We start from the raw sequence: 49,067 nt of genomic DNA on the forward strand, positions 1-49,067 counted from the left end.
TTGTTGTAACGGTCCAGGTCCAAGTCGCTTCCACCGCTTGGCCTTTTCCGTCTGCTTCATCGGCGAACTTCTGCAATTCAAGTACACTTTTCATTTTTTCACCCCCTTTATTTAATGAAGAACATTTTTTAGCAATGATTACTGATCGACGATGTGAAACCGCTGGTTGTTGTAACGGTCCAGGTCCAAGTCGCTTCCACCGCTTGGCCCTTGCCGTCTGCTTCATCGGCGAACTTCTGCAATTCAAGTACACTTTTCATTTTTTCACCCCCTTTATTTAATGAAGGACATTCTTTTAGCAATGGTTACTGATTGTCGTTTTACTGTCTTATTTCATGTTGTTTCTAACGCTGGCTTTTTATCTTCTGATTTATGGATAGATCTTTGCTATTCATACAACTTCACTATTTCCATTAATCAATCGTGATAGTTACCTAGTTATTGATAGCTTCTTCGCTTTCGTTCTCCCTAGGAATGCGTCTGAATTAACCAACGGTAACCAGTAAAGTGGATTGTTTTTAACAACTCCCATTAATGCTAGGATTATTCCTGAACTACCTGTGTATATATCATCGGACAATCTATAAGAGAACTGTCCTGGATATACATAATAATCATCTCTTTTTATTAAAAACATATTCAGCAAACCCAAAACCTTATTGATAGCATCCCTACGTTTACTCCCTTCTTTTAACATAGAAGGTATTAAAAGGAAGCTGCCGGCGCCATCAAATAAGCCCCCGCTAACTGTACAGCGCGTCTTTGACAATTCAAAAATTGCATTCAACTCATTCTCGTAAAGTTCCTGTCCACTCACATGATTGAAAAACCAGATAGATATTGCGACACCAATAGATCCTCCAGAAAGATAAGGTAACAGTCGATTTCTATTATCAAGTGTTTGCAAAACACCGGTCACCTCATCCTTTCTGGTTTTTTCTAAGTCTTCTTTCAATAGTAACTCTGCCTTTTTTAAGTAAACTTTGTTTCTCGTTACTGAATAAAGTGCTGAATAAAACAGAGATACTCCACAAAGTCCGTCAATTAAGCCAATATTAACTCCCATCCAATCATTCACTTTTAACGCTTCATCCTTAACTCTATTAACTTCAATTAATTCTTCAATTTCTTTGGCCAGCTGTAAATGTTCGCTATCATTTGTTTCCAGATATAAACTAATTACGAATAACCCGAACCCAGAAAGCCCTGAGCGTAAAGAGATATTAGACTCTGACATATTATCCTTTAAAAACTTCACTTCATTTAAAGCAACATCAATATAACCTCTCTCATAAAGTAAAGCCAGTATTCCTGTTTTTCCAGTAAGTAATCCTTTGGATTCATTAAGGGGTAAATGATCTACTAAAAAGCTTTCAATCCAGCTGTCTACTTCTTCTGTCTTTAAATTGTTTTTTGTAAGTGTAAAAGCAGCACCGCTTCCTCCAGTTAAAAAGTTAAATTTCCCACCATCCATCTCAAATTGCCTAATATCACCGTTAACGAATTTGTCATCTTCTGTTATGTTTAACTTAAGACCTTTTGTTAACTTATTAATAATAGAAGTCAGATTAAATTCAGCTGCATAACTATTAGTATTTGTAATATTGGGTACATATTTTTGGTAATTATTTATTTTCTCATCGCATTTTTCCTGTAAATCTAAAATAAAATTAAAATGAGAAGGTCCATAATTTTTTTCCATCCAATTTAGGTGATTATTTTGTAAATGCCCGTCTAAATCCTCTGAAGAAAGGATCGGAAGTGACATATATTCTATTAACTTCTTCAAACCGTACCAATCTCTTGCGCCGCTAACCTTCATTTCCTCCGATACAAATCCCATCGTAAACATAAGAGGTTTTTCTTCAGAATATATATCCGTAGATGTTTCAAAATCTATCATTCTAACAGTCAAGTCCTTAGTTATTATTACATTTGCTGGCTGCAAGTCGCCCATTGCAATGCCTTCTTTGTGCATTTCTTCTACTAGATTGAATAGTTGTAACAAGATTTTTTTACTTTTTTCAGGATATTGAGTTAGTTCAGGACTGTCTTTATAGAACGGGAAATTTTCAGCTAGCCACTTCCGCAAATCCTGGCCCTCGATAAATTCCTCAACTAAAAAATGATGCTCCCATTCTTGGAAATAATCTATCAAATTCACAACCCCGGAAACATCTTTTAGTTTTTTCAAGGCACCCAATTCCATCTTCTGTCTCTGCAAAGCATCTTTACCCATCCCATCTAATCCAGCTTTTGGTCTGGCCTCCTTGATAATCACTCTTAGATTATCTTTTTTCCGAGTGGCCAGATAAACACCACCTGCGTTACTGTAGCTTAGTGCAGCTTCAATATTATACTGGTCTAATTTGCTTTCATTCTCTATTTGCTCCGGCTTATTAATTCTATTAAGATAATCATCGAAATCCTTCACAAAATCGGGCACCTGGTAAAATGGAGTTCTTTCGTCTCTGATTAGATTCCCTTCATCATCTCTAATACAGTGCTCTCCATGCTCATTATTTATAATCTTAAATCCTCCATACCTGTAGAACACATTGCTATCTTTCCACCTCTTATCACTAAGAATATAAGGGCCTTTCTCGAATTCACTGGTTATAGACGAAATATCTTCCAATAACTCAATGAAGATTTCGTTATTAGGGGGGTATACTGTCAAAAACTTACCGGATGATGCCCGGTTTGCATTTTTCGAATTAACTTTAATGAAGCTCTCCCTATCCTTAAGGTGCTTGAACTCTATCCTTTTATCTATGCAAAAACGAGCAACCTTATCTAACATTTCGGGTGCATCTTCTAATAATGAAGTTACGTGAATCTTCCACCCTTGATCAGGAAGTAACCCGTCCTTTAGATGATAGTATTTCCAGACTGAGTCAGGGTCAGTGATAACAGCATATGTATTTGGGATTTCATCAAATTCATATCTATTATCCTTCTCTGTCACCTCTGGAATTCCGAAATATTCGGAATTCGGTTTCATGTATTGATGATAAAGCATGTTACCTTCCACAAAAAACACCTCACTTAATTTTTAAATTTATTTACGAACCACCTATGCGTACATAACTCTTTCTAGATGCCTAATATATAAAGGTGCTTGAGTATAAACCTTTCCATTTAACGTTTGAATTGTACATAATTGTACGGGTGGTCCAGTAACAACCCAGAAACTAGAATTCTTTTTTGTTATATATAAAAGTAGATATTATGAACGATACTATGTAGAACGCAATACCGAACATTATATAAATAATAGAAATTAGCAATGAAGAATCAAGATTCAAATTTAAAAATATGGGTTGTTCAATAATGTAACCAATTAAATCTTGTAATCCAAAGGTAACAATAAGCCCTCCCATTCCGCCTCCCAATACAATTGCATCAGATTTTTCAGATCCTAAAATATAGAGGAGTGGATATGCTATTGCACCAGCAAAGAAAACAATGAAAATCCCAAATGATAAAGTATTTAACATGTCATCAGTTGGTGTTGTTGAGACAAGATTATAAAACTGAAAAATACCAAATGATAAAAAAGTGCCGATGATTACAGCAATAAAATAAAAGAAATAGTGGCTTTGTACAATATTATTTCTACTGACAGGTAAAGTAAGTACATACTTGTCATAACCAGATTTGCCCTCGTGCTTAACAACTTCAAGTGCAGGCATCGATACTAACAAAATGACCAATAATGCCACAATACCGTGCAATGAGCCATCTCCAAAATAAAAAATTAAGCAGGAAATCAATATCGCTAATCCTGTATATGCAAAAAAGCTTCGAGATACCAGATAATAGCTTGTTAATAAAAGTGCTGTCATAATGGTTCACTCCTTGTAAAAAAGACAGTAAGTTCTTCCATTGAGATCGATTTTGGTTCAACCTCAGGTGGCAACTTCTGTTTTTCTGATACAAGCACGCTACAATTCGAACCATGGTTCCTTCTAGCAACAATTATATTTTTGTTTATCAGGCCAATTTGGTCGTCTTCAAGCTCTACAAAACCATAATCTTTAAAAACCTTATCTTTTTTTTCATTTAATAAGATCTCACCATTTCTTAAAATGACAATATGGGTAGCTATTTTCTCTACATCGCTCATTATGTGAGAGGAGAGTAGTATGCCTCCGTCATTATTTTTTACAAAATTATCTAACTCTTTTAGCAATTCTTCTCTGGATGAAGGATCAAGCCCGCCGGTGGCTTCATCCAGAAGTAATAATTTTGCGTCATGAGATAATGCAACAGCTACAGATAATTTCATTGACATTCCGCGTGAGAATTTATTAATCTTTTTGTTTGTAGGTAAAGAAAAAGTACCGACTAACCGATAAAAGTATTCTGTATTCCAGGAATTAAACATTTTTTTAAATACATTATTTAGTTGCTTAATGGTAAGGTTAGCGGGGAGATTCATAGCATCGAAGACGACTCCAATTTTTTCTTTAAAACCGGCTTTTTTGTCATTATCCTCTTCGCCAAAGATCTTCACTGTACCGCTATCTTTAGAAATCAAACCAAGTACTGTTTTAAATGTTGTGGATTTCCCCGCCCCGTTATCGCCTACGAACCCAACAATTGATCCAGGTGGCACGTTGAATGTAATATCTTTTAAAACAACTTTATCATTAAAAGATTTGCTAAGATTTTTGATCTCTAAAAGGTTTGACATTTTTCCACTCCTAAACAAATTTGCTTTTTATCCTATTAAATCTTTAAAGACACAAAACTTCCTACCTATCCCCTTTTACTATGAGCGACGTTCTTGAATATTCAGAAAGATGAAACTGCAGTACTTCTTCAAGATCTTTTTCAGATAACTCTTTCAGTGTAGGCAATACGTCAAATAAATCCATTTGATTAAACTGGTATCGTGAAAACTGGTTAGCTATAAACTGAGGAGAATTAAGGGACCTTAAGAAGCCTCCAATCTTTTTATTAATTGCTCGTCGAGCATTTAATATTGGGGAACTTTTAAACTTACTGATTGTTTCTTTTACAATAGCTATTACTTTTTCAGGTTCTTGACTGTCCCCACCTATTACTGAAAAACCAAAGCCCTTTTCATTTACACAATCAAAATCAAACGATTCATCTATATAACCATTTCTGTACAATTTTTCATACGCGTCAGAGCTTTTACCAAACATGAGTTCAAGTAAAACACTCTGTGCCAGCTCATATGTAAGAAGTTCCTGACCTTGCTTAAAAGGTTTTGGGTCTTTATGACCGATAAATACTTTAGGGGTACCAACAGGTAAATTCAAAACACTGGATCTTAATTTTACTTTTGAATCCTCATGAGGATAAATCCGTTGAATATCTCCAGATCCGTGGAATTCTTTATTCTCTTGATTGTCTCGAATAAGGCTAAATATCTCTTCTGGAACCACAGGCCCAGTAACAAAAAGCAGCATATTTTTAGGATGATAGAAAGTGTTATAGCAATTATATAAATCCTCTTTTAATATTTGATTAAGAGAAGTTATAGTTCCCGCAATATTAGATTTAACTGGATGACTCTTATACATATTCTCTAAAATTCCGAATCGGCTGCGCCATTCAGGATTATCATTTTTCATCTTAATTTCCTGTTCAATGACGCCCTTTTCCCTATTTAAGGTTTCATTGGTAAAATACGGACTTTGTACAAAGTCTAAAAGAAAAGTAAGATTCTTTTCTATGTGTGATGTAGCTGACAATGTGTATGCAGTACGATTAAAAGTAGTAAATGCATTTACAAAAGCTCCGCGTGCAGCAAATGTTTGGAAGACATTCCCTTTCTCGCTTTCAAACAACTGGTGTTCCAAAAAATGCGCCAGGCCTTCCGGAACGTGAGTAATACCACCTCCTTTGAAAGGTATAAAACTGTTATCTACTGATCCAAAGTTTGTTGTGAAGGTAGCGAAGGTCTTCTGAAAATTATTTTTAGGAAGGACAAAAACTTCCAGACCATTACTGAGCTTTCGATGATGAATTATCTCTCCTAACTTCACATAATTAATTGAATTCATAATTAAATTACGCCTTTCCATTTAAAAAGTATATAGTATCAAGAACCCATTTATTAGCAGCAAGGATAACATCATTTTTTGTTATGTTGTTAATTCTTTTAATTCGATCAGTTATTCTATTTGATAAACCACTATCAATTGCCTGAACAGAAATATCCATTATACCTAATGGAGTGTCAGATGCTTCCAGCAATAAATTAATCAACATTGCTTTACCTTGTTCAACATCAGCTTCTGTAAAATCCCCTTTTTTTAATGCATACTCCTGGTTTCTTATAATTTCAATCGCCCGATCGTAGTCGTTAGGGTCAATTCCAGCCATTGCAATTAATAAACCTTTATTACTTTCAATATGCGAGTGAGCGAAATAAGCTAGACTTTCCTTTTCACGTAGATTAATAAATAGTTTAGAAGAAGGAAATCTTCCAAAGATTGCATTTGCCACTCGGGCAGCTTCATAATCCTCAGACTTTATCGTAGTAAAGGTCCTATAACCCAGTGCACTTGGCTCCTACTTCAGTATTTGGGAACTCTGTATCCTGATATGCAACATCATGGTACCTCCTTGCTGCAGTCCACAAGTTCATCCATGGATTTGAACCAACACCTTGTAATGGCTGTTTATTAAACGCTTCATCTGTAGCTATACGAAGGGTTTCCTTTGCATCTATATAACGATTGTGATTATGTAAAAAATTATCGATATTGATTTTTCTTAATCCTTTAATTACTTCCTTAATGTTTTCTCGTAAATTTATAGCATCCTTTATTTTCCTTTCTAAATCTTTCATATGTTTTTCAGGATTTGATTCTAATAGCATGCTTAAATCTTCATTTAATTGTTCCAATCTCTCATCATCTTTATCTGTAAAAGTACATATTTCTTCAATTTCTTCATATGTTGTTTTTCTAGAAATACTATCAACAAATGATTTTACTTTTGTACCTTCTTTGAATATAGGTATTAGAGGTTTGCTCTCTTTGAGAGATTCTTTTTCTTCAGTAAGTTTTTCTTTTATCCTATTCTGAATAGTCGCTAATGAATTAAATATTTGTAGTTCACTCGGTATAAATACAACACTATTTTCTGTTTCCGCGTAAACCTGTCCACACTTAGAATCATAAATACTTATATGTGATAACCACCGATCAGGAGAAGTATTCATATCTCTGTGTATTGTTTGTACATTTTGGTTTTCATCTATAATTTGTATTTCGGCAGTACTACCACTTTCGTTATCCTCTTTATAAATGTTTGGATGGATTATTGTATTATTATCAACTGCACGACAAGACTGCTTTAAGACCTTTGCATAACTTGATTTCCCAGCTGAGTTATCTCCATAGATTACTGTTAGGCCTTCTGTATTAAATTCAATTCCATATTGTTGATCTACTGCAGCTACATTGATCATATTATCTAAGGATTTAAGCTTTATCCCTTTGTCTAACTTCTTGTCAGGTATTGTACCTTTAGACAACTTACTTATTATTGGCTTTCTAGAGTCAATGCCTACACTTGTTAAAATATTTGCACCTACTTGAGAAAGTTCTTCTTCACTAAGATCACTTTTTTCATATAACCTTCTTAATAAATCATTTTGCCAATCAGGGAGTGCCATTGACCATTGCCAGATTTCTTCATGAAGTTGCAATTCTATCTCCTCCAAAAAATGTAGTATTATCATCCCTTCTGTAATCCATTATATGGTTAATATGATGTTTGTTAAAGAGGTTTTATATTCTTCAACAATATTCCTTTAGTTGAAATCAAACACCTATATGAAGATACTTCTTTACTTTCAGTAATGGCTACTTCAACATTCTATATCCACATTTCTGCTTTAAATAATACTCTTGTTAAAGGATTCTTCCCATTACTGAAACAAGAGCAGCTACAGCTTATTCTGTTATCGCTTTTCCGTTACTGTATGAATTTCAGGTATGAGTTGAAGGAATCCTACTGCAGTGAAATACAAAAAACCCGATCTTCACTGATCGGGTCTTTATAAATATTTACACTAAATAGAATAAAAAAATACAACTATTATAAAGTGAATATTTTAACATTGTTATCTGCGTCCACTCTTATTTCTTTTATCACACATCTAATTATTTTTCTTTTATCACTCATTCTTAATCGGTCATTTTCTAATGATAAATAATAGATACTTGCCTTTTCTAATAGGTCTTCAAAAATTGTATAATCTTTTTTTTCTTCAAGTAATTTTGTTTCTAATTCGTGTTTATCAATTAATAATTTGTTCTCTTTATCCTTAAGTTCTTTTAACTTATCCCGTACGTCCTCCTCTTGAAAAAAATCCTCATTTGTTAATAAATTTAGTAAGCGGTTTCGACCAGTTTTTACCCTGTTTAATTCTATACAAATTCGATCTAATTCTTTTTTTTCGTAAGTAAATTGATTGTCTTTAACTTGATCTTTAGCAGCTCCCAACTCTTTAGGGTTTGTAAGCCATATTTTTAATTCTTTCCATACATCACTATCTAACTGTTCACAATTTATCCGATTCCCACAGCCTTTATTTTTAGCTCCTGCTGTATTTTTCACATCCGTGTATTCTCTATGATAGGATCCCCAGTTTTTTGCTCTTCTTCCTGTCATGGTATTTCCGCATTCCGCGCATCTAACCAGGCCGCTTAATAAGTATTCGTGCTTACTGGTCCCTCTCCAGCGTCTTCTAGATTCTTTTAATATTGCTTGAGTATGTTCATACTGTTCTATTTCAATTATTTTAGGGCAGGGAACCTGAATCCAATCCTCTTCAGGCCTTGCTGTCATTTTTACTTTTTCACTAGATCCATACTTATTAGCAAGCATTCCCTCGGTATTCCAGCGATTTTGGAAAAATTCCCCTACATATGCTTTATTCATTAAAATTTGCCTGACAACCTGCCTATGCCACTGCTTCGCATTCCTTTTAGTTGGAATCCCCTGATTAGTTAAGTATCTAGCTATCCCATTAATTCCTTGAACATCACTTTTAGGAGATGTAAACAGTTCAAAGATCGTACGAACAACACTCGCTTCATAACTATTTATAACTAGCTGCTCTTTTTCCTTGTCGTAGTCATAACCGTAGATTTGATAATCCCGTATTACTTTTCCTTGCCTGGCCTTCTGGATACGGCCACGACTCATACGTTCCGTAATCTTTTTCTTTTCAAACTCCGCTATAGCCCCTCGAAGCTGATAAAAAAGCATCCCTTCTGGAGTCCTTTGATATTCACCGTTAACAAACACTAGCTCCACTTTTTTCTCAATTTCTTCGGATACTATAAGCTGATTCATGAGCTTTCTCGAAAGCCGGTCAGGGTCCAGACAAACAACTTTACTCAAAAGCCCCTCCCGTAAATCATGTCGCAGCTTGTTTAACGCAGGACGATCGAGGAACTCTCCTGAGAGCCCCCGATCCACGTATTCTATCACCTCACTAGTCTGTGCTTTCTCCCTGCAGGCCCTCAGCTGTTGCTCCAGGCTGTACCCGCTTCTCGCCTGTTCCTCCGTCGATACTCGAGCGTAAATTCCGATTGTCATGATGTTCTGGTTGCTCCTTCCTGTAAAGTTCTTTCAAATAGTGGTAAACATTTGAACGAGCTTTTTTCGAAAGATCCCCTTCTATGATGCGTATGTTCACGGACTTTTCCCTCCTCGCACTAACCTATGTAGTGAGGGAATTGTCCCATGCGCTCTTTTGACATTAGAACTTCGTTTTCAATACACCGTGCGGCATAGGTTGCCAGTTTTGTGCCTTTCCCTGACGAATAGCTTTCTATGGCCTTTATAAGACCGATCGTACCGATGGAAATAAGGTCTTCCGTGTCTTCTCTCGTGTTTTCAAACTTCTTGACGATGTGTGCCACCAAACGCAAGTTATGTTCAATTAGCAGATTACGGGCGTGTTCGTCTCCTTCTTTCATCAGTTCAATGTATTTCTTTTCTTCTTTTTGGCTCAGCGGCTGCGGAAACGCATTGTTTTTAACAAACGAGACAAATACAAGCAATTCTTTGATAAAGTGCGTGACGGCTGCCAGAATAGTTGACATGCTTTCACACCCCCTCCTTTGCTTCGTTTTCTATGTATATGCCCATCTCAGCATGAGAGTGTCTGTCTTATTAAAATAGGATTGTAAGGCGCTTACATACAAGGTTATGATATACTTGTGAATGAAGTAACTATTTGGAGGAGTGATTAGATGAAGGTGATAACTCTTAATAATGGGGTCACCATGCCTCAGCTTGGATTTGGAGTATGGCAAGTCGAAGACGAGAAAGCAACACCAGCAGTTATCAAAGCTTTGGAAACCGGTTACCGTTCGATTGATACAGCTATGATCTATAAAAATGAACGTGGCGTAGGTAAAGCGATCAGACAAAGCAGCGTGCCAAGAGAAGACCTCTTTCTTACCACAAAAGTGTGGAATGCCGATCAAGGATATGACACTACTTTAAAAGCTTTTGATGAGAGTCTCGAGCGCCTCGGTCTGGAATACGTCGACCTTTATCTCATTCACTGGCCGACTCCTGAATATGATAATTACGTAGATACATATAAAGCGATGGAGAAGCTGTATAAAGACGGGCGTGTCAAAGCGATTGGCGTCTGTAATTTTGAAATTCACCATCTTCAGCGCCTTTTAGATGAGTGCGAGGTTAAACCGGTTTTAAATCAGGTGGAATGCCATCCATTTTTAGCCCAGAATGAATTAAAAACTTTTTGCAAAAAACATGACATTTACGTAGAAGCCTGGAGTCCACTTATGCAGGGCGGCGAAGTTCTGAACCATCCTGTCGTTCAGGGGATTGCCCGGGACCATAACAAAACAGGCGCCCAGATAATTATACGCTGGCACCTGCAAAATGACTCAATTGTTATTCCAAAATCAGTGACACCTTCACGAATTGAAGAGAACTTCGATGTGTTTGATTTTGAATTAACAGATGATGAAATGGAACTAATAAATAATTTAGACCGGGGCATAAGAAAAGGACCGAAACCTGATGAAATGAACGTGAGGTAGCCCTTAATCAGGGAAAAGTAAAAATACAAATAAAATAGCGGGATAAACCTCATTAATTAAGAGGCTGGGACAAAAGAATAGTAATCATAAAGAAAGCCGAACAAAATTCGAAAATTTTGTTCGGCTGTTCTTTTTGAGAAAAGGAGTGATTTCAGTCCGCCAGGCGGACGCTTGCCCAGAGGCTTGTCTTCAACTAACTTTCCCGAAGGATTGTTTCGGGAAAGTGGATCTTCAGACTGCGCTTACTCCCTGTGGCGTCGCCGCCTTCTGTCCTTCAATCAAAAAGCAGAGGATAAAATTATTGTTCGTCCTTTACAAACTTGTCTTTAGTTTTGTCTCACCCTCAATTCTCTGGGCTTTCATGCGGGGAAATTATTTAAATATTGTTTTTACTTGACTCGGGAAAAGAGACAGCTTTTTGATAAACCACGCCTTTATTTATAAGGCGATTTATTATTTTCTTTAATTATTTCCATACTTGTTAGTGCCTGTTTAACAGTTGCTTTAATACTCACTTTTTCAAAGGTTATATCCTGCTGAATGACTGTCATGGCAATGTTTGACCGGACACCAGTGAGGGTAATATATACACCAATAAGATCTAAAGATTTAGTAACCATGTTTAAATGTGAGGCTACTATATCATCTATTTTGGGCACTCCTGACAGATCAAAAATCAGTCTGTTAATTTTACGGTCTTTACATTGCTGCAGAGTTTCATGCAGCAAATACCGGCCTCTTGATTCATCAATAGCCCCGATAAGCGGACAAATGGCTGTGTTTCCAGTTACATTAATGATAGGAACAGACAATTCATTCAGCTTTTCATTAAACTTTTCTTCTTTAAGATTTGATAAGGCCACATGGAATTTCAATACTTCTTTAACAGCATACTTAATCTCTTTATTCAGTAAATCATGGATATATAAAAGTTCATCCGCTGTAAGATTAAAAATATCCTGGGCTTCTTTTTTGAACATTGTCCATATAGTTTTTGACAAGTCGTAAAGACTGTCAATCACAGTTGTGACAGCAACACTGTTCCCCATCAGTTGCTGCTCTTTAATATTTCCAATAAGAGGTGTTAACGGGCGCTTACGTGAAGAGGAGGCTAATAAGTTTTCCTGAAAGCGATGAAGAAATTGAAAGAATATGTCTCTAAGAGGAGCTGTATCATGGAGGCTTGACATGTCTTCATGGATGAGAACTTTACTAATAAGTTCATTTTCATTTTCTACTAGGTAATTAACAATGGCTTGGGATATATCTCTTCTTTCTCGAGTCATAGTCTTCCAAAAACTCCTTTTAAATAAGACCTTTAAATCAAAGTGATGTGATTACTAGTGTGGCACAGATTTTTCTCTTATGTAAGAAGTATATTTTTATATACCAGGGAGGATCGGCTATGGAAACAAAAGAAATTAAGGCTATTAAAGCGACATTGGATATTGTCTGTGGCAAATGGAAAGCAGCTATCTTACTGCTGCTGATGGGAAGAACACTGAGGTTCAGTAAAATTAAATCAAGCCTGCCTTTAATTAATCATCAGACTCTGATTAAACAATTAAAGGAACTTGAAAAGGACGGTTTAATTGAAAGAAAATCCTATAAAGAGGTACCTCCGAGGGTTGAATATTCCGTAACGGAGTATGGAGCTGAATTAGAAGGAATGCTGAAAGAAATGATGGATTGGGGAGAAAAACATTTGGAACTGAATTCCAGAATCCCTAAAGAAGATGAAATTATTCTTCCGGTAGAAAGAGATAAAACGCACCAGTAAGAAACGACGGGGATCGGACAAAGGAATAGTGATCATATAGAAAGCCGAACAAAATTTGAAAATTTTGTTCGGCTGTTCTTTTGAGAAAAGGGGTGAGATCAGCCAGCACAGATTTTTATGCCATATTTTCAGCTGCTTCTGCTAGCTTTGCATAGTTTAAAACTTCTTCTTCATAGGCTGTTTTTTCAAGAATTTCTGCATTTTCAGGATTTGAGAAGTCAATTTCCACACTGGCGCTGAATTCGTAGGTCGCATTACCACGCAGGCGGATAAAATAATCTCCCTGCCCATCTTTATGGACGAGGCATTGAACCATGCCTCCCGGGTTAAGAACAGTTATTTTCTCATCAAACTGGTTCAGCCCCAATAAGCATGAAACGAGGCTGGAAGCTGACATGGCTGTACCGCATGCATTTGTCAATCCTACCCCGCGCTCGAACGTCTGAACGAAAACCCGTCCATCAGCCACTTTCTTTAAGAAACTGACATTGACTCCATTTGGCAATACCTTTTTTAACATATTTGCCTTCTCCCCAATTTGCTTTACGTCAGTTTCATTGACTTTGTCTACCACAGTCACGATATGCGGATTTGGGACACTTAAAGCTGTAAACGTTAAGGACGGGTGCAATTCTTTAATCGGCTTATCAATATGTTCCGGCTCATCAGACCTTAAAGGAATCATGTCAGGGCTCAAAGATACGGGTTCAATAGCTACTTCGTATGTCGGAATGTTTTCAAAGATCTCTTCCACACGGGCCACTTCCAAATCGGCTTTCATTGTTTCAATTATGACCGTATCCCGGCCCATTTTTTCTGTTACATACCTTGCGACACATCTTAAGCCATTTCCGCACATTTCAGCTTCTGAGCCGTCTGTATTAAACATGCGCATTCTCGCATCAGCCTGATCGCTGTGTTGTATGAATAATGTGCCGTCTGAACCGATTAATTTATTTCTCGCAGCAAGCTGCTTTGTAAGCTTCACACGCTCTTCATCTGTAAATGGATATTTTTGATCCATCTCATCAATTATAATAAAGTCATTTCCTGATCCATGGCATTTCAAAATGTCAATCTTCATACTTTTCTCTCCTATCCAATTCTTATCTCTTTCTAATGATAGTAGTTTTCTGGTCTCATGACAATTCGTTTTTGGGCGGCAGATAAACCCTCATGTTTTTTATACAGCTCTCTTTTTAAAAATGCCGTCATACAATGAATGACCCCCCACCCGTTGATGATTTCATCCATGTCTGTTTCAAGGACTTCTATTTTATTTTCTTCAAGGAGTTTTTTCGTTTCGGGTGCTCCGGAAGGCATAACGACTTTGCCTGGTTCTAAAGCTACGAAGTTCATACTCATTCCCTCTTTTAATTCTTTTATATTGTCTAATTCGATTAATTCAATACCTGCTTCCTGCAACTGTCTCGCACATTCATAAGTAACATGCCGTGGAAAGATCACCATTTTCTTTTTATCGGCCATATTCATAAATCCATCCAGATGAATGGAACCATAGGGAATCTGTGTCTCTATAATATTCTTTACTCCGATGTTTTTTAACTCGGTTATAACCTGTCCCGCTCCTGATTTGTTTGTCCGGCTGCCGGTGCCGATAATTACTGTTCCCCTGTCAACCCACATTGCACTCGCCCCTTCAAAGTAACCCTCCCCATTAATTGTTTTAATAATAGGGACACCGAGTTCCGCAAGTTTAGCTGCGACCGCTTTTTCTTCACCGCGGCGTGCCGCAATAGCCGGCCGGCAGACAATCGCTCCTTCAGGGGTCATAAACCTGAGGTCTCTCATAAACATAGCATTCGGTCTGTCCTGCCTTTGATGACTGATGTAATGTACTTTGACACCGTGTTTTTTATAGAGCGATGCGAGCTGATCCTGCTGATGCCTCGCTCTATCCGGATTTATTGGCGCTTTAAACCGATAGTCTTTAAAATTAGTTTCCGTTATATTTTCAATTTCATTTCCAGGTCTGTGCATAAGCACAGATTTTAATCTCCCCACTTCTGAATCACAGTACCAGTCTCCCCAAAGCTCTTTCATGTCTACTGAAAAAGAAGTCTCTGATGGAAACCAGCGCTCTCCCTGAACCTGCAGTCTGCTTTCGTTCTTTCCCAATCGGCACACCTCTTCCTGAAAGAAAATTTTACCAGCTCATTAGTTTTAAAAGTTCAATTATACTTTACAGAACTTCCTCAGACAGAAGGAAAAAACCTGCCATTCTTTAATGACAGGTTTCTTTCTTGCAAATTTATTTATTTAACAGCAGTCACTTTCGTTTCCTTTCAGGACTAAACCGCCGCCCTGAGGTGTTTCCTGGTACTCAAGTGCCATGCCGCCTGTCTGGCCGTGAATATGCTTATCAAAGGCAACTTTGATACCGTTAACTTCTTCCACTACATCATCTTCTGTTGGCTCATCCAGAGCCAATCCCAGCTGGGGACCGCCTCAACCCATGCCGGCAATAAAAATCTTGATGTTCGATGCGTTGTGTTCATTCAGGATCCCCTGAATATAACCTTTTGCTTTGTCAGAAATATTCATCATTTCACCTCAATTAAAAATACATTTAAAGGTATTTTAACAAGATCTAAGGTGAAATACAAAATTTCTGCTTAATTTCCGCTTAGACCGTCAGTTAAGACTTCGGCATTATGTCTGAGCATTTCCAAATAAGTCTCGGCACCAGAACCTTCCTGTCCTACCGCGTCCGTATACACCTCTCCAGCTATCTCTACGCCTGCGTTTTCAGCGACGGTTTCCATATACCGCTTATCAACAGTCGTTTCAACGAATACAGCCGGAATTTCTTTATCCTGAATGACATCAATCAATCGATTGATCTGTCCGGATGTTCCTTCTTCATGGGAGTTAATTTCCCAGATTCCTTCAGTTTCAAAACCGTAATCTTCCCCGAAGTATTTAAATGCGTTTTCGCTTACTACAATTGTACGGTGCTCTTCAGGGACAGCATCCACTTTTTCTTCAATCCAGGCATCCAGCTCATTTATTTCTTCTAAATAAGCATCTGCGTTTTCCCGGTAGATATCTTCACCGTCAGGATCCCTTTCACTTAAATCATCTACAATATTTTCAATATAGTAGGAAGCATTTTTAGGGCTCAGCCATGCGTGCGGGTCAGGTGCACTTTCACCTTCAAGCGGAATTTCCGAGACCCCTTCAGCTAATGTGAAAACAGGCGTATCAGAAGCATTATCTACAATTCTTTCAAGCCATTCTTCCAGGCCTAACCCGTTAACATAAAAGACATCGGAATCACTGACATTTCTGAAATCACTTGGTACCGGTTCATATTCATGCGGTTCTTCCCCTATCGGTACAATGTAATCTACTGTTCCTCTGTCCCCTAATACTTGTTCAGTCATATCAGCAATAACTGAAAAGCTGGCCGTTATATACAGTCCGTCTTCTTCCTGGTTGTTAGCATTATTTTCCGTTTCATTCATATTTGAATTATTATTTTCTGTTTCGTTCGTATTTGTATTATTATTATTCCCTGCAGCATCGTTTCCGCCGTTCTCATTAGCTGCGTTATTCTCTCCGCACGCTGACAAAAGTAAAGCAGAAGAGACTAACGCTGCGGCCACCCCTTTAATTTTAAAACGATTCATTCTCTATCCTCTCCCTTTAAAAATAATATAGACCCGGGGCCTCGAATATAATATATGCCCTAAGTAAATGATGTTTCCTAAAATTCAATGTTTTAACCCTAACTATAAAAGTTGTACAAAGGAAACTTTTAAATTACAAAGCAAATTATACCCAATATATTTATTGATGTAAAGAACCTTTTTAAAACTATAGGTAAAAAATGGGGGGTCTGTCCCCCTTCACTTAAAAACACCTTCAACAAATATGTTGAAGGTGTTTAAGAAGATTATTTTTTATAGTGGAGCCACAAGTCAGCTTCTCTTCTGTCACTTAAATCCATTTCCGGGCGATATTCCGGTGCATCCTCAATTTGCTGGCGTGTGACATCTATACTCATTTGTGCAGTATCCCAGAAGATCTCATCAATCCATTGCGGGGAAATGAGAACTTTCTTTCCGCCTGGCAGCCATCTTCGGGTATCCACAATGAAGTATTTAATTTGAAAAGTAGAACCGTCAATCAACAGATCATCTATTTTACCAAATGTTTCATCTTTAACGGAAAGCGTATATCCGGTCACATTTTTCGCCTGATGAACATATGTCCGGTCGTCACCTTGTTCCGGTTGAAGCAGCTGTGCTTGTTCATTCATCATATCATGCGGTGCTGCCGTGGTTCCCCATACACCGTTGCCAACCCAATAAGGGTTCAGCCGGTAATGCAGAGTAAAATCTTTTTCGAACTTTCTCGTGACAGGTTCCTCTCCAGGATCGGGGGATTTTTTAACCTCGTCGTTTGAAAGCCCTGCTCTGATTACTTCATTCTGATGATCGACTTTCTCCACAGAAACAGGAGATATAAATGCCTGATCAGACAAGAATGTTTTACCTGTATTAACTACTAAATAACGGATCGTCCATTTAATCTCATCAAAATACACGTCTTTTACTTTACCAATTTCTCCGTCGTTACCGTAAACTGTATAAGAATTTAGCCAACTATAATGAAGGAGCATATCAACCAGCCTTTCTGACAAATAGGGTTTGGTTTCCATTTTCCCTTAACTCTCTCAGGAGAAACATCCTCTAAAAACAGTCAGAGTGCTAATTGGCATCTATAAACGATGCTGGAACAAAAGAATAGTAATCATAAAGAAAGCCGAACAAAATTTTCGAATTCGAATTTTGTTCGGCTGTCCTTTTTTGAGAAAAGGAGTGATTTTAGTCCGTCAGGCGGACGCTTGCCCCAGGGCTTGTCTTCAGCTAAATTCAACTCAGCCTGGTGCTTCGTTGAATTGGATCTTCAGACTGCGCTTAATTCCTGCGGCGTCGCCGCCTTCTGTCCTTCAATCAGAAAAAGCTGAGGCTATTTAATAATTGGTAAAACTAAAAGTAACCCACCTTATAAAATGTTTGGTACAAATTATTGTTCGTCTTTTACAAACTTGTCTTTAGTTTTGTCCCAGCCTCGCCGTTTCACACCAAACTCATTTTTACTTTCTAATCCGATAAACCCTTGCTTCATATGGTTTCAATGTAAACTTATCACTTTCTGTATCTTCGACTTCATAATTCGAAATAAACAGTTCTTTATTTGCCTGTTGGTATTCACCAGGGATTTCCACTTCAGGGCTGCCCTCATAGAAATTACAGTAGACGAGCAATGTTTCCCCGTTAAGTTCCCGTTTATAAGCAAATACTTCTTTATGATCATTAAGCATAATATCAAAACTTCCGTTTACCACTGTCTCATTCTGATGACGGAGCTCTATTAGTTTTTGATAATAGGAAAAAATAGAATTTTCGTCATTGACAGCGGCGGCGGCATTAATTTCTTTGTAATTTGGATTGACTTTAATCCAAGGTGTACCGGTTGTAAAACCTGCATTCTTACTGTCATCCCATTGGACAGGTGTCCTGGCGTTATCCCGTCCTTTTACATAAATTCTTTTCATAAGTTCTTCATGGGATACACCTTCATCGCGTTTTTCCCGGTACATATTCAGCGTTTCTATATCTTTATAATCATTAATATCTTCAAACTGCACGTTTGTCATTCCAAACTCTTCTCCCTGGTAAATATAAGGCGTGCCCTTCATCATGTGTAACAGTGTAGCCAGCATTTTAGCCGACTCTTTATGAAATTTGCCGTCATTACCAAAACGTGAAACCATTCGGGGCTGATCATGATTGTTCATATACAGGCTGTTCCATCCATCTTGTTCGAGCGCTTTTTGCCATTTCACCAGATTATCTCTCAAATCTTTTAAGCGAAGCGGGCGAAGATCCCATTTTCCTCCCGGCCCTGAGTCCAGATCGACATGTTCAAACTGAAAAACCATATTCAGCTCTTCATTTTCTTCCTTTGTATAGTTAACTGCTTCATCAGGTCCGACGCCCGGCATTTCCCCTACAGTCATTACATCATAATCTTTTATCGCTTCCTCGTTCATTTCATGGAGAAACTCATGAATGCGGGGGCCATTCATAAAATATTGGCTGCCAGATACATATTTTTCGCCCTCGGGGTTAGGCGCATCCGGCAACCCTGGCACTTTAGAGATAAAATTAATGACGTCCATGCGGAAACCGTCAATTCCTTTATCAAGCCACCAGCGCATCATCTCATAAACTTCCTGGCGTACAGTGGGATTTTCCCAGTTCAAGTCCGGCTGCTTCTTGGAAAACAAATGTAAATAATACTCACCAGTCGTTTCATCATATTCCCAGGCCGATCCGCTGAAGGCTGATTCCCAATTATTCGGTTCGGAGCCGTCTTCTTTTCCAGGCCGCCATATGTAGTAATCCCTATAGGGGTTGTCTTTGGACTTTCTGGATTCAGCAAACCAGGCATGTTCGTCTGATGAATGATTGACTACAAGGTCCATAATAATTTTTAACCCTCTGCTGTGAGCTGCTTCTAATAATTCCTCCCAGTCTTCCATCGTTCCGAATTCATCCATAATGTCTTTATAATCACTAATATCATATCCATTGTCATCGTTTGGAGACTTGTAGACCGGTGACAGCCAGATAACGTCAATTCCCAGCTGTTTTAAATAATCAAGCTTTTCAGTAATGCCTTTCAGATCTCCAATCCCGTCCCCGTTGCTGTCATTGAAACTGCGGGGATAAATTTGATAAATGACACTTTCTTTCCACCATTGTTTTGTCTGACTCATTTTATCTGCCTCCTTATAAAAATAAACCTTTTGTTTTTGATCGTTCAAGAACAGATTTCCGTTCTATAATTCTGTGTTTAACGATTTTATTTTTATTAATATTCCCCTTATTTTCCCTGATCGATAATATCAGCTCTACCGCTTTCTGCCCCATCTCTTCCAGAGGCTGTGCAATGGTTGTTAAAGGGGGAATAGCCATTTCCGCTGCCATTGTATTATCGTATCCAAGCACCGCTAAATCGTCTGGTACAGAAATGCCTTGTTCATAAGCTTCTGATAAAACACCCGCCGCCATTTCATCACTCACCGCAAACACGGCTGTAAATGGTTTCTCGGCTTTCAGGATGTTTTTAAAGTTCTCTTTTCCAGACTGGAAACGAAAATCACCATATGCTGTCAGAGATTCTTCTACTTTAAGGTGATGGTCTTTCATTGTTTTTCGAAACCCCTCATCTCTGGGTTTACCAGCGATAGGATCTTCCAGGCTCCCGCCTATAAAAGCAATCTGCTTATGTCCTTTTTCTATGAGATAACGTGTCCCGGTACAGGCCGCCTGATAATCATCTACTTTCACATAAGGAAAAGGGTGCGTTAATGATTGTGTTGACACAAAAACTGCAGGACATACCATACTATTAAGCATCTGGCCCTGGGATTCCGACAATTGGTCACTCGCATAAATAATGCCATCCACCTGTTTCTCTTTTAACACTTGCAGATCCTGAATCGCCCGGTCTTCTTTAGAGTCAGTATGACAGACAAAAAGGCTGTAACCCTCATTTCTTGCCGTTTCCTCCATTCCTTCCAGAAGCTTAGAAGCAAAGAGACCGGAAAGCTTAGGAAGCAGGACACCGATGGATTTTGTTTCACGTCCGACGAGACCTCTGGCAATCGCATTTGGAGTATAACCGAGTTCCTCGATTGTTTTTAACACGCGTTCTTTTGTTTTTTCACCATAACCTTTTTGACCATTAACGATCCGTGAAACTGTTGCAATAGATACCCCTGCCTGCCTGGCAACATCTTTAATTGTTATACTCACTTTATTTTTCTCCTTTTACGTAAACGTTTACTCTTTTTAATTTATCACAGTATGTAAACGGGTTCAACAAGATATTTATTTCGGTTTACGAATTTTTTTGATAAAATTTAAGATAAATCTGTTGGAAAAGGAGAGAACTAATGGAAACTAAAAGAACACTTACTATTGACGACTTAAAAAATATTAATGTTTTAACCGAGCCCCAGCCATCACCTGATGGAAAAGAATTTGCTTTTGTAAGACAGTTTATAACCGAAGAGGATAATTATAACTCCCACTTATTTGTCCAGCGTTTTAATGAGGACACACCAAGACAGTGGACTTACGGCCCGGGAAAAGTTCTCTCCCCACGCTATTCACCGGATGGCAGGTGGATCGTTTTTGTTTCAGCAAAAGAAGAAAAAGCAAAGCCCCAGCTGTATCTCCTGCCCTTAGATGGCGGTGAGGCTAAACAAGTGACTAAGCTTCCTAATGGAGCTTCCCAGCCGTATTGGTCGCCCGATTCTTCTAAAATCCTTTTCACGACTTCCTTTGAAAAAGGATCACAGCCGGACAATCAATTAAACGGTAAAGGTGACACTGAAGAAAAAAAAGCACCGCTGATTGTTGAGCGGTTAAAATATAAATCTGATGCAGCCGGTTTTCTGGATGAAACGAACAAGCAGCTTGCTTTGTATGATTTAAATAAGGATGCAATAGAGTTTATAACTGATGATGAATTTGATGACGAACCTTCCGGATGGTCACCTGACGGAAAAATGATTGCTTATCATTCAAACAAACAAGGCGACGAACATATTGGATCAGATATTTATATGATGGATATAAACACTAAAGAGCATTATCAATTAACAGACGGCAAAGGAATATTCTCTCACGGGGTATTCTCGCCTGATGGTAAAAAAATTGCCTGTTACGGACATACCAAACAATTCGCAGGAGCTACCCACTCAAAATTATGGATAATTGATGTAGCTGCACACGACGAAAAAAAATGTTTAACTAATCACTGGGACGTTCATATGGGCGATTCATGTATAGGAGATATCTTATCAGGACAATCGAACCCAGGTCCCCTGTGGACAAAAGACGGGAAGTCTTTGCTGGTGCAGGCAAGCGTTAAAGGCAGCACAAACCTCTATAATGTGTCACTTAGCGGCGACATTGAACAAGTCACATCAGGGGATCAACATGTATACAGCTGCAGCCTGCATCAGCAATCAGGAAAGATCATTGCAGGCATAAGCACCCCTGTAAACCCTGGAGAAATCTATTCCTCCTCATTAGAAGACAGGTCACTAAACGAACTGACTTCTATGAACAAACCTTTTACAGATAAAGTGAACCTGCAGACACCTGAAGAAATTATAAGTATGTCGAAAGACGGTAAGTCTGTACAGGGATGGCTTCTTAAACCGGCAGGATTCACCGAAGGAGAAACTTATCCTGGAATTCTTGAAATTCACGGCGGCCCCCATGCGATGTATGGAAATACTTTTTTCCACGAGCTCCAGCTGCTGGCTGCTAAAGGATATGCTGTTTTCTATGCCAATCCCCGGGGCAGCCACGGGTACGGCCAGGAATTCGTCAATGCCTGCAGAGGAGACTATGGAGGAATGGATTACGAAGATGTGATGGTTTTTACAGATACTGTAACAGACCATTATCCATGGATAGACAAGAAGCGTTTAGGAGTAACAGGAGGCAGTTACGGCGGGTTTATGACAAATTGGATTGTTGGACATACTAATCGCTTTAAAGCAGCTGCGACTCTGCGTTGTATATCCAACTGGATCAGTTTTTACGGCGTCAGTGATATTGGCTATTTCTTCACTGAGTGGGAAATAGGGACTGATCTATTAAAGGACCCTGATAAACTGTGGAAACATTCCCCTTTAAAATACGTGAATCAAATAGAGACACCTTTATTAATCATGCATGGGGAAAAAGATTTCCGCTGTCCTATAGAACAAGCTGAACAGCTATTTACGGCTTTAAAACAATCAGGAAAAGACACCCGCTTTGTAAGGTTTCCTGATGCCAATCATGAATTATCACGAAGCGGACCTCCTCACTTGAGGAAAGCAAGACTGCAAGAATTAACCCAATGGTTCGAAAAACATTTAAAATAAACACAGTATAAGAAAATCCGTCCGGAAAGCAGCATATATATTTCTTAAGTGCCGTTTTCCGGACGGATTATATTATGTTTATGCTCACTTTTCAAACAGGCCAGCCTGCTCTAAGTCTTGAATAAATTGCTCGTCAGGTTCACCTTCAAACTCCAGCTCAATTTCCTGACCCGGCTGTAATGAGAGAGCCAAAATACCCAGCAGGCTCTTTGCATCAATAACCCAATGCTCCTTTTTAATTAAAACGGTTCCGGAGATCTGGCTTGCACGGTTGACAAAATAACTGGCAGACTCAGCAAAAATAGGTTTTTTAACTGTTAACTTCATTTCCACAACACCTCCGACATTAGTATTCCCTCATTATATCCAACTTTCCCCTTAACGCCAAGGTTAACTTTCAACTATTCTGACTTAAGCAGTTTTTCCAATGGTAAACAAAAGATCTGGTATGATAAAAAGGAAAGAAAGAAAGGAAGGTTGGTCTGGAATGAAGCAATTATCAGATTCTGTTCTTAATCATTTAAGAAATAAGAAAGCGACTGTCCTGGATAGTGATACCTATACAAAATTTGCTATTTTTGTACCTCTTATAGAACTAAATCATGAATTACATTTTATTTTCCAGGTAAGATCCCGTCTTGTCCGCCAGCCTGGTGAAGTATGTTTTCCAGGAGGTAAAGTGGATAAGACTGATCCTACTGTAAAATATGCTGCCATAAGGGAATTGAGCGAAGAACTGGGTATTCCTCCTGCTGATGTAGAAATTTTAGGGGAACTCGATTACCTGGTGACCCCTTTTAAATTAATGCTCTTTCCATTTATAGGGATTCTTCCACCCGACACGGGCTTTAATATTAATAAAGATGAAGTAGAAGATATATTCTATGTTCCGGTTTCACAGTTATTAAATATGGAGCCGAAAGAACATTATATTAAACTTGAAGCAGTGCCGGAAGATAACTTCCCTTACCACCTTATACCAAACGGAGAAAACTATAACTGGCGAACAGGGGTTATAAACGAACAGTTTTACGAATACAAAGACTATGTCATCTGGGGACTGACAGCGAGAATTCTCACACATGCATTAAAAGAACTTCACCCCACGGATAAACAAACAAAGTAAAAAAGAGGGCATCCCTTTTGGGACCCCTCCATATGAAAACTTTTATATAAAACTATTCATCTTCTACTATCAGTTTTTCTGTTTTAAGAGAAACACCATGTAATAAAACAGCACCTGCCAGTAAGATAGAAACAAAAACAATTAACCATTCCTGGGCGATCTGCACAGACTCACTCGGAATAACTGTGCCAATCATTAGAAAACCTGCCAGTGCAATTAAAATAAAGGCAAAGCGCCGGTAATCTTCTACCTTGTGCTGTAATTTAGTAACTTTCTCTTCCGACATAATAAGCACCTCATTTAATACGTGTTAATCAAACTATTTCAAGTATAACATGGCAGGCAACCGAGTGATGTAGTAATGTATTCCTTATGTGCCAGCAGTTACTTCTGCTTCCGTAGTTCTTCCAGCATAAGTAAAACCATATTAGCGGAATTTACTGAAGCTGTCTCAAGGAACTGGTCATAAGAGACTTTGGCATCTTTTCCGGCTACATCAGATAGTGACCTTATAATGACAAACGGCTTTTGGAACTGATAACACACCTGGGCAATAGCTCCCGCTTCCATTTCTGCGCAATAAGGATCTTCAAATTTAGTGCGGATTTCTTCTACACGCGCATGGTCGCTCATAAAGGAGTCCCCTGAAATAATCAAGCCTTTAATAGAATGGACTCCCACCTCATCAGCACATTCTTCTGCAAGACCTATCAGTTCATGGTCAGCCTCATAAAAGGCAGGCATCCTCGGTACCTGGCCGAATTCGTAACCAAATACCGTTGCATCTACATCATTGTAGCGGACTTGTGTAGAAATAACTATATCACCTACCGCCAGGTTCTGATGGAAGCCGCCAGCAGAACCTGTATTTATAATAAGGTCAGGATAAAACAGCTGGTTCATTAGCGTTGTGCTGATCGCTGCATTTACTTTTCCGATTCCAGATTTAGCTAAAATAACATCTACCCCGTTTAATCGGCCAATAAAAAACTCTGAACCAGCTATGACATTTTCTTCTTCAAGGACCATTTCAGATTTCAAAAGTTCAACTTCTTCTTCCATGGCTCCGATAATTCCGACACGCATAATACCACCCTTTTTCGCAAAAGTTTCACTTTTTCTATCATAGCCTATGACAAGCCGGGGAACAAGAACCATTTCTTATCCTGTATTGCCGTCTCTCTATCTTTTATTTAAAATAAGAAGCGGGCTTTCTGTTATGACAACAATAAAAGGAGTGGACAAGATGATTTTTCAAACGGATACTTTAAAAGATAAAGTAGAATTTTTTGAAGCAGCCACGCTTCAGCTTCTGGAGAAACAAATTTCAAAAAAAATAGATGACAACCAGGCGATTATGCTTGAAGTTTACAATGTTTCCCATCAGCTGACCATAGACCCTAAAACAGGCAAAAAAATATACACAGCAGCTGTGCATTTTAAACAAAAACAATAAACCGTGATATTACTTTATTAGAAAAATCCTTAACCTTTAGCTGAAAAGGACAAGCCCCTGGGCAAGCGTCCGCCTGGGATGGCTGAAATCACTCCTTTTCTCAAAAAGAACAGCCGAACAAAATTCAAATATTTTGTTCGGCTTTCTTTATGATTACTATTCTTTTGTCCCAGTCTTGTCATTAAATCTTTTTCTTAACTTTCAGCTTTAAAACTTAGCGGCTTACATACGGATTAGAGCTTTGCTCCTCAACAGACACAGGCATCCAGCCTTCATTTTCAACCCAGTTAAGTTCAACTTTGTAAGGTTCAAAACGGTTATCATAAGTGCTTACTGTTCCAATTGCCGTGTGCTGGTTCCCGCCGTTTCTTATTTGCCATACTTCCATTTCATCTTCGCTGAGCCCTGTAGCGTGCGATAAAGCTCTGGTCATTTCTTCCCAATTAACGTGGTCCGTCTGGTATACAGGTGTAAACGGCTCTTCCTGAACTGTGCCAACCGGTCCCCATTCACCGTCAGATTCAGTTGTGTTTTCCTCATTGGTTTCTGTTTCTTCATTTCCTTCTTCAGCTTCATTGGCTTCATTTTCAGCATTGTCTTCATTGCCTTCATTATTATCATCTTCATTGTTTAAATTACCTTCGTTATTTGCATTATCAGCTGAATCTTCCGTATTTGACTCCTCATTATTATTACTTTCATTAGTGTTATTACCATCATTCACTTCATCATTTTCATTGTTATCATTCAGAGTGTTATTTTCATTGTCGTTTTCTTCATTGCCGGGCTGGTCGATCGATATATCACCGCTATTGGTGTTTTCTTCTTCGTTGTTGAGATCGTTATTATTTGTAACAGCCACCTCATTGTCATCGCCGCCTCCAAAAATTAAAGTAGCGGAGACAAAAATAATTAATAAAGCTACAAGTCCTATTGAAACATTAAGAATAGTATTAAGGCGTCTTTTCTTTTTGTTATCCGAACGCATAGGCGGGTAATTATTACTCATCAAACACTTTCCTCCCTTTTTCCAGTCCAAATCTACATATATTATAATTCATTTATGGATAAATTTCGACCAGCAGTCCCCAACTTTGACCGTCTTTTAGGTTTCGACTAATACTGCCGGCCAAAATTAAAGCGGCTTTCCTCTTTTCATAAGAGACTTACTATGTAAAAAATCACCCGTCAGTCTTTTAAAGACCAGGGTGATTTCAATCCATTTGGTGTTTTATGACACTTCTGTAATTTCAACAGTCATGTCTCCGCCGGGAGTAGATACTACAACCTGCTCACCGATACCCTTGCCGATTAAACTTTGCGCCATTGGAGAATCATTAGAGATTTTCCCTTCAATAGGGTCTGCTTCCGCACGCCCTACAATAATGTATTCTTCTTCATCACCATCAGGAAGCTCTTTAAAAGTAACTTTTTTCCCAAGAGAAACAACAGAGCTGTCAGAATCCTCTTCAATAATTTCAGCATTACGAATCATACCTTCAATCTGCTGGATTCTGCCTTCCACAAACGCCTGTTCTTCTTTTGCCGAATCATACTCCGAGTTCTCTGATAGATCTCCGAAGCTTCGCGCTACTTTTATTCTTTCTACGACTTCTTTTCGCCGTTCAGTCTTTAAATACTCCAGTTCTTTCTCGAGTTTTTCTTTACCTTCCATAGTCATATAGTGTTTTTCTTCTGTCATTGTTTTTCCACTCCTTAAAATTAATACATCCAAGTGAACGCTTTCATGTTTCCTTACCTAATAAAAAATATACGGGAAATGCAGAAACGGTGTTGATTTACCATATGAACTGCTTACAGAAAAATGACCACCTTTTTAAATATATATGATGGTAGTATAATGAAAACCAATTCATTTAACAAGTTTTCCTTATAAAATCCTGTAAAAATTAATATTCCCTAAAATTCATAGGCGTCAATAAACCTTAAGCGCCCAACCTGTTCAAGCATGGCTGAACAGATCAGGGCGCCGTAGGTCTTACATTTATTTCAAAAAAAACCGTTTCTAGAAATGATTTCCTGCGTTCCTCTTAGCTATTATATACAAAACTCAGCTTTTAGCCAAGTAGTTCATATATTCTTCAAAATGTTTAATGAAGGCCTAAATCATTGCCTTCTCTTCAAGTACTGTTTTAATCTTTGCCACCATTAAATCAATAGCAACATGATTATGCCCGCCTTCAGGAACAATAATATCCGCATAACGCTTAGTAGGCTCAATAAATTGAAGATGCATCGGCCGCACTACAGACGTATACTGGTCAATGACTGAATCGATTGTCCGGCCGCGTTCCTGTATATCCCTCATCAGTCGCCGTATAATCCTTAAATCGGAGTCGGTGTCTACAAAAAGCTTTATATCCATCACATCTCTCAGGCGATCATCTTCAAGAATAAGGATACCTTCTAATATAATGACATCCCTCGGTTCGACATTAACTACTTCATCTGAACGTGTATGATTAGCATAGTCATAAACTGGCTTTTCAACAGGTTGCCGGTTGACTAACCGCTTTAAATGATCAAGCAGCAAATCATTATCGAAGGCTAAAGGGTGGTCATAATTTGTTTTTAATCTTTCTTCCATCGGCAAATGTGTCTGATCTTTATAATAAGCATCTTGTTCTATCATAAGGATGGACTGCTCAGGAAATTTACAGTAAATTTCATTTGCCACTGTCGTTTTACCCGAACCCGATCCGCCGGCTACACCAATGATGACAGGTTTTTTACTCATGTTAACTGTTCCTTTCGCATCATATTATAAGGTTTTACTTGTTTATCAACTTTAAATTTGACTATCTGAAGAGGGTGTCTTGCCGCATCCAGCTCTTCACCGTCTTCATCCCATATCTTTTCAACTTTTTGAGTGAAATTCGTGATTTCAGGCCCAAAAAACTCTATTTGATCTCCAGGACGGAAATGGTTTCGTTGCTGAAGTGTGACAATCTCTGTTTCTTCATCATAATCTAACACAAGTCCGGCAAAATCAAAAGTCGTTTTCTGGCTGTGATTACGGAACATCTGCTCTTCGTGGCCAGGTGTATTTTCAAAGAATGCAGGAGCTGTAGGCCTGTTTGCGCATTTTGCTAATTCCTTAAGCCATTCATTATCGATCTTAAAGTTATCAGGATTCTCACAGTACGCATCAATTACTTTTCTGTAAACACTTACTACGGTGGCAACATAATGAATAGATTTCATTCGCCCTTCAACTTTAAGACTGTCAATTCCTGCGTCTACCAGCTTAGGTATGGCTTCAATTAAATTAAGGTCTTTCGGTGACATGGCAAAAGGAGCGTCATCAACATTAAACAGAGCTTTTTCACCAGTCTTCTGTTCACTTGCGCCATCTTCTTCATAAAGAAAATAGTCCCACCGGCAAGATTGACAGCATCCGCCTCTGTTGGAATCTCTCGCTGTCATATGATTGCTTAATACACAGCGACCTGAATAAGAAATACACATCGCTCCATGTATAAATGTTTCTATTTCTATATCCACGTTCGCTTTCATTTCCAGCATTTCTGCTAAACCGACTTCACGGGCCAGAACTACTCTGTCCAACCCTTCTTCTTTCCAAAATTTAACTGCCTGCCAGTTTGACAGGGACTGCTGCGTAGAAAGGTGGACTTCCAGTTTAGGTGCCACACGTTTACAAGTTTCAATAATTAATGGATCAGCTACAATAATTCCTGTAACTCCTACCTTTTCCAAATCCTCCAAATATTCTGCGAGACCATCCATATTTTCATTATGGGCAAATATATTAGTTGTTACATAAATATGCGCACCATACTTATTAGCAAACTTGACGCCTTCAGCCATTTCTTCTATAGAGAAGTTATCTGCATTTGACCTCAATCCAAAGTCCCGTCCGCCTATAAATACAGCATCGGCGCCGTAATGAACAGCTATTTTCAGTTTTTCAAGGTTTCCTGCCGGTGCCAACAGTTCGGGCTTCTTCGTGATCACACGTCTGCCCTCTGAAGGTCGTTTTACTGTTTGTTGTTTCATAGGTGATCACTCCTTTTCCTACCTGGTTTAATATGAGAAAAACTTGGCAAACAGCCAAGCTCTTGCAAAAGCCTCAGGTTTTCTTATCCTTTTTCTCAAAGTACCGCTACAAAGATTAGTAAACCGATTCTTTAAAGAAAAACCCTGTATCAAGATCCCGGTTCGCTGGCTGTACTGATTTAACTTCATCAAGCAGCTCGTCTTTTTTGCTGTTATACGCTTCCGGCTCTTCCGTATAAAGGTCTATCGCTTGTCTGTATAGGGCGGTCATCTTTTTAATATAGTTAAAATCTTTTAATATTCCGTCTATCTTAAATGAATCAATCCCTGCATCAAGCATCTCGTCTAATTCATCGATAATGCACATATCTTTAGGACTCATAATATGTGTTCCGTTCTCGTCTTCCCAGATCGGATATTTCGCATCCCTTTCCGGATCATGCAAAATTAAGCTTCGATCTTTACTTCTCCCCTGTACTTCCAGGTCCTTTCCTTGAAAGGCCATATAATTCCCGACCAGCATACGTTTAGACTGGAACATACAAGTCATCCCGTGAACCTGTACTTCAATTTCCACTTCAGCTTCTTCTTTTATTTCAATGATAGAATCCATATTCAATTCACGGGCCAGCACGGCACGAGCTGCCCCTTTTCTTCCCCAGTAATTAGCTGTATACCAGTTGGTAGCAGTCGTTTCTGTGTTCCAATGAAGCTTCATTTGAGGAGCATGCTCCCTTACATTCATTAAAACGGCTGGATCTCCAAATACAATGGCGTCAACCCCAGTACGGTCTAAAAATTGAATATAGTCCGGTAATAGAGGAAGTGTATCATTGTGAAAAAGGGCGTTCATAGCCACGTATACTTTCGCTCCCTTTTCATGTGCAATTTTTGTGGCTTCTTCAACCTCTTTCCTGCTGAAATCCCCAGCAAGCCTCAAGGCATATTTTTCTTCTCCAATTATAACAGCGGTTGCGCCGGCATCAATAAGAGGAGCGATGTCTTCCACACTCGTAGGCGTGACTAACAACTCTGGTTTTTTCATGCTTTTTCACCTTCCTGTATTTCTTTCCCCGTGTTTCGTTTTACATTTACCATCAAACCATCTCCTACAGGGAGTAAAACTGAGTCAAAACGCGGATCTTTCATTAATTTATCGTTAAACTTCCTCAGTTTATTTACCATTGAAGAGAGGCGGCGGCTTTCCGGCTCTTTTTCCCCTGAAACAAACCCTTTAAAAAGGACATTATCTGAAAATATTAGGCCGCCTTCTTTAACCATAGGCTCATATATTGAGAAGAAATTCTCATACTGTCCTTTAGCCGCATCAATAAACAACACGTCATAAGGCGCTTTTTCCGCAATTTCTTCTTTCACTTCGAGGGCATCCCCTTGGACCAGATTAAAACGCTTATGCACTCCAACTGAGCGTGCATTTTTTAATGCTTCCTGGATCCGTCCTTCATCTTTTTCAACTGTATAAATGATGGCATCGGGAGCAGCTTGAAGCATACGAATGGCAGAATATCCTATTGCCGTACCGATTTCCAGAATGCGAACGGGATTATGGATTCTAAGAAATTGCAGCATGGTCTCCAACCCGTCAGCTTCCATGATAGGCACGTGATGCTTATATGCATAGTCTTCTATTTCTTTTATCTCTGCAGGTCTTTCTTTTATAAGTGATGAAAGATATAAGGCAGTTTTGTCGCCTTTTTCCATAAAAAAAGCGCCTCCTTCAGGTGCTTTTGAATTAAAATTGCCCTATGTTTGTCTTTGACCGATATATTTTAACATAAAAACAAGGAGAATGCTACTTTATCAGCAGTTTCTCCTTGTTTTCACCATATCATTCATTTGAATTCTGGTAGTGTTCGACCACTTCCTCGTGGTCGGAATAATTGACATTAAAGTGGACCTCTCCATCCGGTGAATGGTAGAAGTAAATATACTCATGGGATTCAGGTTCAAGAGCTGCGGCAATCGAAGCTTCACCAGGATTATTTATAGGTCCCGGCGGCAGGCCGGCATTTTTATAAGTGTTATAAGGAGACTCAATATCAAGGTGTGCGTTTAAAGTTCGTGATAAGTGTTCTTCATGAGCGTAAGCAATCGTAGGATCCATCTGTAAAGGCATGGACGCGCTTAACCGGTTTTCAATCACCCCTGAAATCGTCGCTCGTTCCTCGTCTGTTCTTGCTTCTCCCTCAATTATTGAAGCTTTTGTCATCAAAGCGTGGTAAGAATCATCTGAAGCAGATGCCTGGCGGCTTTCAAGTATGGAATTAGTTCTGTCAAGCATCGCCTCAATAACCTGCTCAGCACTGACTTCTTCTTCCACAAAGTCGTATCGTGCCGGGAATAAATACCCTTCCAGCGGTTCTCTGATATCTTCACCAAATATATCCTCTTCAAGGAACTTATATCTCTCAATTAATTCTTCCAGATATTCTTCATCCCTGGCGATTTCTGCCAGCTCTTCAGCCTTAAGATTCGTTTCATCAGCCACTCTTACAAAAATATCTTCAGCCCAGCGCCCTTCTGGCACCGTAAAGGATGTCGCATAATCTTCATATACTCGTCCTTCTTTTAAATGGTCTATAATCTCATCCATGCTCATGGCTCTGGTCAATTGGTAATCTCCTGCCTGAAACCCTGACGCATTCTGAAAACGGACATAATAGCGAAACATAGAGGCACTGGAGACCACCCCTTCTTCTTCAAGAATTTCACCAATAGAAGAAGGATTGGAACCGATTGGGATTGTCACCTCAACGACTTCATCATCTTCTTCATCAACCGGGCCAATTGCACCTTTCACATAAAAGTATGCTCCTAAACCGCCGGCGACGACTGCCACTATGATTGTTATAACAAATATAAGGACTATTTTTCTTACCAAGCCTGCTTCCCTTTTTGTTTCTTCAAGTTTGGTTTTATGCTTTTCGTTTAAATTTTTGTTGGAATCGTTTGTTGTGTCTTCTGCCACTGACTGCCACTCCTTTCACCTTCCCTATTATACTATATCTTTAAAAAAATTCGATATTTTGAGTGAAATCGACAGGATAATTTTTCTATAAACCTCCAGGAGAAAGTAAGATAACGCACCTTCATGGAAGAATGTAAGAAGCTGTCCGCATTCGACAATAGATCCGCCGGGATATCCCTCCCGATTAGCCTCTTATTCAGTAAAACACTGTATATAACATAAACCAAGAGACTATGGTTAGTTGAAGACAAGCCCTCGGGAACATCAACCTGGTACAGGAGAGCCATCCTTTAATCAAAAAAACATCCGGACAACATCGTAAGATATTGTCCGGAGTTCATTAAAATAATTATATAATCCAGCCTTAACCTGTATTAGAGGCGGCGGAAGATTTCATTTATTAAAGCAGGTTTAAAAGATTAATTCTCTTCTTCTAAATCCTCTTCAGCGAATGTATTTAATAATTCTTCAACCATATTCCATTCTTCATCCGTTTCAATAGGGTAAAGAGAGAGGTCGCCGCCTTCCGGCTCTTCGTATCTGAAAGCATGGACTTCAATTTCTTCCTCTTCACTTTCATTGGAGCCTTCCGGTGCTAACACCATATAGGAGTTCCCCGTACTGTCTACATCAAATGTAAATAACACTTGAAATAAGTGTTCATCTCCATTCTCATCTGGAATTACGATGCGGTCGTCATCGCCCGGCTGGTTAATTTGAAATTCTGACATATTATCGCCTCCTTATTTTTGTCGATCAAGATATCCTTGTAAAATCATAACGGCTGCCATCTTATCTATAACTTTTTTTCTTTTCTTACGGCTCACATCAGCGGTGACCAGCATGCGTTCCGCTGCCACTGTCGTTAATCTTTCATCCCATAGATCAACAGGGAGCCCTGTCCGTCCTGCCAGTTCTTCAGCAAATGCCTGGCAAAGTTCACCGCTTGGTCCGATCGTACCGTTCATATTTTTCGGCAGCCCGACTACAATTTTAGTAACATCATTTTCATCAATAACCTTTTTAATACGTTCGTAATCCTCTTCTTCATTTTCAGGATTACGTTTTATTGTTTCGACACCTTGAGCTGTCCAGCCCAAAGCGTCGCTGACAGCGACGCCTATCGTTTTGCTGCCTACGTCCAGACCTATTACTTTCATGATTTCTCCTTTTGATGATGAGCTAAATACGAGCGCACAAGCTCCTCAATTAACTCATCCCGTTCAATTCTCCTAATAAGAGTCCGTGCATCGTTATGGCGGGGAATATAAGCCGGATCGCCTGATAAAAGATAACCTACAATTTGATTAATAGGATTATATCCCTTTTCTTCAAGCGAGGAATACACTTTCATTAAAACCTCTTTTACATCCTCGTCCATTGAATCGTCATTAAAATTAAATTTCATTGTTCTGTCCATTGAACTCAAAACAACCACACCTCTCTTCTTCTTGGCAAGAAAAGGTCTCATAAACCGTTCCGTATTTTAATTGGATTTGTCTACTATTGTACACGATTCTGCTTCATTTAGACATTTCTTTTTACTAAATCAGGAACCATTTCTAAAGCCTCGTCTATTTGAGAAGGGTCTTTCCCTCCTGCTTGAGCCATATCAGGGCGTCCGCCTCCGCCTCCGCCGCATTTTACAGCCACTTCTTTAACCAGGTTTCCTGCATGGTGGCCTTCCTTGACTAAATCTTTGGAAACACTGGCGACAATACTTACTTTTTCCTGTGTGACCGCAGCTAAAACTAAAATTCCAGATTCCATTTTATCTTTCAGTGAATCAGCCATTTTTCTTAATGCGTTCATGTCTGCTGCATTGACTTTCTTAGCCAGTATTTTCACTCCGGCTACTTCCTGCACGTCATCCAGTAAACTCCCTGCCTGTGCCTGAGCCATTTTAGCTGAGAGTGATTCGTTTTCTTTTTCTTTTTCTTTTAATTGGGTTTGAAGCTGAGCGATCCTGTAAGGGACATCCGTCAGTTTTGTTTTCAGCAAACTGGCAGCTTCCCGCAGCTGATCGACTTGACTGTTCATGTATTCATAGGCTTTTTCCCCTGTTACTGCTTCTATTCGACGAATACCTGCGCCTATTCCTGCTTCAGAGACGACTTTAAATAAGCCGATTTCCGCTGTATTGTTTACATGGCAGCCCCCGCACAATTCTAAACTGTAATCATCTACTTGAACGACACGGACTTCCTCGCCGTACTTCTCGCCAAAAAGAGCCATGGCCCCCATTTCTTTAGCTTCGGTTAATGTTTTATTCATTGTGGAAACTTGAATGCCTTCCCACACTTTTTCGTTCACCATATTTTCAATCTGGTCTATTTCTTCTTCTGTAAGTTGACCGAAATGGGAGAAATCGAAACGCAGACGGTCTTGGCTGACCAGTGACCCAGCCTGGTTAACGTGATCGCCAAGTACATCTTTCAAAGCCTGATGAAGCAGGTGTGTTGCTGTATGATTTTTTACAATTCCTGTCCGGGAAGAGCTGTTTACTTCTGTGTTGAGAACTTCTCCTATTTTTAAGGAACCTTTTTTCACATTGACTCTATGAAGATTTTGTCCGTTAGGAGCTTTCTGCACGTCTTTAACTTCCAGCGTTACTGATTCATTGAACATTATTCCCTTATCAGCAACCTGGCCGCCGCTTTCGGCATAAAATGGTGTTTTATCAAGAATAACTTGAATATCGTCTCCTTCATTTGCCATCTCCACCAGCGAGCCCTCTTTGACAATCGCTTTGACTGATGAATGTGTTTCAAGTTCAGAATACCCCACAAATTTACTTTGCTCCTGAATACTGCCTAACACTTCATCCTGAAGCTGCATTGAACCGGATTCCTGCCTGGCAGCACGGGCTCTTTCTCTCTGTTTGCCCATCTCCTGATCAAACCCTGAACGGTCAAGCTTAAGACCAGCCTCTTCCAGATATTCCTCGGTTAAATCAACTGGAAATCCGTATGTGTCATATAGTTTGAAACCCTCCACTCCTGAAATGGTCTCAACTCTATCAGCTTTTGCTTTTTCAATAAGTTTATTCAGCATGACAAGCCCATCTGTTAAAGTTTCATGGAAACGCTCTTCTTCTGTACGCACCACTTTTTGAATGAATTCCTGCTTTTCTTTTACTTCAGGATAGAAATCAGCCATTATCATTCCAACAGTCGGGACTAGCTTATACATGAAGGGTTCATGAATATTTAACTGTTTAGCATAACGGACTGCTCTCCTTAAAAGACGGCGCAGCACATACCCCCTGCCTTCGTTGGATGGAAGAGCGCCGTCCGATACAGCAAAAGTAACCGTTCTGATGTGATCTGCAACTACTTTAAAAGCCGTATCATTTTCGACAGCCTTACCATAACTTTTTCCAGAAATTTCTTCCGTTAAACGGATTATCGGCAAAAACAGGTCAGTGTCAAAGTTTGTTCTTGCGTCCTGAATGACTGAAACCATTCTTTCAAGCCCCATACCGGTATCAATATTTTTCTTCGGCAGCGGTGTATAGCTTCCATCAGGATTATGGTTAAACTGGGAAAATACAAGGTTCCATACTTCTAAATGTCTTTCATTTTCTCCGCCTGGATACATTTCGGGATCATCTGGGTCATTTCCGTATTCTTCCCCGCGGTCATAAAATATTTCTGTATTCGGGCCACATGGTCCTTCCCCGATATCCCAGAAATTTTCCTCTAAACGGATAATCCTCTCTTCAGGCAGCCCTACTTCCTTATGCCAGATTTCAAATGCTTCGTCATCATCCGGGTAAATGGTTACGGCTAGTTTTTCAGGCTCAAACCCGATCCATCTTTTATCAGTTAAAAATTCCCAAGCCCAATGAATAGCCTCTTTCTTAAAATAGTCGCCAATGGAAAAGTTTCCAAGCATTTCAAAAAAGGTATGATGCCGGGCTGTTTTTCCTACATTTTCAATGTCGTTTGTCCGAATGGATTTTTGTGCATTTGCAATCCTCGGATTATCAGGAATAACCCTTCCATCAAAGTATTTCTTTAAGGTTGCCACGCCACTGTTGATCCATAAAAGAGACGGGTCCTCATGCGGGACTAAAGAAGCACTAGGCTCCACATCGTGTCCTTTTTCTTTAAAAAAATCGAGAAACATTTGTCTCACTTCGGCTGACGTTAAATGTTTCATCTTTCCTTCCTCCTTTTTAACCTCAATATTTATGTTTTTGGACATAAAAAAACTCCTCCCTGCAAAAGGGACGAGAATATTCACGCGGTACCACCCTAGTTACAGACAAAACTGCCTTTGTCTGTCACCTCATCACAATTAACGGCTGTGCACCGGCAGGTTTTAGCCCGCTCTCAGGAGTAGCTTATTACCAGTCTTCATCCGGAATTCTTTCAGCCTCAGGAATTCCTCTCTGCTTTCCGCGTGTGCGGCTGGAATGGGTACTGGAAATATATCTCCGTCATCAAGTTCTTATGTAGTGCTTTATATGAGTAATTATAAAAATGTGTTATACATTTGTCAATCATAGATGCCACGGCGCTCTCTGACAATTTTCCTTGAATGAAGAAGCAGAACTTTAAGAACAGCTAATACAGGCACTGCAAGAATAAGTCCTATGATGCCTCCCATCTCGTTCCCTATGACCAGGGCGAAAATAATCAGCAAAGGATGGGTATGGATACTTTTGCCAACAATCACAGGGGCCAGTATATTTCCTTCGACAATCTGGATAATAAAAACCGCTGCAATTCCTAAAAGAACAAGCTGAAAAGATTCTGTCAGAGCGAGCAGTATGACAGGCACAGCACCGAGGATAGGACCGAAATACGGAATAATATTAGTTACCCCAATAAAAATAGCCAGAAGAGTGCCATACGGCATATCAATAACCCAAAAGGCCCCCCATGCCAGAAGACCGACGACAATACATACGATCAGCTGACCTCTTATATACGAGCCAAGCGTTTGATCAACTGCCATGATCAGCTGTTTCCCGTTTCTTCTCATTTTTTTGGGTGTTAAATACCAGCTTGTATTCTTTAATAAAGGAAAGTCTTTTAATCCGTAAAAAACAATAAACGGAATAACAATAAGCAGCAGCGCCCAGTCTAATAAACTAACCAACGCTGCTCCAAGTTCTTCCAATGCGCCCGCAACCCAGCCTTCACCGCGGGAAATCCAGTTATCCATCCGCTGTTGAAAGGTGTCCGGCAAGAATGCCGCCTGGTTTGTAAATTCAACGGTGAATTCTCTGTAGGTTCCTGCTAATTCTGGCAGTTGTGTCAGTAATTCTCTTCCTTCTTCGATAATATAGGGAGAGGCTTTCAACAGTCCGGCGACGGTAAGAACAAGAAATAACGAAAAAATAATAAAAATGGATAAAGGTCTTGGTATATTTGCTTTCTCCAGTTTTTCCACTACCGGATGAAGCAGATAGATGATAAAGCCGGCGAAAAGAAAAGGAGTAAGCACTTTGAAGAAAAGCCTGAAAAAGGGACCTGTATATTGAAGAAATAAGATTGTTCCCGCAAGTATTAATCCAATTAATAAGACAATGATAAGACGGTAAATCCATCGTTTCATTTCCTCGTTATCTTTCACCTGGAATCCTCCTTACGGATAGTAGCGTAAAAGGCAGACGCAAATTACGTCTGCCTTCTGTCATTTGATCTGAATGTAACAGGTTTTAAGAAAAGGCTCTGGTCATTTGTCTCCGCATACGCCTTAAAGTTCTTCTTCTCGGCATTAAGTCTTCAATAAAGGAAAAGTTGACCTGATTCATCCGTCTTTTCCATCTTTTCCTTGTTTTTCTGTCCATGGAAGCAGAATAGGCATAAGCACCTGCTCCAAGCATAAGGATTGAGGCCAGGGTTCTCACAATGATCACCCCCCGTCTTTCACAATTTACAGATCAATCTGTCGTTCATTTTCTGTGAAAAGATCGTCAAGGGAGCTCAACGATCCGTCTGCTTCCACCTGGTGGAGGTGTAATTGGCCATTGGATATCGTCAGCTCGATAAAACAGTTCCAGCAGTAATATTGGTTTGATCCTATCTTTCCAATATCTTTGCTTCTGCAATTAGGGCACTTCATCGGAACCCCTCCTAAGGTAATTAATGAATCAGGAGAGACGAACCTTTAAAGGAAATGCCGCTATCTCCTGTTTTTTTGACCATAATGCCCCGCTTGAAATCCTCAAACAGGCCTTCGGTCAATTCGTACCCTAGAATTCTTCCCGAGTTTGGCAGAAAATATACATCTTCGACAATTCCTACCATGTCCCCATCCTGTTTAACGACCGGTTTGCCTATCATCCGGTCCTTTCCATGGAAGAAACGTCTCTCATTATCATCCAAGGGAGTAAGGACCTGGTTCCGATGAATAAAAAATCCTTTTTTTGTCCTTTGATAGTTACCCTTAATTGGAAGAACATGTTTTCTCGACCACCATTGGTGGTTTTGAATCCAATAGCCGGTTATCCTTCCCTCCTTACTGCAGTAAGTCAAGTCAGAAATAACGCCGAGCAGACAGTTTGTTTTCCCGCAAAAAACGGGTGCTCCTTTGACTTTATCAAAAGTTCTCAAGGGCTTCACTCCCTCCGAACATTCTTAGTCTTTCGCAGCACCCGCTGATTCATTCGCATTTTCCTTTTCCAGCCCATTTATTAATTTCTCTTTCAGTGTCGTTTGACGGATTTCTTCACGATTGGATTCGACCGCTATCTCCAACGCTTTCCAGTCACCGCATAGAAGCAGAAAGTTTTTAGCACGGGTAACACCCGTGTAAATCAGTTTTTTTCTTAACATCCGGTAGTAGCTTTTAACGATCGGCATAATAACAATCGGAAATTCACTTCCCTGTGACTTATGAATTGAACAGCAATAAGCATGGGTAATTTGCGTGAGGTCAGGCTTCGTATAGGTAACTTCCAGCCCGTCAAAGGAGATGATAATTTCCAGCTGTTTTTCAGATGTTTCTTTTTCTGTTTTTATTGAGACAATTTCCCCTCTGTCGCCGTTAAACACATTATCTTCCGGATTATTTACGAGTTGAAGCACCATATCGCCGGTTCTGTAAACGACGTTTCCAAACGGCACTTCTCTTCTTTGGTCCGATTTAGGATTAAACAATGTCTGGAGTGTGTCATTAAGGTTCTCCACCCCCGCCACTCCCCGGTACATCGGAGCCAGAACTTGAATATCTCTCGCTGTAAACCCTTTAGTCATTGCACGCTCACAAATTTGTTTGACTGCTTCAGGCACTTTATCAGGTCCGCACGGAAAAAAGCGTAAATCTCTGCTTTGCTGGTCGACTGACTCCGGAAGCTCCCCATCCTTAATCTGGTGCGAGAATTCAATGATTTTAGATCCTTCAGACTGACGGTAAATATCTGTAAGCCGAACAGCAGGAACCGCAGCCGATTCAAGCAAATCAGAGAAAACCTGACCTGGACCAACAGACGGGAGCTGGTCTTCATCCCCTACAAAGATGACCTGCATATGATTTGGGACCGCTTTAAATAATTGGTTGGCCAGCCACGTATCGACCATAGACATTTCATCGACAATAAGCACATCCCCGTCTATCTGTTCATCTTCGTCTTTTTCAAAATAACCGTTTCCTTCCCCTTTATAACCCAGCATCCGATGAATAGTGGAAGAAGGGAGGCCAGTAGATTCGCTCATTCGTTTAGCCGCTCTTCCAGTTGGAGCAGCCATCACGATAGGAAAGGGCTTTTTCTTATTTTTATAATCCTCCGGACTGACGGAAACGCCTTTAAGTAGGCCGAATACTTCAATAAGACCTTTAATAACAGTCGTCTTACCAGTTCCCGGACCTCCGGTTAAAATCATTAAAGGGGAATGGAGAGCCTGTTGAATTCCTTCTTTCTGGGATGGGGCATAACTGATTCCCAGTTCTTCTTCCACTTCGCCCAGCGCTTTTAGGAACTCCGATTCGGGGTATTCATCTAATTCATTTTTAGAGGCCATCAGCCTGTTTAAATTAGTGGCAATTCCTTGTTCAGCAAAATACAAGGAAGGTAAATACATTTTTTCTTTTTCTACAATTATCTTCCCCTCTTCGCCAAGAGCAATGACCTGGTCTGCAATGTCTAACGGGGAAATCTCATCTCCTGAATCTTTCTCAAGTAACATCTTTGCCTCTGATACTACAGTTTCATTTAGAGCAAAGACATGGCCTTCACTAAGAGATTGTTCCTGAAGAACGAACAGTACCGCTGCTTTTAAACGGTCAGGATGATTGCCTGTCAGACCTTGTTTTTTCCCTATTAAATCGGCTTTAGCAAATCCTATCCCCTCTATATCTTCGACCATTTTGTATGGGTTTGAGCTGATGATCTCCAAAGCTTCAACCTGGTAAGCTTTATACACTTTCATGGCAAGCTGAATCCCGAAACCGTATTTATACAGCTTTAACAAAACCTGTTCAATCCCCTGATCTTCCAAAAGGGTTTTATAAACATGTGAAGCTTTTTCCTGTTTAAGCTTAGGCACACTTTCCAGTACTGACGGATTTTCTAATATGACAGAAATACAGTTGACCCCAAGTTCATTAACAATCATCTCTGCAGTTTTTTTTCCAATCCCAGGAAACCGGTCGCTGGACAAATACAGTATAATTCCCTGCTCTGTTTCCGGAATCACTTTCTGAAACTGGTCGAATTTATATTGCCTGCCGAACCTGGGATGATCTGAAAACTGCCCGGTAAACATATAAGTAACGTCTCTTTCAGGTTCCGTCATCATCCCTACAACGGTGACTTCTTTATCATCGAGTTTCTCAGAAGACTGGTTAACCCGGATTTTCGCTACAGTGTACAGAGACTCCTCGTTATGAAAAATCAAATGAAGAAGTTCTCCCTTGATATAATCTTTACTTTCTTCATTTGGCTGATTCATATCGTCACCTTCTTTTTAATCTTCCTGCCCGATAATCTCTTCCATCTGTTTTTTTCCATTCGCAGCCAGTGCATGTTCAGGCTGGATCTCTAATGCTTTGTTAAACATGCTTAAAGCTTTATGGGCATCCTCTTTATATGCGTAAGCAACCCCAAGGTTAAAATAACTGTCAGCATGATTCTCATCCTGCTCAAGGACTTTTTCAAACTGCTCTGCCGCTTCATCTATTTGTTCTGTCTGAGCCAGGCACATACCATAATGGAAGCGGGCATCTGTATCGTGAGGGTTCAGCTCAATAGCACGGCTTAAACTCGGCAGCGAGCGCAGGAAATCACCGAGCTGGTAATAGCTCATACCGGTCATATAATACACATCACCTTCATGCAGGCCTCGGACAATAGCTTCCTGATAAAGGTCAACTGCTTCTTTAAAGCTATCCTTATTAAAAAACACATTCCCTTTTCCGTAATAGGCTGTTGCAAGGCTTTCATCTAATTCAATAGCCTTATCATAAAAGACGATCGCTCTGTCTTCCTCACCCACTGCAGAGAGCAGGTTGCCGAAATTTGTAAAAGCAACCGCATCTTTAGGATTTTCTTCGATTGCTTCATTTAGTAATTTCGCTGCTTCTTCAATATTTCCTTCCTGCATTTCTTTTACTGCTTTCTGATTACGGTCCATCTTACCTCTCTCCTCATAAAAAAATTTCACCGTTGGGTTTTGCCAAAAAAAGAAAAGGACTGACTTAACTGCCTCAGTCCTTGATTACTTCCTCAATTGTCGCGCCGCCCAGACAGACTTCTTCATCATAAAAGACGACAGATTGTCCAGGTGTCACCGCTCGTTCCGGTTCATCGAAGCGGACTTTCACTTTTCCTTTTTCTAACGGTTCAACTTCCACTCCGTGGTCTTCCTGACGGTAACGGAACTTAGCTGTACATTTAAACGGGCTTTCCGGCTGATCTCCTGAAATCCAGTTCATTCCTTCAGCTATCAGCCCTTCAGAATACAACTCCGGGTGATGGAACCCTTGTCCTACGAGCAGGACATTTTTCTCAAGGTTCTTCCCAACAACAAACCAAGGCTCACCAGCTCCGCCAATTCCAAGGCCCTGCCGTTGTCCAAGAGTGTAATACATTAACCCGTCGTGCGTTCCCTTAACCTCTCCGTCAAGCGTCTGCATTTCCCCAGGTTGAGCAGGCAGATATTCACTTAAAAATTCTTTGAAATTTCTTTCCCCTATAAAACAGATGCCTGTACTATCTTTTTTAGAGGCTGTAGCCAGGCCTGCTTCCCGGGCAATTTCCCTGACACGCGGTTTTTCAATTTCACCGAGCGGGAACATAACGTTTTGAAGCTGCTCCTGGCTTAAAGCATTAAGGAAATAGGTCTGATCTTTATTTCTGTCAATTCCTCTTAGCAGCTCCACTTTACCGTTCACCTTCCGGACGCGGGCATAATGGCCGGTTGCCACGTAATCCGCTCCGAGCGACATGGCATGATCAAGAAACGCTTTAAATTTAATCTCTTTGTTGCACATGACATCCGGGTTAGGTGTTCTTCCTGCTTTATATTCATCTAAAAAATATGTGAAGACTTTATCCCAGTACTGTTTTTCAAAATTAACTGCGAAATACGGGATATCCAACTGGTTGCAGACACGTATCACATCGTTATAATCTTCGGTGGCAGTACACATTCCGCTTTCATCCGTATCATCCCAGTTTTTCATAAAGATACCTATTACCTGATAGCCTTCTTCTTTTAAGAGATGAGCTGTGACAGAAGAGTCTACGCCTCCTGACATACCGACAACTACCCGGATATCTTCTTTTCGTTTATCGCTCATGTGAGTATTCATCCCACTCACCTCCTTTATTTCTCTTATCTGCCAGACAGCCTTTTGACAATTTTAACAGCGATTCCAGCAGCCTTTTCGACCTGGCTGGCTGTATTGCCGTATCCAAAGCTGAACCTGACGGCAGAGTGGCTGCGGCGTTCATCCTCAAACATAGCAGTCAGGACATGGGAAGGGTCAATAGAACCTGCAGTACAGGCAGAGCCGCTTGAAGCAGCCACCCCTTCCAGATCCAAATTCATTAACATAGCTTCCACATTTACATCAGGAAAGCTCACATTCAATATATGGGCAAGTCCGCCGCTCTCAGGCCCGTTCACTTGATAATCAATGCCTGCTTCATTAAAGACTCCAAGCATCAGCTCCCGGAATTTTCTGTATTCCTCATTTCGGGATGCCCGTTCACTAATGATTAATTCCAATGCTTTTTTCATTCCAGCAATAGCAGGCACATTTTCTGTCCCTGCCCGTCGTTTTCTTTCCTGTTCTCCTCCATAAAGCATCGGAGAAAACGTCAGACCTTTCCGGGCGTATAAAAAACCGGTTCCGTTCGGTCCATTGATTTTATGGCCGGAAGCTGCCAAAAAGTCCACTCCCAATTCATTTACATCAAGCGGTTCCATGCCAAGAGCCTGTACAGCATCAGTATGGAAAACTGCCTTGTGCTCTTTTAAAACATTGCCTATTTCTTTGACAGGCTGTATGGCACCCGTCTCATTATTACCGAACATCACTGACACGAGAATGGTATTATCTGTTAACGCTTTTGCTACATCTTCCGAAGATATGCGGCCTGTTTCATCAGCCTCTAAATACGTCACCTTAAAACCTTGTTGTTCAAGGTATTCAAAAGCATGCAGTACACCGTGATGTTCGATCTTTGTCGTGACAAGGTGATTTCCTTCATCCTTATGGGCTGTGGCATAACCTATAATGGCCAGATTATCAGCCTCAGTCCCCCCACTCGTAAAAATAATTTCTTCAAAGGAGGCCCCGATGGCACCGGCAATATAATCTCTTGCTTCATCAAGCCCTCTCCGTGCTTCTCTTCCAAACTGATGGATGCTGGAAGGATTGCCGAAAAAAGCTTCATAATAAGGTTTCATTGCCTCAAAAACATCAGGGTGGACAGGAGAGGTAGCAGCATGATCCAAATATATTCTTTCCATTATTAGTTCACACCTTTATAGTCCTTAAATATAAAACATATAGTATTCCTGGTCGCCTTTGTCTTTGTAGTTAGCTAAATCTTCCAACGTTGTGGAATCAAGGACGTCTTTTACGGCATCGCGGATTTTAATCCATAAATCCCGTTTAGCCGGTTCTTCATCATCGATGATCTCTACAGGCGTAATAGGCCCCTCCAGGACACGGATAATATCACCAGCTGTAATTTCTTCCGGACCTTTTCCAAGCATATAGCCGCCGTAGGCCCCGCGTACACTTTTTACCAGTTGGGCATTTCTAAGTGGCGCGATCAGCTGCTCTAAATAATGTTCGGATAAGTTATGGTCCTTCGCGATAGATTTAAGGGAAGTTGGACCCTCCCCATGTTTTTTAGCTAAAGCTATCATAATTGTTAATCCATATCGGCCTTTAGTTGATATTTTCAACGCTCATCCCTCTTTCCATTCTTCTATCTATCCATTGCTGACATACTGTCAATGAAAAACCTGTCACATGGCCTATTAACAGACTGAAAAGTATTGTACCTACAAATACCGGACCTCCCAGCAGCCAGCCCGCAACTAATACGAGTATTTCCATATATACCCTTACTCTAGCCACGGAGGCGCCTGTTTTTTGAGAAAGAGCCAGCATTACACTGTCTCTCGGGCCGGCTCCGCAACGAGGGGAGATATATACACCGATACCAAATCCCATAATCAGTATGCCTGTAACCAGCATGATGCCCTTTACTGCTAATGAAGGGGGTGTCTGCATTAAAAATAAGAACAGATCAACAAAGAGCCCTACGAAAATCATATTTAAATAGGCGCCGAGTTTAGGCCATTCTTTTGTCATCAGCACAGATAAGGCTAAAAGCAAAAAACCCATAATAATTGTCCAGCTGCCCACTGTTAAACCAAAGTGGTTAACCAGCCCGATATGCAGCACATCCCAGGGAGCGCTCCCCAGATCTGCAGTTATCATTAAAGAAATTCCAAAGCTCATAATCATAAGTCCAATGAGAAAAACGCCCCACCGAAACCAAGGCGTTTCTGTTCCAATCCCCTTTATCAGATCCATCCCCTTGTCAGTCCTCCCGCCGCTGTCTTACATCCTGTCTTGTTGTTATCACAGATACATTATAGCATAGAAAATGGACATCTGTTCCATATCAATGAAGGATTAAGTACAAATCAATTTAAACCATTAGCATTTTATCGAGCTTTGTTGTAAATTGCAAATATATTAACTGAATTGAAACAGCTTGTAAAGGTGGTATGTATGTGGATTTATTTAATTACTCTAATAAAGATCAGCCAAAAGGACCTCTTGCTGCAAGAATGCGGCCGAGGACAATAGACGAGGTAATCGGCCAGGAAGAGATTATTGGAAAAGGCACTTTACTGAGAAGAGCTATAGAAGCAGACAGACTGACACCAATGATCTTTCATGGTCCTCCGGGGACAGGCAAAACGACGTTAGCAAAAGTAATCGCCAACTCCACTTCAGCAAGGTTCGAACAGCTCAATGCCGTAACAGCCGGCATTAAAGATGTGAGAGAAATAGTGAGCAAGGCAAAAGACCGGTTAAAATTCGAACAGGAAAAAACAGTATTATTTATTGACGAAATTCACCGGTTTAATAAAGGCCAGCAGGATGCCCTGCTTCCTTATGTAGAAGACGGAACAGTGATACTGATTGGGGCCACAACGGAGAACCCGATGTTCGAAGTCAATCCTGCCCTAATTTCACGGTCAAGACTATTCAGACTCCAGCCGCTTACAGATAATGAAGTGAAGCGCGTCATTCAACAGGCAATAGAAGACGAAGAACGCGGCTTCGGAAAGTATAGGATAAAGGTAGCTGATGAGGCATTTAATCATATCGTGGATATATCAAATGGAGATGCACGCACAGCATTAAATGCCGTTGAGCTTGCTATCTTAACAACGGACCCTGATGAGAAGGATACCATCTCTATTGACCTTGAAACGGCTGAAGCATCTATTCAAAAACGAATGATCAGATATGATAAAGCGGGAGATAACCATTATGATACAATCTCTGCCTTTATTAAAAGTATCCGGGGATCTGACCCTGATGCCACTCTTTACTGGCTTGCGAAAATGATCTACGCAGGTGAAGACCCCAGATTTATTGCCCGGCGCCTTTATGTTCATGCAGCTGAAGATATAGGGCTCGCTGATCCAAATGCCCTTCTTATAGCCCAGGCTGCCTTTCAGGCTGTAGAGTTCATCGGTATGCCTGAGGCAAGAATTCCTTTGGCTGAAGCTGCACTCTATTTGGCGACAGCCCCTAAAAGCAACGCAGTAATTAAAGGGATTGATGAGGCATTAAACACGGTAGAAAAAGAGAAAGCAGGTGAAGTGCCAGTCCATTTGCGTGATGCTCATTATAAAGGAGCGTCAAAATTAGGCCATGGCCAGGGATATTTATATCCCCACAGTTATGAGCATCATTACGTTGTCCAGCAGTACATGCCTGACCACCTCATTAACCGGAATTTTTATACGCCTTCCTCTAACGGTTATGAGAAAACGGTACAGAAAAGACTTGATTACTTTTTACAGAGAAAAGAAAAAGATAAATAAAGTACCTTTTCAATGCTTAAATGTGAGCCTTTAAAATCAAGCGCAAATGTAAATAAATACTTCCTATTACCATGTATTCTCCAGCAAAAGCAATACTGGCTCAAAAGTGGCGGGAGCTTTCTTCAGGAGGCCCCTCAACTCCCGATGTCTGCTTCCGTTTAGAGAATGGAAGATAAGCCGGGAATATTATTATTACCGTCTCACCTCTGAATACTATGAGAACAGCTCTTAAAATTTATGGAATAAATCGGCAGATCTATTTATAAAATCTCTTTCATTTGAAGTTATGTTAATAAATAGTATACTTTCAGCGTTATTTGTCCATCTTAATAGATAAAGAAATTAGTTTAGTAAAGAAAGGATTGGACAAATAATGAAAGTTAGACAAGATGCCTGGTCTCATGAAGATGACCTTTTATTAGCTGAAACAGTACTGAGACATATTCGAGAAGGGGGAACTCAGCTGAATGCCTTTGACGAAGTGGGCGACGCCTTAAACCGGACATCAGCTGCATGCGGGTTCCGATGGAATGCAGTGGTACGTGATAAATATGAGGATGCAATTAAACTAGCAAAGAAACACAGAAAGCAGCGCAAACGTCAATTGGCCCAGCAGGCAAAACCTCAATATAAGAGTTTTGAGCCTAAACAAGAGCCGGTAAAAGCCCCTTCGTTTATGGAGGAGTTCTCTAAAAGCTTCGAAGCTGTTGACAGAGCAATGAACAAACCAAGAGAGCTTAGCCTGGATGACGTAATCTCGTTTTTGCAGACGTTTAGAGAAAACGGTACAAAATCCTTTATTTTAGAAGAGGAAAATGAGCAGCTCAAGAAAAAAGTAAGTGAGCTGGAAGAAGCATATGGCCAATTACAAAAAGAATACCGTTCCGTAGAAGAAGATTACCAGTCAATTATCCAAATCATGGACAGAGCAAGAAAAATGGCTGTGCTTGAGGACGAAGGAAACGATAGAGCTGCCGCTTCTTTCAGGATGGATAAAAACGGAAACTTAGAAAAAGTAGCTAAATAATAGTAATGGGGCGGTCCAATTGGTCCGCCCCATTTTCTATATCGAAATCGTTTCCTAAAGACCTTTATCTCTTTATAAGACAAGCTTGTAATAAACTCATCAGCGGAAAAAACTAATAAAATATCTGCCTAATAATAAAGGTAATGAAAAACTTCTTTGGAAAACAAATCATGAAAAAATAAAAAACACCTTATCCAGGTGTTTTTTTAATATAATAATATTAAGAGTCCCGTGTTTGCCGTTCTTTGTTTTGAACCTGCTTTGGCAGGTGGGTGCTCTGCTCATTTCTTCTAACTTCCCTGCCTCTGTCAGCAGGGCATGTTATAGGAAACGAGACGTTGAACTCCCGATGTATAAGTGTTGGTTCAAACGTATTATATAGACGTACAACATAGGACTCTTAAAGTGATAACCTTTCGGTAACTATATATTACAAAATTAATTAAAGAATTTCAAGTATTATTTGTCTAAATATATGACAGTGTAATGACTTTAATAACTTATTATATTATCTATTTTGTTTAGTTCCCCTTTTTTTTACCAGTAAACCTCTTTTTTATAATTTTTACATTTATTTCTGAAATGCACCAGCCCCATGTAAAAAATGGCCTTCACCTAAGTGAAGGCCATCAGGCTGTTAAAGAACTAGCTTTTTATAAAAATGAGGTTTCTTTTTAACTTACTTTAATGAAAAGTGATAGGAACGATGATTGAAGAACGAAAGGCGGCGACTCCGATGGGATCAGCGATCTTTTCCCTGCGACGAGTAACCGCAGGAGCACAGTCTGAAAATCCATTCTGACGATGCTTCGCTGAGTCAGAATTAGTTGAAGACAAGCCCCACGCTTGTCCCCGTTTAGGGGGGAAAGCGTCCGCCGGTAGTGATGAAATCGTGAGATATCTTACTTTTCTTTTAAAAAGAGGCTGGGACATAACGGTCTCTGAAAAGTAAAAAAAGCTTCCGATTATCATAAATGATGGTCGGAAGCTTTTTGTTTGATTATAAAAATGTTTAGGGCTCTTTCTTGCGGTGTAC

General features: G+C 39.9%; 50 protein-coding genes, 1 other RNA gene and 1 pseudogene. 7 read left to right on the plus strand and 45 right to left on the minus strand.

Annotated features, from left to right (window positions below; genetic code table 11):
• From K8O68_RS21540 to K8O68_RS00525, 11 genes and pseudogenes are all read right to left on the minus strand, one after another.
• Positions 1-94, minus strand: a 94-nt coding sequence (locus tag K8O68_RS21540; protein ID WP_370640462.1) for a class III lanthipeptide, incomplete at its 3' end; no start/stop codon positions are given.
• 34 nt (positions 95-128) lie between these two features.
• Entirely contained in the window at positions 129-260 is a 132-nt protein-coding gene (locus tag K8O68_RS00480; protein ID WP_230894986.1) for a class III lanthipeptide, read from the minus strand.
• A gap of 170 nt (positions 261-430) precedes the next feature.
• Positions 431-3,034: a class III lanthionine synthetase LanKC gene (gene lanKC / locus K8O68_RS00485; RefSeq protein WP_230894987.1), complete on the minus strand. Its 2,604-nt coding sequence runs from the start codon at positions 3,032-3,034 to the stop codon at positions 431-433.
• Between the two features lie 160 nt (positions 3,035-3,194).
• Complete coding sequence (locus K8O68_RS00490) at positions 3,195-3,848, minus strand: ABC-2 transporter permease (protein ID WP_230894988.1); 654 nt, start codon at positions 3,846-3,848, stop codon at positions 3,195-3,197.
• Positions 3,845-4,699, minus strand: coding sequence for an ABC transporter ATP-binding protein (locus K8O68_RS00495; protein ID WP_230894989.1), 855 nt, complete (start codon positions 4,697-4,699; stop codon positions 3,845-3,847). Before K8O68_RS00495 ends, K8O68_RS00490 begins: the two co-directional genes overlap by 4 nt.
• A 61-nt stretch (positions 4,700-4,760) precedes the next feature.
• Entirely contained in the window at positions 4,761-6,041 is a 1,281-nt protein-coding gene (yfmH, locus tag K8O68_RS00500) for an EF-P 5-aminopentanol modification-associated protein YfmH (RefSeq protein WP_230894990.1), read from the minus strand.
• Positions 6,042-6,048: 7 nt separating this feature from the next.
• Positions 6,049-6,486, minus strand: coding sequence for an insulinase family protein (locus K8O68_RS00505; RefSeq protein WP_230894991.1), 438 nt, complete (start codon positions 6,484-6,486; stop codon positions 6,049-6,051).
• Between the two features lie 43 nt (positions 6,487-6,529).
• On the minus strand, positions 6,530-7,696 hold the full coding sequence (locus tag K8O68_RS00510) for an AAA family ATPase (protein WP_230894992.1): 1,167 nt from the start codon (positions 7,694-7,696) through the stop codon (positions 6,530-6,532).
• A 392-nt stretch (positions 7,697-8,088) separates the two neighbouring features.
• A complete protein-coding gene (locus K8O68_RS00515) occupies positions 8,089-9,591 on the minus strand; it encodes a recombinase family protein (RefSeq protein WP_230895026.1) in 1,503 nt (500 codons plus the stop codon).
• On the minus strand, positions 9,494-9,697 hold the full coding sequence (locus K8O68_RS21545; RefSeq protein ID WP_230895030.1) for a hypothetical protein: 204 nt from the start codon (positions 9,695-9,697) through the stop codon (positions 9,494-9,496). The genes K8O68_RS00515 and K8O68_RS21545 overlap by 98 nt, the downstream gene beginning before the upstream one ends.
• A gap of 61 nt (positions 9,698-9,758) precedes the next feature.
• Positions 9,759-10,106: pseudogene (locus tag K8O68_RS00525) on the minus strand (sigma-70 family RNA polymerase sigma factor); the annotation flags it as partial.
• Positions 10,107-10,256: 150 nt separating this feature from the next.
• On the opposite strand from K8O68_RS00525, the gene K8O68_RS00530 reads away from it, so the two are divergent.
• Positions 10,257-11,081, plus strand: coding sequence for an aldo/keto reductase (locus K8O68_RS00530; RefSeq protein WP_230894993.1), 825 nt, complete (start codon positions 10,257-10,259; stop codon positions 11,079-11,081).
• A 434-nt stretch (positions 11,082-11,515) separates the two neighbouring features.
• On the opposite strand, the gene K8O68_RS00535 is transcribed toward K8O68_RS00530, so the two are convergent.
• Positions 11,516-12,367: an STAS domain-containing protein gene (locus tag K8O68_RS00535; protein ID WP_230894994.1), complete on the minus strand. Its 852-nt coding sequence runs from the start codon at positions 12,365-12,367 to the stop codon at positions 11,516-11,518.
• A 119-nt stretch (positions 12,368-12,486) separates the two neighbouring features.
• Here K8O68_RS00535 and K8O68_RS00540 point away from each other — a divergent pair, with 119 nt between their 5' ends.
• Positions 12,487-12,861 carry a winged helix-turn-helix transcriptional regulator gene (locus K8O68_RS00540; RefSeq protein ID WP_230894995.1) on the plus strand — a complete coding sequence of 125 codons (375 nt, stop codon included), beginning with the start codon at positions 12,487-12,489 and terminating at the stop codon, positions 12,859-12,861.
• A 115-nt stretch (positions 12,862-12,976) separates the two neighbouring features.
• Here K8O68_RS00540 and dapF read toward each other — a convergent pair whose 3' ends face one another.
• The 7 genes from dapF to K8O68_RS00575 all read right to left on the minus strand — a co-directional run bounded on the left by dapF (position 12,977) and on the right by K8O68_RS00575 (position 20,717).
• Positions 12,977-13,945, minus strand: coding sequence for a diaminopimelate epimerase (dapF, locus tag K8O68_RS00545; protein WP_230894996.1), 969 nt, complete (start codon positions 13,943-13,945; stop codon positions 12,977-12,979).
• A 32-nt stretch (positions 13,946-13,977) separates the two neighbouring features.
• Positions 13,978-15,000, minus strand: a complete 1,023-nt coding sequence (locus K8O68_RS00550; protein ID WP_230894997.1) for a dimethylarginine dimethylaminohydrolase family protein — start codon at positions 14,998-15,000, stop codon at positions 13,978-13,980.
• Positions 15,001-15,141: 141 nt separating this feature from the next.
• Positions 15,142-15,312, minus strand: a complete 171-nt coding sequence (locus K8O68_RS00555; RefSeq protein ID WP_177174181.1) for a hypothetical protein — start codon at positions 15,310-15,312, stop codon at positions 15,142-15,144.
• Positions 15,313-15,497: 185 nt separating this feature from the next.
• Entirely contained in the window at positions 15,498-16,514 is a 1,017-nt protein-coding gene (locus K8O68_RS00560) for a metal ABC transporter substrate-binding protein (RefSeq protein ID WP_370640460.1), read from the minus strand.
• Positions 16,515-16,780: 266 nt separating this feature from the next.
• Entirely contained in the window at positions 16,781-17,548 is a 768-nt protein-coding gene (locus tag K8O68_RS00565; RefSeq protein WP_230894998.1) for a PRC-barrel domain-containing protein, read from the minus strand.
• Between the two features lie 438 nt (positions 17,549-17,986).
• A complete protein-coding gene (locus tag K8O68_RS00570) occupies positions 17,987-19,675 on the minus strand; it encodes a glycoside hydrolase family 13 protein (protein ID WP_230894999.1) in 1,689 nt (562 codons plus the stop codon).
• 13 nt (positions 19,676-19,688) lie between these two features.
• Positions 19,689-20,717 carry a substrate-binding domain-containing protein gene (locus tag K8O68_RS00575; RefSeq protein WP_230895000.1) on the minus strand — a complete coding sequence of 343 codons (1,029 nt, stop codon included), beginning with the start codon at positions 20,715-20,717 and terminating at the stop codon, positions 19,689-19,691.
• Between the two features lie 140 nt (positions 20,718-20,857).
• Between K8O68_RS00575 and K8O68_RS00580 the strand changes: the two genes are divergently transcribed.
• The gene (locus tag K8O68_RS00580; RefSeq protein ID WP_230895001.1) at positions 20,858-22,849 is read left to right on the plus strand and encodes a S9 family peptidase; all 1,992 of its coding nucleotides are present in this window, start codon (positions 20,858-20,860) and stop codon (positions 22,847-22,849) included.
• Positions 22,850-22,933: 84 nt separating this feature from the next.
• On the opposite strand, the gene K8O68_RS00585 is transcribed toward K8O68_RS00580, so the two are convergent.
• Positions 22,934-23,176 (minus strand): HPr family phosphocarrier protein, encoded by a 243-nt coding sequence (locus tag K8O68_RS00585; RefSeq protein WP_093047973.1) that lies wholly within the window; start codon positions 23,174-23,176, stop codon positions 22,934-22,936.
• A gap of 160 nt (positions 23,177-23,336) precedes the next feature.
• Here K8O68_RS00585 and K8O68_RS00590 point away from each other — a divergent pair, with 160 nt between their 5' ends.
• A complete protein-coding gene (locus tag K8O68_RS00590) occupies positions 23,337-23,975 on the plus strand; it encodes an NUDIX hydrolase (RefSeq protein WP_230895002.1) in 639 nt (212 codons plus the stop codon).
• A gap of 52 nt (positions 23,976-24,027) precedes the next feature.
• Here K8O68_RS00590 and K8O68_RS00595 read toward each other — a convergent pair whose 3' ends face one another.
• Entirely contained in the window at positions 24,028-24,261 is a 234-nt protein-coding gene (locus tag K8O68_RS00595) for a YrhC family protein (protein WP_093047975.1), read from the minus strand.
• Positions 24,262-24,359: 98 nt separating this feature from the next.
• Complete coding sequence (mtnN, locus tag K8O68_RS00600; protein ID WP_230895003.1) at positions 24,360-25,061, minus strand: 5'-methylthioadenosine/S-adenosylhomocysteine nucleosidase; 702 nt, start codon at positions 25,059-25,061, stop codon at positions 24,360-24,362.
• A gap of 133 nt (positions 25,062-25,194) precedes the next feature.
• On the opposite strand from mtnN, the gene K8O68_RS00605 reads away from it, so the two are divergent.
• Entirely contained in the window at positions 25,195-25,431 is a 237-nt protein-coding gene (locus tag K8O68_RS00605; protein WP_370640461.1) for a DUF2536 family protein, read from the plus strand.
• Between the two features lie 214 nt (positions 25,432-25,645).
• Here the strand turns inward: K8O68_RS00605 and K8O68_RS00610 are convergent, their stop codons facing one another.
• The 21 genes from K8O68_RS00610 to K8O68_RS00710 all read right to left on the minus strand — a co-directional run bounded on the left by K8O68_RS00610 (position 25,646) and on the right by K8O68_RS00710 (position 45,472).
• Positions 25,646-26,440, minus strand: coding sequence for a YrrS family protein (locus tag K8O68_RS00610; protein ID WP_230895004.1), 795 nt, complete (start codon positions 26,438-26,440; stop codon positions 25,646-25,648).
• A gap of 222 nt (positions 26,441-26,662) precedes the next feature.
• Positions 26,663-27,133, minus strand: coding sequence for a transcription elongation factor GreA (greA, locus tag K8O68_RS00615; RefSeq protein ID WP_230895005.1), 471 nt, complete (start codon positions 27,131-27,133; stop codon positions 26,663-26,665).
• 420 nt (positions 27,134-27,553) lie between these two features.
• Positions 27,554-28,189 carry a uridine kinase gene (udk, locus tag K8O68_RS00620; protein ID WP_230895006.1) on the minus strand — a complete coding sequence of 212 codons (636 nt, stop codon included), beginning with the start codon at positions 28,187-28,189 and terminating at the stop codon, positions 27,554-27,556.
• A complete protein-coding gene (locus K8O68_RS00625) occupies positions 28,186-29,469 on the minus strand; it encodes a peptidase U32 family protein (protein WP_230895007.1) in 1,284 nt (427 codons plus the stop codon). Before K8O68_RS00625 ends, udk begins: the two co-directional genes overlap by 4 nt.
• A 115-nt stretch (positions 29,470-29,584) precedes the next feature.
• On the minus strand, positions 29,585-30,514 hold the full coding sequence (locus tag K8O68_RS00630) for a peptidase U32 family protein (protein WP_230895008.1): 930 nt from the start codon (positions 30,512-30,514) through the stop codon (positions 29,585-29,587).
• A complete protein-coding gene (locus K8O68_RS00635; RefSeq protein ID WP_230895009.1) occupies positions 30,511-31,191 on the minus strand; it encodes an O-methyltransferase in 681 nt (226 codons plus the stop codon). The genes K8O68_RS00630 and K8O68_RS00635 overlap by 4 nt, the downstream gene beginning before the upstream one ends.
• 127 nt (positions 31,192-31,318) lie before the next feature.
• A complete protein-coding gene (gene mltG / locus K8O68_RS00640; RefSeq protein WP_230895010.1) occupies positions 31,319-32,458 on the minus strand; it encodes an endolytic transglycosylase MltG in 1,140 nt (379 codons plus the stop codon).
• Between the two features lie 419 nt (positions 32,459-32,877).
• Complete coding sequence (locus tag K8O68_RS00645; protein ID WP_230895011.1) at positions 32,878-33,189, minus strand: DUF1292 domain-containing protein; 312 nt, start codon at positions 33,187-33,189, stop codon at positions 32,878-32,880.
• Between the two features lie 12 nt (positions 33,190-33,201).
• A complete protein-coding gene (gene ruvX / locus K8O68_RS00650) occupies positions 33,202-33,618 on the minus strand; it encodes a Holliday junction resolvase RuvX (RefSeq protein WP_230895012.1) in 417 nt (138 codons plus the stop codon).
• Positions 33,615-33,887 (minus strand): IreB family regulatory phosphoprotein, encoded by a 273-nt coding sequence (locus K8O68_RS00655; protein ID WP_230895013.1) that lies wholly within the window; start codon positions 33,885-33,887, stop codon positions 33,615-33,617. The genes ruvX and K8O68_RS00655 overlap by 4 nt, the downstream gene beginning before the upstream one ends.
• 98 nt (positions 33,888-33,985) lie before the next feature.
• Positions 33,986-36,622 (minus strand): alanine--tRNA ligase, encoded by a 2,637-nt coding sequence (gene alaS / locus K8O68_RS00660; protein WP_230895014.1) that lies wholly within the window; start codon positions 36,620-36,622, stop codon positions 33,986-33,988.
• Positions 36,623-36,961: 339 nt separating this feature from the next.
• Entirely contained in the window at positions 36,962-38,044 is a 1,083-nt protein-coding gene (locus tag K8O68_RS00665; protein WP_230895015.1) for an AI-2E family transporter, read from the minus strand.
• A gap of 85 nt (positions 38,045-38,129) precedes the next feature.
• Entirely contained in the window at positions 38,130-38,321 is a 192-nt protein-coding gene (locus K8O68_RS00670; RefSeq protein ID WP_230895016.1) for a hypothetical protein, read from the minus strand.
• Between the two features lie 26 nt (positions 38,322-38,347).
• Positions 38,348-38,536, minus strand: a complete 189-nt coding sequence (locus K8O68_RS00675) for a hypothetical protein (RefSeq protein ID WP_093048006.1) — start codon at positions 38,534-38,536, stop codon at positions 38,348-38,350.
• Positions 38,537-38,556: 20 nt separating this feature from the next.
• Positions 38,557-39,027: a PRC-barrel domain-containing protein gene (locus tag K8O68_RS00680; protein ID WP_230895017.1), complete on the minus strand. Its 471-nt coding sequence runs from the start codon at positions 39,025-39,027 to the stop codon at positions 38,557-38,559.
• A 24-nt stretch (positions 39,028-39,051) separates the two neighbouring features.
• The gene (gene recD2 / locus K8O68_RS00685; RefSeq protein ID WP_230895018.1) at positions 39,052-41,364 is read right to left on the minus strand and encodes an SF1B family DNA helicase RecD2; all 2,313 of its coding nucleotides are present in this window, start codon (positions 41,362-41,364) and stop codon (positions 39,052-39,054) included.
• 15 nt (positions 41,365-41,379) lie between these two features.
• Positions 41,380-42,045, minus strand: coding sequence for a tetratricopeptide repeat protein (locus K8O68_RS00690; protein ID WP_230895019.1), 666 nt, complete (start codon positions 42,043-42,045; stop codon positions 41,380-41,382).
• Between the two features lie 73 nt (positions 42,046-42,118).
• Positions 42,119-43,225 (minus strand): tRNA 2-thiouridine(34) synthase MnmA, encoded by a 1,107-nt coding sequence (gene mnmA, locus K8O68_RS00695; protein ID WP_230895020.1) that lies wholly within the window; start codon positions 43,223-43,225, stop codon positions 42,119-42,121.
• A 23-nt stretch (positions 43,226-43,248) separates the two neighbouring features.
• A complete protein-coding gene (locus K8O68_RS00700) occupies positions 43,249-44,391 on the minus strand; it encodes a cysteine desulfurase family protein (RefSeq protein ID WP_230895021.1) in 1,143 nt (380 codons plus the stop codon).
• Positions 44,392-44,415: 24 nt separating this feature from the next.
• Positions 44,416-44,835 carry a cysteine metabolism transcriptional regulator CymR gene (gene cymR, locus K8O68_RS00705; RefSeq protein ID WP_230895022.1) on the minus strand — a complete coding sequence of 140 codons (420 nt, stop codon included), beginning with the start codon at positions 44,833-44,835 and terminating at the stop codon, positions 44,416-44,418.
• Positions 44,819-45,472, minus strand: coding sequence for a YczE/YyaS/YitT family protein (locus tag K8O68_RS00710; RefSeq protein WP_230895023.1), 654 nt, complete (start codon positions 45,470-45,472; stop codon positions 44,819-44,821). The genes cymR and K8O68_RS00710 overlap by 17 nt, the downstream gene beginning before the upstream one ends.
• 203 nt (positions 45,473-45,675) lie before the next feature.
• On the opposite strand from K8O68_RS00710, the gene K8O68_RS00715 reads away from it, so the two are divergent.
• Complete coding sequence (locus tag K8O68_RS00715) at positions 45,676-47,004, plus strand: AAA family ATPase (protein ID WP_230895024.1); 1,329 nt, start codon at positions 45,676-45,678, stop codon at positions 47,002-47,004.
• A 373-nt stretch (positions 47,005-47,377) separates the two neighbouring features.
• Positions 47,378-48,031, plus strand: coding sequence for an RsfA family transcriptional regulator (locus K8O68_RS00720; protein ID WP_235788352.1), 654 nt, complete (start codon positions 47,378-47,380; stop codon positions 48,029-48,031).
• A gap of 222 nt (positions 48,032-48,253) precedes the next feature.
• Here K8O68_RS00720 and ssrS read toward each other — a convergent pair.
• Both ssrS and K8O68_RS00730 read right to left on the minus strand, forming a co-directional pair.
• A non-coding RNA gene (ssrS, locus tag K8O68_RS00725) (6S RNA) lies at positions 48,254-48,432 on the minus strand.
• Positions 48,433-48,715: 283 nt separating this feature from the next.
• Positions 48,716-49,067: hypothetical protein (locus K8O68_RS00730; RefSeq protein WP_230895025.1), on the minus strand; the 352-nt coding region annotated here is incomplete at its 5' end.

The organism is Salipaludibacillus sp. CUR1 (assembly GCF_021028955.1).
Taxonomy (GTDB): Bacteria; Bacillota; Bacilli; order Bacillales; family Salisediminibacteriaceae; genus Salipaludibacillus.

Excerpts from the sequence above, each read along its gene's own strand:
- K8O68_RS00480 (WP_230894986.1), bottom strand. The coding sequence starts at position 260 with ATGAAAAGTGTACTTGAATTGCAGAAGTTCGCCGATGAAGCAGACGGC.
- K8O68_RS00490 (WP_230894988.1), bottom strand. The coding sequence starts at position 3,848 with ATGACAGCACTTTTATTAACAAGCTATTATCTGGTATCTCGAAGCTTT.
- K8O68_RS00495 (WP_230894989.1), bottom strand. The coding sequence starts at position 4,699 with ATGTCAAACCTTTTAGAGATCAAAAATCTTAGCAAATCTTTTAATGAT.
- yfmH (WP_230894990.1), bottom strand. The coding sequence starts at position 6,041 with ATGAATTCAATTAATTATGTGAAGTTAGGAGAGATAATTCATCATCGA.
- K8O68_RS00530 (WP_230894993.1), top strand. The coding sequence starts at position 10,257 with ATGAAGGTGATAACTCTTAATAATGGGGTCACCATGCCTCAGCTTGGA.
- K8O68_RS00535 (WP_230894994.1), bottom strand. The coding sequence starts at position 12,367 with ATGACTCGAGAAAGAAGAGATATATCCCAAGCCATTGTTAATTACCTA.
- K8O68_RS00540 (WP_230894995.1), top strand. The coding sequence starts at position 12,487 with ATGGAAACAAAAGAAATTAAGGCTATTAAAGCGACATTGGATATTGTC.
- dapF (WP_230894996.1), bottom strand. The coding sequence starts at position 13,945 with ATGAAGATTGACATTTTGAAATGCCATGGATCAGGAAATGACTTTATT.
- K8O68_RS00560 (WP_370640460.1), bottom strand. The coding sequence starts at position 16,514 with ATGAATCGTTTTAAAATTAAAGGGGTGGCCGCAGCGTTAGTCTCTTCT.
- K8O68_RS00565 (WP_230894998.1), bottom strand. The coding sequence starts at position 17,548 with ATGGAAACCAAACCCTATTTGTCAGAAAGGCTGGTTGATATGCTCCTT.
- K8O68_RS00570 (WP_230894999.1), bottom strand. The coding sequence starts at position 19,675 with ATGAGTCAGACAAAACAATGGTGGAAAGAAAGTGTCATTTATCAAATT.
- K8O68_RS00580 (WP_230895001.1), top strand. The coding sequence starts at position 20,858 with ATGGAAACTAAAAGAACACTTACTATTGACGACTTAAAAAATATTAAT.
- K8O68_RS00585 (WP_093047973.1), bottom strand. The coding sequence starts at position 23,176 with ATGAAGTTAACAGTTAAAAAACCTATTTTTGCTGAGTCTGCCAGTTAT.
- K8O68_RS00590 (WP_230895002.1), top strand. The coding sequence starts at position 23,337 with ATGAAGCAATTATCAGATTCTGTTCTTAATCATTTAAGAAATAAGAAA.
- K8O68_RS00595 (WP_093047975.1), bottom strand. The coding sequence starts at position 24,261 with ATGTCGGAAGAGAAAGTTACTAAATTACAGCACAAGGTAGAAGATTAC.
- mtnN (WP_230895003.1), bottom strand. The coding sequence starts at position 25,061 with ATGCGTGTCGGAATTATCGGAGCCATGGAAGAAGAAGTTGAACTTTTG.
- K8O68_RS00605 (WP_370640461.1), top strand. The coding sequence starts at position 25,195 with ATGACAACAATAAAAGGAGTGGACAAGATGATTTTTCAAACGGATACT.
- K8O68_RS00610 (WP_230895004.1), bottom strand. The coding sequence starts at position 26,440 with ATGAGTAATAATTACCCGCCTATGCGTTCGGATAACAAAAAGAAAAGA.
- greA (WP_230895005.1), bottom strand. The coding sequence starts at position 27,133 with ATGACAGAAGAAAAACACTATATGACTATGGAAGGTAAAGAAAAACTC.
- udk (WP_230895006.1), bottom strand. The coding sequence starts at position 28,189 with ATGAGTAAAAAACCTGTCATCATTGGTGTAGCCGGCGGATCGGGTTCG.
- K8O68_RS00625 (WP_230895007.1), bottom strand. The coding sequence starts at position 29,469 with ATGAAACAACAAACAGTAAAACGACCTTCAGAGGGCAGACGTGTGATC.
- K8O68_RS00630 (WP_230895008.1), bottom strand. The coding sequence starts at position 30,514 with ATGAAAAAACCAGAGTTGTTAGTCACGCCTACGAGTGTGGAAGACATC.
- K8O68_RS00635 (WP_230895009.1), bottom strand. The coding sequence starts at position 31,191 with ATGGAAAAAGGCGACAAAACTGCCTTATATCTTTCATCACTTATAAAA.
- K8O68_RS00645 (WP_230895011.1), bottom strand. The coding sequence starts at position 33,189 with ATGTCAGAATTTCAAATTAACCAGCCGGGCGATGACGACCGCATCGTA.
- ruvX (WP_230895012.1), bottom strand. The coding sequence starts at position 33,618 with ATGAAAGTAATAGGTCTGGACGTAGGCAGCAAAACGATAGGCGTCGCT.
- alaS (WP_230895014.1), bottom strand. The coding sequence starts at position 36,622 with ATGAAACATTTAACGTCAGCCGAAGTGAGACAAATGTTTCTCGATTTT.
- K8O68_RS00675 (WP_093048006.1), bottom strand. The coding sequence starts at position 38,536 with ATGAAGTGCCCTAATTGCAGAAGCAAAGATATTGGAAAGATAGGATCA.
- recD2 (WP_230895018.1), bottom strand. The coding sequence starts at position 41,364 with ATGAATCAGCCAAATGAAGAAAGTAAAGATTATATCAAGGGAGAACTT.
- K8O68_RS00690 (WP_230895019.1), bottom strand. The coding sequence starts at position 42,045 with ATGGACCGTAATCAGAAAGCAGTAAAAGAAATGCAGGAAGGAAATATT.
- mnmA (WP_230895020.1), bottom strand. The coding sequence starts at position 43,225 with ATGAATACTCACATGAGCGATAAACGAAAAGAAGATATCCGGGTAGTT.
- K8O68_RS00700 (WP_230895021.1), bottom strand. The coding sequence starts at position 44,391 with ATGGAAAGAATATATTTGGATCATGCTGCTACCTCTCCTGTCCACCCT.
- K8O68_RS00710 (WP_230895023.1), bottom strand. The coding sequence starts at position 45,472 with ATGGATCTGATAAAGGGGATTGGAACAGAAACGCCTTGGTTTCGGTGG.
- K8O68_RS00720 (WP_235788352.1), top strand. The coding sequence starts at position 47,378 with ATGAAAGTTAGACAAGATGCCTGGTCTCATGAAGATGACCTTTTATTA.